The organism is Halobium salinum, from assembly GCF_026586625.1.
Taxonomy (GTDB): Archaea; Halobacteriota; Halobacteria; order Halobacteriales; family Haloferacaceae; genus Halobium; species Halobium salinum.
This window is the reverse complement of sequence record NZ_JAODIW010000006.1, coordinates 81,408-135,806: the sequence shown is the minus strand read 5'-3', so window position 1 is coordinate 135,806 and position 54,399 is coordinate 81,408. Positions and strand designations below refer to the sequence as shown.

Sequence of the window (54,399 nt, the reverse complement as noted above, 5' to 3'; positions counted from 1 at the left end):
CAGACGGTCCCTTCTCCGGTCCACAGCCGAACCCCTTTCGTCCCACTGGAACGCTCGCGTCTCGGCAGCGGCCCGATGAGTCGAGACGAGCCGGGCGGCGGCCCCGAGAGCCGACGTGCGTCCGACCCCGGAAGCGGAGACCGCAGACCGCGAGCGCGAGGCGGGCGCCGCTCGTTTCTCCGCCGTCTCGCCGGGGCGGGCGGCGCGGGCCTCCTCGGGTCGACGGCGGGCTGTCTCGGTGCGGGGGTCGTCCGGACCAAAACCGGCGGCGGGTCGGAAACGGCGCTCGACCTCGCCGGAAGCGACCATCGAAACCGTCTCGACGCCGACGAGTACGGCGAGTACGCCGCCCGGATGCAGGTCGAGTACGGTGAAGGCGTGCTGCCGTGGGCGACGCTCGACGAGTTCGTGAGTTCGACCGACGCCGGAGTCGACACCGAGTACGCCGGGGCGTGGGCGCAGCAGCGCGTGTACCACACGGAGACGCCGTACGCCGTCGCCGACTCGTTGGCCGTGGCCCACCGGGTCGAGACCGGAACCGCCGAGGACGCCAGGAGTGGCGAGGGCGTTCGTTACCGGATTCGGCTCTGGCGCGCCGGTCGTCTCACCGAGCGGGCCTATGCGGTCGACCCGTGGGGCCTGTACCGGACCAGAACGGCGTTCACGTGGTTCGGACACCGAGTGGCCGTACCGTCCGGCGCGGCCCTGGTGGCCGTCGGGAGTGGGTGGGGCGGGCCTCGGCGGCCGGACGGCGGCGACCGGCGCGGCGGTGACGCCGGGAGCTTCACCGCGCGAGCCGAGGACGGGGAGTACGAACTGCGGTGGGACAGCTTCCACGACGGCGTCGTCGCCCTCGTCGGCACCTGCGACGTGTGGTACCCCGACCCGAAGCGTTCGAGGCGTCGGGAGCTTCCGCTCGACTGGTCGACCGAGGCCGGCGTCGGAATCAGGACCCCGTACTGAACCGGACGACACCGACGACGCACCGACACGCTCAATCCGTCCCGTCGACGAGCCACTCACGTGAGCTACAGTCTGAACGTCCCGGTCCCCGGCGAACTGAAGCGCCTCGCCGGTGAGCTCCACCCACAGCTCGTCGCCTTCGACCGGGTCCGCGACCGACACACGCTGGTCTGCAAGCGATTGACCGACGGGGACGGAGCAGACGGCCGAGGAGGGCGTGGCGGGCGAATCGGCCGTAGCGGGCAGGGAGCAGGCGGCGGGCGCGCCGGCGCCACCTCCGCTCGCCTCCGCGAGCGCCTCCGCCGGGTGTTGACCGAGACGCCGGCGTTCGAGGCGCGAGTCGACCGTATCGACTTTTTCGAGACGCCGACGCGCGGGTCGGGGCCGGTCGTCTACCTCGCCGTCGAGAGCCCGGGGCTCGTTTCGCTCCACCGGCGGCTCTGCGAGACGTTCCCCCCGGTCGACGGCATCGAGGGCGAGAGCTACGTTCCGCACGTGACGCTGGCCCGAGGCGGGTCGCTCGCGGACGCCGAGCGCCTCGAATCGACGGCGGTCGACCCGGTCGAGTGGACGGTCTCGGAGCTTCGCCTCTGGAGCGGCGACTACCGCGAGGCGGTCGCCCGGTTCCGGCTCCCCGGCTGAGTGACCGCCGAGGTCACCCCGAACGGGTCACCGCGAGTTGACGAAACAGCGCTCCGACTCCGACGCTCCGTGGAGGTACACCACCAATCCGGGCCGGCGCTCCTGTCGTTCGTACGCCCGCTGGCACCGCGGACACACACTCTGTTTTGGCACTGAATTCGGCATTCCGTCCTCCGACTCGGGACGAACCCGTATAGGGGGTACGGCAATTTGTTTAGGTTATCGGACCAGTCACTTTTAGATAATTAGTTGTGTCGGCGGGGGTCCTCCCCCGGCTATCGCCCCGTCCCGACAGTTTAAACCGGAGGACGCGCCAACCCCGGACAATGAAGACCGCGGACCTCGCCGGCCTGCCGGAGGGCGTTCCCGAGGCGCTCCACGCGGAGGGCATCGAGGAACTGTACCCGCCACAGGCCGAGGCCGTCGAGGCCGGCGTCACCGAGGGGGAGAGCGTCGTCGCCTCCATCCCGACCGCGTCCGGCAAGACGATGATCGCCGAGCTGGCGATGCTGTCGAGCGTCCAGCGCGGCGGGAAGGCGCTCTACATCGTCCCGCTCCGGGCGCTCGCCAGCGAGAAGAAGACGGAGTTCGAGCGTTGGGAGGAGTACGGCGTCGACGTGGGCGTCTCGACGGGCAACTACGACTCCGACGGCGAGTGGCTCGCCAGCCGCGACGTCATCGTCGCGACGAGCGAGAAGGTGGACTCCCTCATCCGGAACGGGGCGCCGTGGGTGGACGACCTGACCTGCGTCGTCAGCGACGAAGTCCACCTGGTGAACGACAGCCACCGCGGGCCCACGCTCGAAGTGACGCTCGCGAAACTCCGGCGCATCAACCCCGGCCTGCAGGTCGTCGCCCTTTCCGCGACGGTCGGCAACGCCGACGAGGTGGCCGAGTGGCTCGACGCCTCGCTGGTGCAGTCGGAGTGGCGCCCCATCGACCTCAAGATGGGCGTCCACTACGGCAACGCCATCAACTTCGACGACGGCGACCAGCGGGAGGTGCCGGTCGGCACCGGCCAGAAACAGTCCGAAGCGCTCGTCGCCGACACGCTCGACGAGGGCGGATCGACGCTGGTGTTCGTCAACTCCCGGCGCAACGCCGAAGGGGCGGCGAAGCGGCTGGCGGGCGTCACGTCCAAGGCACTCACCGACGGCGAACGAAACGACCTCCGCCAACTCGCCGCCGACATCCGGGACGTGTCGGACACGGAGACGAGCGAGGACCTCGCGACGGTGGTCGCGAAGGGGGCCGCGTTCCACCACGCCGGCCTCGCCGCCGAACACCGCTCGCTCGTCGAGGACGCCTTCCGCGACCGGCTCATCAAGTGCGTCTCCGCGACCCCCACCCTGGCGGCCGGGGTCAACACCCCGAGCCGCCGCGTCATCGTCCGCGACTGGCGCCGCTACGACGGGGAGTTCGGCGGGATGAAACCGCTCGACGCGCTGGAGGTCCACCAGATGTGCGGCCGCGCCGGTCGACCGGGCCTCGACCCCTACGGCGAGGCCGTCCTGCTCGCGAAGGACTCCGAGACGATGGACGAGCTGTTCGAGCGGTACGTGGACGCCGACCCCGAGCCGGTGCTCTCGAAACTCGCCGCAGAGCCCGCCCTCCGGACGCATCTCTTGGCGACCGTCGCCTCCGGCTTCGCCAACTCCCGCGAGGGCCTCCTCGAGTTCCTCGAGAACACGCTCTACGCATCTCAGACCCAGGAGTCGGGGCGACTGGAGCACGTCACCGACTCCGTGCTCGACTACCTCGAGGTGAACGGGTTCGTCGACCGTGAAGACGGCTCGATTACGGCGACGGACATCGGCCACACCGTCTCCCGACTCTACCTCGACCCGATGAGCGCCGCCGAAATCATCGACGGCCTGCGCGACGCGGAGGAAGTGACTCCGCTGGGCTGCTACCACCTCGTCTGCCGGACGCCGGACATGTACCAACTGTATCTGAAGTCCGGGGACCGCGAGGAGTTCACCGAGCTGTTCTACGAGCGCGAGACCGAACTGCTCGGCGTCGCCCCCTCCGAGTTCGACGACGTGGCGTTCGAAGACTGGCTCGCGGCGCTCAAGACCGCCACGATGTTGGAGGACTGGGCGACCGAGGTCGACGAGGACCGCATCGCCGAACGCTTCGGCGTCGGCCCCGGCGACATCCGCGGGAAGGTCGACACCGCCGAGTGGCTGCTCGGCGCCGCCGAGCAGTTGGCCGGCACGCTGGACCTCGGCGTCAACGTCGCCGTCCGCGAGGCCAAGAAACGGGTGCAGTACGGCGTCCGCGAGGAGCTGCTCGACCTCGCCGGCGTCCGCAACGTCGGGCGAAAGCGCGCCCGGCGGCTGTTCGAGGCCGGGGTGGAGTCCCGCGCCGACCTCCGGGAGGCCGACAAGTCGGTCGTCCTGACGGCGCTCCGGGGTCGCCGACGGACCGCCGAGTCCATCCTCGAGAACGTCGGCCGGCGCGACCCCGACATGGAGGAGGTGCGCGAGGCAGAGCTGGAGGCGGCGACGTTCTCGACGGCGAACGACGAGGACGGCCAGTCGAGCCTGGGTGATTTCGGGTGACGCCCTCGCACCGGGAGTGCGGGGGGGAGACACTCCGATGAGGCTCGTCGAGGGGGTCGCGACCGTCGACGACCTCAACGCGTTCGTCGCCGAGATAGGGACGGTCGGCGAGGAACACGACTGCACGGTCCAGGCGTTCGACGCCCGCTACGTCGTCTCGCGGGCCCATCTCGCCCGGGCGCTCGAACTGGCCGACCGCGCCATCGACCGGGGAGAGAACGTCGCTCGCGACCGTGCGGTCGAAGTGTTGCTGTACGCCGCGGGTCGCCGACAGATCGACGACGCGCTCGCGATGGGCGTGCGCGAGGGGGAGACGCCGGTCGTGGTTCTGGTGGACGGCGAGCCGGCGTCCGGCGCGGGCGACGAGGACGGTGAGGCCGACGAGGACGGCGCCGCCGACGCCGTCGCGGCGGCTCTCGAGCCGGCGTCGACTCTCGAATCGGTCGACGCCGAACGGGTTCGAGAGCTTTTCGACGTCTCCGACCGGGAACTCGCGGCGACGAACGGGAGCCTGTCGGACGTGATACTCGAACGGGTCGCGCTGCTCGACGTCGAGAAGTGACGCCGCCCCGACCCCTCCGTTTCGACTGGAGAACGCGAGACGGCGAAAAGGTGGTGTGTCGAAGTGGTGTGTCACCGCGTCCCCGGTGGTGGGAACGGTGCGTTCTGCAATCATCGTACCCCTGCAAAAACGTTCTGAAACGCCCGGAGACCTGTTACAGCAGGAGAATAGTCGGGTCGGAAACTGGACGACCGGGGCGGTCGGACGGGGAAGATGCCGGGCCCTCAACCGGGTTCGGGAGGGATGGCCACGGGGAGGGGTCTTCGCGTTCGGGGCGCTCGCGACCGCCGACCGCTCTCGAGACCGCGGCGCCCGCGCCGGCGGACGGCCGTCTCCGGACGCGACCGCGGTCAGCCGAGGTCGGAGCCCACGATGACGCCGCCGGCCTCGAGGTACTCGGGGGCGTGCTCCCAGCAGACGTAGGTGGTTCGGTACCCGCGGGCGACGACCACCTCCGCCCGTTCCCCGCACCGGAAACAGCGCTGCGACGCCGCAGCGCGGATGACTCGCATACCAGTAGAGAGGCGGTGGTCGGGGAAAGAGAAATCGGTGGGTGGGGAACGCGACGTCGTGCTGTGCGGCCGGCTACCGGAGGAGTGAGCGACGGTGTCTTCACAGCCGGCACACAGGTCACGGGGCCGGCGGATACGCTCCTTGATGCGGTTCAGGCGCGTTCCTACGAGTATGGACGTCCGCGAGCTAGTATCCACCGAGTTCCCGTCGTTCGATGCCGAGGCGCGCATCTCCCGGCTGACCGGCGCGTTCGAGGACCCGACCCGCAAGGCCGTCGTCGTCACCGAGGACGGCGAGTACGCCGGGGTCGTGACGCGTCGACAACTGGACGCCGCGCGGCGCGACCCGAACGCGAAGATCGGAAGCCTCCGCTGGCACGTCGCGCGACTCGACGCCGACGACGACGTGCGGACGGCGGCGCGACTGATGCTCGGCAGCGACGCCAAGGTGCTTCCCGTCTTCGACGACGGGGCGTTCGTGGGCGTGCTCACCGCCGACGCCGTTCTCGGCGCGGTCGAGCCGTACCTCGACGTGCTCCGCGTGGACGACGTGGCGACGATGGACGGCGAGGCCGCCGAGGGGCTCGTCTCCGTGACGCGCGGGACGACTCTCGGAGAGGCGCTCCACCTGTTCCGTGACCACCGAGTCACCCACCTGCCGGTGCTCGACGCGGGGAGCGCCGTGGGCGTGGTGAGCCTGGTCGACGTCGTGGAGTTCACCACCCGCGACGCGAACCGGAGCCAGGGCGGCGGGTCGCCGCTCTCGACCCCCGGCGGCCGCTCACACGGCGGGTTCGGTGCCCGCGAGGGCGAACTCGACCGTCTCCTCGACCTCCCCGTCCGGGACGTCATGAGCGAGCCGGTCGTGACGGTCGGTCCGGACGAACGTCTCGACCGGGCGGTGGGGACGATGCTCGACTACGGCGTCTCCTCGCTGGTCGTCACCGACGACGAGAGCGGAGCGACGGTCGGAATCGTCACGACCACCGACGTGCTGGAGTCGCTCACCTGGACCGACGAGCGCCGGCTCCCCGTCCAGATTACGGGCGTCGACCTGCTCGACGACCTCGACCGCGAGACGGTGAGCGACATGGTCGAGCGCGCGACCCGAAAGTACGGCGACATGACGGTGCTCGAGGCGAACGTCGCCCTCCACGAGCACGACGAGAAGCTCCGCGGGACGCCCCTCGTCCTCGCGCGGGTCCGGCTGTTCACCGACAAGGGCCACTTCGTCGCGACCGGCGAGGGGTACGGGGCACGCCACGCGCTCACCAAGGCCTGCAGCGTCCTCGAACGGAAGGTCCGCGAGGCGAAGGAGTACGGCTGGACGAAGAAACACGACGTGGACGGGTACCGTCGGACCATGGCGGGTGGCCACCGCGGTCGTCGGACGCCGTAGTCGCGAACCGATGGACGTCCCGGTCCGTCCGCCCTGACGGCGACCTCGTCGATTGCTACCGCACCACTAAGTCAGCCGAGCGCCTACTACTCTCGATGAGACAGCGAACCAAGCTCAACGAACTCGACGAGCTCCTCGCCGAGTTCGACTACCCCGCGGAGCGCGAGCAGGTCCTCGACCGGTGTGGGGCGGTCACGCTCGTCCTCGCCGACGGGGAGGAGACGGTGGCGGACGTCCTGGAGCACTCAAGCGAGGCGCGTTTCGAGTCGAGCGACGAGCTACGCGACGAAATCATGCAGTTCCTCCCCCAGCACGCGGTCGGCGAACCGTACCAGTCGGAGGGAGAGGGGTAGTCGACTCGGCCGGGTCGGAGTCGGCGCGGTCGTCAGCTGTCGAGACGGAGCACCAGCTCTCGCCCGTCGACCGCGAACTCGGTCCCGAACGACGCCGACAGCTCACACATTCGGGCACGACTCCACGCCGCGGCCCGCCGTCCGGTGCGGCCGACCGCGCAGTCGCGGACGACGGTCGGGGTGAGCCGCAGGCTCCGGAGCCGATGAGCGTCGCCGCCGGCGCCGACACGGAGTGTGAACAGGAAGCCGCGGTCGTTGCGAAGCCGCGGGTGGACGGCATAGTCGTCGACGAAGTCGCCCGTGTCGTACAGAATCAGTCCGTCCCCGTAGCGTTCGACTCCCTGGAAGACGTGCGCGCTGTGGCCGTAGACGAGGTCGACCCCCGAGTCGACCAGCCAGCGGGCGAACCGCCGGAACCGCTCGGGCGGGCGCTCGACCATGTTCGGCCCCCAGTGGAGCGAACAGACCAGGAGGTCCGGGTCGAGCCGGCGGGCCCGGCCGAGGGCCGACCCCACCCGACTACGGCAGTCGGGGTCGTCGGGGTCGACGGCGACGTACGCGGTCCCAGGGGAGTCGTCGCCGGCGGCGAACTCCGGCGTGTTGTCGGTGACCGCGAGGAGGGCGACCCGGAGGGCGGGGTCGTCCGCACCGTCGACGGCGACTTCGACCGCGGCCGGCGCCCACGCCTCGCGTTCGGTCGGGCCCGCGCCCGAGTACGGGATACCGGCGTCGTCGAGCGCCCCGAACGTGTCTTCGAGCGCGTCGACGCCGAAGTCGAGGACGTGGTTGTTCGCGAGCGACACCCACGAGACGCCCACGTCGGAGAGGGCTGGAACCGCCCACGCCGGGTTCGCACGGAAGTGAAACGGGTGGTAGCTTCGCGTCCACGGCGTTCCACGGGTGGAGAGACAGCACTCGAGGTTGACACACAGGGCGTCTAAGTCGCGCAGGCGACGGTACATCGTCCCCCACACCGCGGTCGGCGCCCGGTCGCGCTGGCGCTCGTTCACCAGCCGTCCGAGCATCACGTCGCCCGTGAACCCCAGTCGGAAGTCGTCGGTCGCCGATGTCGTCATCGTCCCCCGAAGAGAGGCGCTCGGCGTGCAAAACGGCTCGCGCGGGCCTCCACCGACCGGTCGGTCGGACCCGCTGAGCTGTCTCGGCGCCGAGATTCGTGCTTATTCGACTCGGGCGCCTACTCTCGATGAACAGCCATGGCCCGAACGAAGCGCACGAGCGGTGCGACCCGACGACGCGGACCCGAGACCTCCCGAGCCCCCGAGCCGGCGTTCCCGATAGACGTCGAGGAACACGGCTCCGAGTACCGGGTCGCCGCCACCCTCCCGGGTCGCCGCCGACAGGACTTCACCGTCCGCGTCCGGAAGGACAAGCTCCAGATCGTCGCCGACGGCGAGGGAACGGAGCGGCTGAGTCGAATCGTCAGGTTGCCCGGACGCGTCGACGAGCGCCGGACGAGCGCCTCGTACACCGACGGGGTGCTGTGGGTGACGGTGGGGAAGTTGCGGCGGCGGTAGCTCCCGTCGCTCTCGTCGCGATTTCTGCCTCCGTTACCGGTGACGGGTCACCGAAGAACATAACGCCACTCTGACTGTTTTGCGAAGGGATGAACGTCCCGGGACCGCGTCGACCTATCGAAATCGGCGAAACCTTCTCGCAGTCGGCGGTCGAGGCCGTGTTCGAGACCGACTTCGGCTACCAGTTCAAGGGAATCACCTATCGTCGGCCCGACGCGGGCAAGTACGTGATTCTCCTGGCGAACGAGGGAGCGCTGTACGAGGACGAACTGGACGAAGCGGACCGGTTCGTCTACATCGGTGAAGGGACGCCCGAGAAGGGCGACCAGGAGCCCACGACCGCAAATCAGGCGCTGATGGACGCCGTCTCCGACCCGATTCCGACGTATCTCTTCTCCAGTCGAGACGGCGTCGACGAGTACCGGTACGAGGGACTCGTCGTCGTCGACTCCTACCGGTACGTCAGCGACGGCGAGCGGATGGTCTACCGGTTCGAGATGCGAAAGCTCGGAGTCGGTCAGTGGGAGGAGATTACCCGCATCGAGTCCGACTATCTCGAATCGACCGAGCAGCCGTCTCTCACCGAAGACGCCAGCCCGACGTTCCGGGAGGTGAAGTCCCGAGTTCGGGACTCGCTGTTTCCGAAGCGAGTGAAGCGAGCCTACGACCATCGGTGTGCCGTCTGTGGAAAGAAGCGCCTGACACCGGACGGCCGTCCGGAGGTGGAGGCGGCACACATCTATCCGAAGTGGAAGAACGGAGCCGACGACCCGAGAAATGGGATTGCCCTGTGTCGACTCCACCACTGGGCGTTCGACGAGGGGTGGTTCACGCTCACCGACGACCTGAAGGTTCGAATCGAGTCGAGGACCACCGTCGACCCTCCGGAAGCGGTGACGACGTTCGGCAGCGAGCGTATCCGAGAACCGGAGCACCCGAAGCTACGGCCCGCACCGGTGTACCTCGCGGCCCACAGGGAGCTACACGGCTTCGAGTAGCGTGGGCTCGGGGAAGGGAGCGCAGAGGAAGTAGTCCCACCAGGATTCGAACCTGGGTCGTTGCCCCCAGAAGGCAACAGGATTGGCCACTACCCCATGGGACTGCTGCACTCCGGTGTACAGGCCACCTGTACGTAAACGTTGCGCGTTGGTGCGACTGCGACAGGGCGTGACACGGCTGCAGGGCGGGCTTCGAGGCTAGAGTCGGGGGCGTACGAACCGTGTCCACGTGTGACTCCGTATTTCTCGGAAGCAGTCCGTGCCGTGTCTCGTGAGCGACCCCGGCACGGACGAGACGAACGCGAGCGACGGGAAGTCGACGGACGCCGGACCGACGAACACCGGACCGTCCGACGCGGAGTCGACCGGTGGCGGGCCGAAACCCCCGCGTTCGGCTCCGACGGCGCCCTCGTCGTCGACGACGAGCGCTTCACCGCCGAGGCGTCACTATCGTCACCGGTGCCGCCGACACCGACGCCGACGTGACCTCTACCGACCTCCGACGGCCGTCCGCGCGGCGACCGAAACACGACGTTCCTGCACACATCGCCACCTATTTGCGCTCGACTTACGCACAGGCGTGCATGTACATCGGTCGTTTCGTCGTCGTCGGCCCCGGGGTCGGCGCCTACCGCGTCTCCTCGCGTTCGTTCCCGAACCGCCGCGTCGTCGCCCGCGGCGACACGCTGACCGTCGCGCCGACGCCGGACGCCCCCGAGACGGACAACCCGTACGTCTCCTACAACTGCCTGCGCCCGGTCGAGACCCCGACCGGCGAGACGCTCGTCGCGCTCGGCAACGGCTCGCACGTCGACCCCGTCGCCGAGAAACTCGAACTCGGCTACCCCGCCCGCGACGCCCTCGCGGAGCCCCTGCTCGGGCTCGACTACGAGAAGGACGACTACGACACGCCGCGCATCGCGGGTGTCGTCGGCGACGACTCCGCGTCCGTCGGCATCGTCCGCCGCGACGCCCTGCTCGTGAAGGAGGTGTCGGCACCGACGTTGGTAGCGACCTACGAGGAAGACGAGCCCCGGCCGTACGAGCTCGACGCGGAGTCGGCGGAAGAGGCCGCGAACGCGGTGTACGACGCCGATTTCGAGCACGCCGTCTGTGCGGCCGGCGTGACGGTCGACGGCGACGACGTGGCGACGGCGACCGAGAACGGGGAGTAGTCGCCGGAGGTCGAGGGGAACGACGACCCCGGTCCGGGCCCGATTCGTGAGTCTACCGGATTCGTGCGCCTCGGTGTTCGGCGGGTGGGGGACTCCGGTTCCGGGGCGGCCCCGACTCGGCCGGTCGGCAGACGGCGGCGCGCCGTCCCGACGCGTCCCGATTCGACAGGCGGCGAGGACCCGGCGGTCGACGGTTCGGCACAAGGCTTATTCGCGGCTCCGAGAGTCGCCTACGCATGCCAGCCCTCCCTCCCGAGGCGGACGGTCGCAGACTGTTCGGTGCCGTCCTCCTCTCCGCCCTGGTGACCGCCGCCGGTTTCGTCGCGCTCTCCTGGAGTCGGCTGCTGGCGACGGGTCGCGTTCCCGACGGGGGCGACGGCGTCCTCGTCGGCGTAGTGACCGGCACGGCGCTCGGAGCCGTGTCGTTCGTCCCGTTCCTGCTCGCGGTCCTGCTCGTCGTCGCCCGTCCGTCCCGGCGCTCCGTCGCCGTCGGGGTCGGCCTCGTGTACGCGACCGACCTCGCGTTGGCGGTCGGTCAGTCGCTCCTCTCCGGGGTTCCGGCCGGGGTCGGAGTCGTCGTTCTGGCCGTCCCGCTCCCACGGGTGGCGAGCGTCCTCGCGGTCGCGACGGCGGTCTGGGTCGCCTACCACGGCGGCTACGAACGACTCGCCTCGGCCGCCGGGAACGCGGACCAGCATCCGCTGTTCGCAATCGTCGCCGACAGGCGACTCGGACCCGGCCTCTCGCTTCGGCGCGGACTCGTCGCGGCCGGACTCGCCGCGGCCGTCGGAGTCGGCGGCGTGGCGCTGGCCGGCGGAGTCGGCGAGGTCCTCCGGGCAGCCACGCAGCAGGGGACGGTCGCAGTCCTCCCACGGGGCGGGGCGTGGAGCGTCGGGATTCCGCTGGCACGGCTCCCGATTCGGTGGCTGTTCGAGGCGTCGTTCCTCCTGGGAGTCCTGTTCGTCACGGGCCCTCGACTCGGGGGACGGGCGGTCCTGAAAGCAGTCGCCGTCGTCGTCGGCGTACAGTCGGCGGTGAGGCTCCTGCCGGCGCTCGTCCCGCCGTTTCGGCCCGTCGAGCTCTGGGCCCCTTCCGGACCGGTGCTGACGCCGCTGGACGACCTGCTACTGCTCGTCGGCGTCGCGCTCGCGGTCAGGTGGGGGTTTCGAGCCGGGTCCGACGGCCACCGACCTCTCACCCGTTCGAGTCGGGGCGCCGACTGACGCCGCTGGCGGGAGGTTCCCGGCCGCGCCGACCGTCCTCGCTCGGCCGCGCCGACCGTCCCCACCCGACTACGCCGACCATCGACCCGCCGCCACTGCCTCCAGAACTAAACACACGGAACCCGAACGCGAATCCGGAACGATGCGACTGGGCGTCATCTCGGACCTCCACGGCAACCGCGTCGCACTGGACGCCGTCCTCGGCGACATGCCCCCCGTCGACGATATCGTCTGCGCCGGCGACGTGGTCGGCTACGGTCCCTGGCCCGGCGACTGCATCGAGGCGGTCCGGAGCCGCGAGGTCCCCACAGTGCAGGGGAACCACGACCGGGCGACCGCACACGACACCGCGTTCGGCTTCAACTCGATGGCTCGTGCGGGGGTGAAGTACGCCCGCGAAGCACTGAGCGAGGACGACATCGCGTGGCTCTCTGACCTCCCGACGGAGCGTACCGTCGCCGACGGCCGCGTCAAACTCGTCCACGGCCACCCGGACGACCCCGACCGCTACACCTACCCGGACGATTTCTCGGCGTCGATGCTCGGCGAGGAGGACGCCCTCGTGCTCGGCCACACCCACGTGCAGGACCACCGCGTCTTCCCCGAGGGCGTCGTGCTCAACCCGGGAAGCGTCGGCCAGCCCCGCGACGGCGACTCCCGGGCGGCGTACGCGGTGCTGGGCGTGGACGAGGACGCCGACGCGGACGGGACGCCGACCGTGGAGGAGCGCCGCGTCGAGTACGCCATCGGCGAGGTGATGGACGCCGTCCGGGAGGCGGGCCTCCCCGACAGAATCGGCGAGCGACTGTACGACGGGAAGTAGCCCGAATCGGAGGACCGACTACTCGACCGGCCGCAGTTCGGCGGAGAAGTGCCGAAGCTCCTTCATCGGCGGCTCGGCGACGACTTCGAGACCGGACACCTCCTCCCGACGCTCGGCCACGGCGGCGGCGGTCTCCGCGACGTGTTCGAGCTGTTCGCGGCCGTAGGTGCGCCGGGGAAGCGCCAGCCGGACGAGTTGCATCCGGTCGGCGCCCGGGAACGCGAACTCCCCGAGTTCGACCCCGCGAACCGCGCCTTCGCGGTAGAGTTCACAGACGAGCGCCTGCCCGGGGAGCTGCTCGCGCGGGATTTCGGGGAGGAACGCGCCGGCGTCGACGTAGACGGCGTGGCCGCCGACCGGCTCGTAGATGGGGGCGCCGGCCTCCTTCAGGCGGTCACCCAGCTCGCGGACCTGCTCGACGCGGTCTTCGACGTACGGCGGTTCGACCGCTTCACGGAGGCCGACGGCGAGGGCGGCCACGTCCCGGCCGGCCATCCCGCCGTAGGTGGGGAACCCCTCGTAGAGGATGGCGCGCTGCTTGACGCGCTCGAAGAGGGCGTCGTGGTCGACGCCGCCGTCGTCTTCCCGATACTCCCCGGACCGCATAGCCACGAAGCCGCCGATGTTCGTCAGCCCCTCCTTCTTGCCGCTCATGACGGCGGCGTCGGCGTAGGTCAACTGTTCGCGGGCGATGTCGGCGATAGACCAGTCGGCGAACTCGTCCTCGCGCTCCTTGACGAAGTAGGCGTTCTCGACGAACCGACAGGCGTCGACCACGAGAGTGGCGTCTATCTCGTCGGCCAACTCGCGCACCTGGCGGAGGTTCTCGACGCTGACGGGCTGGCCCGCCGTCGAGTTGTTCGTTATCGTGACGACGATGGCGGGAACGTTCTCGGCGCCCACGTCGTCGACGACCGTCCTCCCCCGCGCCAGGTCGAAGTTCCCCTTGAACGGCGCGTCGTGGGTCGGGTCGCGGGCACCCTCTACGGGGCAGTCGACCGGGTCGGCGCCCTGGTTCGCGATGTGCGCCCGCGTCGTGTCGAAGTGGGCGTTGTTGAGCACCGTGTCGCCCTCCTCGACGAGCACGCCGTAGAGGGCGTTCTCGGCGCCGCGACCCTGGTGGGCGGGGACCACTCTCGAAAATCCCATCACGTCGGCGACGGCCTCCCGGAGCTCGTGGAAGCTCCGACTCCCCGCGTACGCCTCGTCGCCGCGCATCATCGCGGCCCACTGCTCGCCGCTCATCGCGCCCGTGCCGGAGTCGGTGAGCAGGTCGACGTACACGTCCGCGGCGTCGACGTTGAAGGCGTTGTACCCCGCCTCCTCGAGGATTCGGTTCCGTTTCTCTCGGGAAGGTAGGGAGATGGGTTCGACCGTCTTGGCCTTGTAGGAGCGCATGGCGGGGGTCGCTCGCGGAGGGACTTACCTGTTTTCAGGAGCCTCCGTACGTCCCGCGCCGGATTCGGTCTTCGGCGTACGGATGTGGGTGGGAGTGGGCGGAGTCGGCGAGGCGTCAGGCGGGAGCGACCGACGACCGTACTACTGGCAGGGGCCACCGCGACTCCCGCGACCGACCGCGCCGGATTCATTATCGCGCCGGACCCTGTGGCCGGTATGCACGACGACGCCGTCCCGGTGACGATACTCAGCGGGATGCTCGGCGCCGGGAAGACCACGCTGTTGAATCACCTCCTGCGGCACGCCGACCGCGACCTCGCCGTCCTCGTCAACGACATGGGGGACGTGAACGTCGACGCCGACCTCGTGAGCGAGAACTCGGAGTTCGCCGCCGGTGGCGTGGCCGAACTCTCGAACGGCTGTATCTGCTGTGAACTGCGCGGCGACTTGGAGACCGCCGTGGTCCGCCTGGCCCGGGAACGCGACTTCGACCACCTCGTCGTCGAGGCATCGGGCATCAGCGAGCCCGAACCCGTCGCTCGCCTCTTCACCCGGGGGTCGAGCGCCGCCGCCGTCTACGACGTGGATAGCGTCGTCGCCGTCGTCGACACCCGGGCGTTCCACGACGCCTTCGCCGGCGACGGCGAAGTCGTCCGACGAGGGGAAGGAGAAGATGGGACGAAACCCCTCTCGGACCTGCTCGTCGAGGGCGTCGAGTTCGCGGACCTCGTCCTGCTCAACAAGGCCGACCTCGTGAGCGACGAGGAACTGGCGACCGTGAACGAACTCGTCGCCGCACTCCGCCCCGACGCCGAGGTCGTCGTCACCGAGTTCAGCGAGGTCGACCCCGACGACCTGCTCGGTCGAGGGCTGTTCGACCCGACCGGCGCCGCCGAGCGGGCGGGGTGGCGGCGGGCGCTCGACGCGGACGGAGCGGAGGAGGACGAAGCACACGACCGCGCACACGGGGACGACCACGCAGACGACCACGACGGCCACAGCCACCCGCAGGAGGCCTACGGCGTCACCTCCTTCACCTACCGCCGGCGCGAACCGTTCCACCCCGGGCGACTCCACGAGTTCCTCGCCTCGCTCCCGGACTCGGTCGTGCGTTCGAAGGGAACGCTCTGGGTCGCCGGCAACGAACAACGGCTCTCGTACAGCCAGGCCGGCCCGTCGGTTCGAGTGGAAGGGGCCGGGCCGTGGATCGCGTCGCTTCCCGAGGTCGACCAGGAGCTGTACCGCTCGAACCGCCGGAACGTCCAGTGGGACGAGGAGGTCGGCGACCGTCTCGCCGAACTGGTGTTCATCGGCCGCGGGATGGACGAGTCGGCGCTGGTGGAGGCATTGGACGACTGTCTGCTGGCGGCAGCAGCGGACCCGGAGGCCGTCGGCGACGACCCGTTTCCGTCGGAGCCCGAAGCCGAGTACGTGGTCAGGGAACCGGGAGCGGGAGAGGAGTAGTGAAGCCGACCCGCTCAACAGGCACAGCCGGTCGACCCGGTCGAGCGCTCGAACACCATCTCGTCGCCACAGTCGGGACAGTCGGGCGCGTCGTCGCCGTCGACCTCGAAGTCGGGAACCCGCTCGGCGCAGTCGTGACACCAGTACGCGCCCTTCGACTCCGACGTCCCGCTCCCGCGGTTCGTCGACTGCGTCGACGCCCCGAACGCCTCCGTGATGGTGCTCAGCAGACCCATGGCTCGGCGTACCGCGCCCGGCGCATAAATCTCGACGCGGTCGTGCAGCCCCGGCGGTCGACCGCATCGGCAGCAGTCCCGCCGTCGTCGGCTACTCCAGGGCGGCCGCCAGCGCGTCGAGCGCCCGTTTCAGCTCCCCCTTCCGTTTCCAGGCGGCGACCCGGTCGGCGAGGGCCGCCGGCGGGACGCCGAGCGACACCGTCGAGCGGGCGGTCACCCGCGACCCCTCGTCCTCGGCGGCGACCGAAACCTCGGTCTCCATGTGGTCGAACGGTCCCTCGGTCCCCTCCTGTTCGTAGCGAAGCCCGTCCTCTCGGCGTTCGAAGCGGAGGGTGAGTTCCAGCCCGCTGGCCCCGGCGGTGACGAGCGTGGCGTCGTCGACCTCGGTCACGTCCCGGACCCGGAAACTCCCCTCGTACTCGACGACGTTCGCGGGCGTCAGCGCCCGCTCGACTTCGGTCGGGGTGGCGCGGACGAACCGGGAGACGGAGACCTCGCGCATGTCTCCCCCGACGCTCACCGAGCCAAAAGGGGTATCGACAGCAGGAGCAGGAGCAGACAGAGCGCGACGGCGGCGTACACCATCCGGCGTATCCGCAGCCCGGGGTCGAGTTCGGCGCGTAACTCGGGGAGGGCGTTCCAGACGAACCGGCGGTAGGCGCCGTAGACACAGCCGGCGAAGGCGAACCCGGTGAGGACGATGGACTCGGCGAGCCCCAGCCCGAACGTCAGGAAGTAGACGGGCCCGTAGGAGAAACTCACGAGGAAGGCGAGCGTCGTGGCGACGAGGAACGGGACCGGGTCGACGGGCGTCCCCTCACGGTTGCGGAGCGCCATCGGCGACCGGGATGTTGGTGGAGGCGGGCGAAGTAGTTGCCGCCGACCACGACGACCGACCGCTTAAGCCCCCGGGCGTGCAGGTCCGAGCCATGAGTTCGTTCGAGGATGGGGCGTCGCGGTCGGCGGGTGACCCACGTGTCCTGTTCGTCATCAACGCGGTCCTCTCGACCGTGTTCGCGGGGACCGTCGTCTGGGGGCTCGACTTCCTCGGCATCCTGCCGTTTACGTGGCCGACGGTCCTCTCGTTCGCGGCGGTGCTGGTAGCCATCACGTACCTCGTCACACGCTGATTCGGCGCCGAAAATCCACAGACTGCCGACAGCACGCCGGAGCCGTCGTGAGCCGTCCGTTCACACGGTGCGGAGCCGGGGGCGATGCCCCGGGTTTATGCCGATTCGCGTTCGCCTCTGGGGTATGCCCATCGAAGACCGCGACGACGCGTACCTCATCACCCACGCGCTCGCCAAGGACACCCTCTCGCGGCTGCGCGACGTGGAGACCGAACAGGTCGCCTTCCGCAAGGGGCTCGTGAAACTCGGCCGAATCTGTGGCTACGAAATCATCGACGGCGCGATGGACACCGAGTACGTCACCATCCAGACCCCCCTCGCCGAGACGACCGGCGAGCGCGTGAAGGGACTCGACAACGTGGTCATCATCAACGTCCTCCGCGCCGCGACGCCGTTCGTCGAGGGACTGCTGAAGGCGTTCCCCCGCGCGAAGCAGGGGGTCATCTCCGCCGGCCGCGACGAGGAGGCAGGGATGGACGAGGACGGGGAGTTCCCCATCACCATCGACTACGTGAAACTCCCCGAGATTCGCGAGCAGGACACCGTCATCGTAGCCGACCCGATGCTCGCCACGGGGAGCACGATGTGCACCGTCCTCGACCACGTGCTCGAGGAGGCGCCGGGGTACGAGAACCTGTTCGTCCTCTCCGCGGTGTCGGCGCCGGACGGCCTGCTCCGCGTCGACGAGGCCTACCCCGAGGCCGACCTGCTCACCGTCTCCATCGACGACTACCTCGACGACGACGGGTTCATCGTCCCCGGCCTCGGCGACGCCGGCGACCGCGCGTTCCGCACGACGTAACCCGCCTCAGTCGATGTCGACTGGACAGGTCGTCCCGGTCGTCAATTCCTCGCGCTCGACGTAGGCGACGAGACAGCCGTAGTTACAGAATCAGCCCGTAGGCCGCCGGTCGGTCCCCTCCGCGACGAACACGGGGTCGTGGTCGGCGACGGCGCAGCCACAGAACTCGCAGTCGGCGTCGGCCGCGCCGACCGCGTCTGTAGCGTCGGTCACGACACTCGCCACCGGCCGTGTGCAGAAAGCCTCGGCGCCCCCGTGCCTCCACGGTCCGAACCCCTTCTCTTCGCGTCGAAACCGTACTACGGCGCCGACCCGGGCGCCGCGCTCGGTTCACCGGAAACGAACCCCCGTGTGCCACAGTAGCCCACCCGAGCGAGCCGTGTTCGAGTCGTGTCGAGCGAGGCGTCTCGGGCTCAGCGCGCGTCGTCGCCCGCCGACAACCCCTCGCCGCCGCGGTCGAGCGCGTGGGGGTCGTCGTGATGGTCGGAGTAGCCGTCGAACCAGCGGACGATGCGCTCGATTCGGTCGACGCGGTGGGCCGGCTCGCCCGACCGGGAGAGCTCGTGGCCCTCGCGCGGGTAGCGCACGAGCCGGGTGTCGACGCCGTTCTTCTTCAGGAAGACGTAGAACATCTCCCCGTTGTTGACGGGCACCCGGAAGTCGTCGTCCGCGTGGAGCACGAGCGTCGGCGTCGTCACCTCGTCCGCGTACGCGACGGGCGACTGACTCCAGAGGAACTCGGGCTCCTCCCACGGCGTCGTTCCGAAGTCCCACTCGACGAGCTTGAACGCGTCCGTCGAGCCGTAGAAGGAGGCGAGGTCGTACACGCCGCGCTGGGCGACCGCGCCGTCGAACTGGTCGGTGTGACCGACCAGCCAGCCGGTCATGAACCCGCCGAAGCTCCCGCCGGTGACGAACTGGTTCGTCTCGTCGACGTCGTCGCGCTCGCACACGGTGTCGACGCCGGCCAACACGTCCTGGGTCGTCACCTCCCCCCAGTCGCGTTCGATGGCGGTCGCGAACGCCTCGCCGTAGCCGGTCGAGCCTCGGGGGTTCGACCAGAAGACGGCGTACCCGCGGGCGGCGAGCGTCTGGAACTCGTGCCACATCGACCCCGCCGCCGACCACATGTAGTGGGGCCCGCCGTGAATCTCGACCGCGAGGGGGTACGGCGCCTCGTGGTCGGATTCGTCGTGAGGTGTCAACAGCCACCCCTGAATCTCGTGACCGTCCGATTCGAACGCGACGGACTCGGGTTCGGCGACCGCGCGCGTCTCGAAGTAGTCGGCGTCGAGTTCGGTGAGACGGGTCTCCTCGCCGTCGCCGCCGGTCGGAACCGACGCACAGAACACGTCGCCCGGGTGGTTCCAGCCGGTGTGGACGGTGGCGACGAGGTGGTCGTCGCCGTCTCCGCCGGTGGCCTCGTGCTCGCCGTCGTCGCCGGCGCCCCCACCGACGGCGACCACGTCGAACCCCTGTTCGTGCTCACACCGCGCGCCCGTCGTCTCGACGCCGCTCCCGTCGGCCCAGGCGCGGCGAATCACGTGCTCGCCTTCGTCGGGGGTGACGAAGTAGAGGCACTCCTCGTCGGGCCCCCAGCGGAACGAACAGGTCGCGTCGACGGTCCGGTCGAGGTCCTCGGTCACGGTGGTCGTCTCGCCGGTCTCGGGGTCGTACACGTCCACCTCGGTCTGGCGCATCGACAGCCCCTCCGCGGGCGTGCGCAGGACGGCGACCCGCCCGTCGCTCGCGGCCGCGAGCACCGGCCCCCACGCCGTGAACCCGGTGACGGTCTCGGTCGCACCGGCGTCGAAATCGTGACGTTCGACGCGGTTGGTGACGTGGTCGTCGGCGTCGACGGTGCCGTCGTCGGTGTCGACGGGATAACGGACGCCCCAGAAGAGCGTCGACGCGTCCCCCCAGTCGACGCTCGTGAAGTCGTGGTCGCCGTCGGTGACGCGGGTGACCGCGGCCGCGTCGTCGCCGGAGCGGTCCCCCGCTTCGCCATCGCCCGTACCGTCGTCGCCGTCGAGGTCGACGACGTACACGTGGCTCCGGGTGCCGTCCTTGTAGCGGGCCAGCCCGCGGTACATCAGCCGGTCTATCACCCGTGGGTCGGGCGTCTCGCGCTCGTAGGGTTCCGACTCCTCGCCCGCTTCGACGCCGACCGTCACGTCGCAGTCGACCCCCGACTCGCGCTCGTCGGCGGTCGTCGCCTGACAGAAGGCGATTCGGCTCCCGTCGGGACTCCAGACGGGGCCGACGATGCCGCCGGGGACGTTCGTCACCCGTCGGGCCTCCCCGCCGTCGGTCGGGAGCACCCAGAGTTGGGGCCGGTCGTCGTCGGCCCCGCGCGTCGAGACGAAGGCGAGGCGGTCGCCGCTCGGGCTGAACCGGGGCTGGGAGTCGACGCCCTCGGAGGCGGTGAACTGACGGGGCTTCGCGTCTCGGTCCCCGTCTTCGTTTTCTCCATCTCCGTCACCGCCGGTCGGCACCACGTAGACGGTCGACTCGTACGACTCGTCGTCTTTCGGGACGCTGCGGACGAACGCGACCCGGTCGCCGTCGGGCGACAGCTGGGGGTCGCTCGGGGCCGCGAGCTCGTGGAAGTCGGCGGCGCGAACTGGTTCCATGCGCCGCCCGTCGTCGCCGCCGGGGAATAGCGTTCGGGAAGGGGCGCCGGAAACCGGTTCGTCCGGGACTTTCGTTATGAAAGAACAATCAACATTCGAAGAATAGCTACGGATATTACAGGTGACTATAAGTAACTACGGAGAGCAATTGGGGCTATGGCTCGAAAGCTGAACAGACGTTCGTTCATCGCGGCCACAGGCACAGCAGGAATCGTCGGGCTCGCCGGATGTACCGGTGGCGGCGGTGGCGAAGGCGAGGGCAACGGGTCCGGAGGAGAGGAGACGACCACCGAAGGCGGCTCCGGCGACGGCGAGACCACTACCGACGGTGGCTCCGGCGGCGGTGGCGGCTCCGGCGGCTCGCGCCTCTCGTGGCACGCGGGCGGCACCGGCGGGACGTACTTCCCGCTCTCGAACGAGTTCAAGACGGTCGTCGAGTCCCAGACCGACTTCAAACTGCAGGTGCAGTCGACCGGCGCCTCCGTCGAGAACGCCGGCAACCTCGGCTCGGGCAACGCCGACTTCGCCATGATTCAGAACGACGTGGCGTACTTCGCGAAGAACGGCGAGGGTATCGAGGCGTTCCAGGGGAACGCCATCCCGGCGCTCCGCGGCGTCGCCACGCTGTACCCGGAGACCATCCACATCGTCGCGAACGCGGAGGCCGACATCTCCTCGGTGACGGACCTGCAGGGGAAGGTCGTCAACACCGGCGACCTCGGCTCCGGCACGCAGGTGAACGCGACGCAGATTCTCGAGGCGGTCGGCGTCTCGGACTACACCGAGCAGAACACCGGGTTCTCGCAGGCGGCGGACCAGCTGAAAAACGGCGACATCGACGCGGCGTTCGTCGTCGGCGGCTGGCCGGTCGGCGCCATCTCCGACCTCGCGACGACCCACGACGTCACGCTCGTCGCCGTCGACGGCGACGCCCGCCAGCAGGTGAAGGACTCGGGGTCGTACTTCGCGGACGACGAGATTCCGGCCGGCACCTACAGCGGCATCGACGAGGCCGTCCCGACCGTCGCCGTCCAGGCGATGATCGCGACCCAGGAGTCCCAGGCCGAGGAGACGGTGTACCAGATTACGAAAGCCATCTTCGACAACGTCGACCAACTCACCATCAAGACGGACTTCATCAGCGCGGACTCCGCGCTCGACGGCATGTCCATCGACCTCCACCCCGGCGCCCAGCGGTACTTCGACGAGGCCGGCGTGGGCGGCGGTTCGAGTGGGAACGAGTCGGGCGGCAACGCGTCCGCCGGCAACGAGTCGGGCAACAGTAGCGCCTGAAGACGGATGACGCGACCGGCGACCGCCACCGGGGGTCGCGGGCGATGAGCGCCCGCATCGGCCTCCGCCGCGCCGTCGTCGCGTTCACACTTCTCTCGGTTCTGCTCGCGGGCGTCGCCGCCGCGGTCCCCGGCGGGCAGGCGCTCGTCGTCGAGGACGCAGACACCGGCGAGCGACTGCTCACGGTGCCGGTCGACGAAGGGGCGACCGTCGCCCTCGAGTACAACCACAGCGTCGAGAAGACCCGCGTTCTCGACGTGTACGAGGTGCGGGCGAACGGCAGTCTGGAGATGACGCGGATGGAGTTCGAGTCCTACGGCTGGGGGCTCCCCGCGAGGGCCGACGTGCGGAAGGAGAACGGTACTTTCGTATTCGACCCCGAGGGAGTCTACGACGAGATATACGTCACACCGGGCGACGTAGCGGGCCACCGACTCCACGTCGGCGACCGGACCTACGACCTCGTCGAGCGGGCCGGCGAGGAATCGGTCCGACTCACCGTCGTGCGCCGTTCGGCGCTGTCGGCGGGACTCGACGGCCTGATTCCGCGGCTGTGACGGCAACGATGGAGCGAAACTGACCATGACCACCGACGACACATCACCGGGCGAGGACGAGACCGAAGTCGAGGACGGCACCCCCGACGGGGGTACCGCCGCCCCCGACGAGGGACAGCTCTCCGAAGAGGAGAAACAGGAGCTGATCCAAGAACTCGAACGCAAGCGGAGCCTGCGCGGCCCGCTCGCGGTCGTCGTCTCGCTGATCGCCGTCGCGTTCTCGGCGTATCAGATGTGGCTGGCGGCCCGCGGGTTCATCTTCCGGTTCGAGCTGTTCGGGACCACCATCAACCTCGGCGCGCTCCAGTTGCTCCAGGTCAACGCCATCCACGTCGGCTTCGCGCTCGTGCTGACGTTCCTGCTCTTTCCCGTCTCGGACGGGGAGGGGTTCGTCACGCGGCGCCTGGCCAGCGCCAGCGGCGTCGGCGAGTCCATCACCCGAGGACTCACGTCGCGCGAGCGCGTCAGCGCCGTCGACTGGGCGCTCATCCTGCTCACGACGCTCGCGACCGTCTACTTCATCACCGACTTCGGCGAGATTCAGAACCGGATTCGGGTGCTGGGCTTCGGGGCAACCCGCACCGTAGGCGAGGTGATTCCGCCGCTGGGCGTCCTCCCCGTCATCGGTGACACCTCATACGCGTACGTCCTCGGCGTCGTCGGCGTCCTGCTCGTCCTGGAGGCGACCCGCCGGGCCCTCGGGGTGTACCTCATGGGCATCGTCGCCTCCTTCATCGTGTACGCCCGCTACGCGTACCTCATCCCCGACGACGTCCCCTACCTCAGCATCCTCGCGACCAATCAGCTCCGCTGGGGCGCCATCATCCAGAACCTCTGGTACAACACGGAGAACGGGGTGTTCGGCATCCCCGTCACCGTCTCCGTGCAGTTCATCTACATCTTCATCCTGTTCGGGGCGTTCCTCGAGATGTCCGGCGCGGGCCAGTGGTTCATCGACCTCGCGTACGCCCTCACCGGCTCTCGGAAGGGCGGCCCCGCGAAGGCGTCCATCCTCTCTTCGGGGTTCATGGGCACCATCTCCGGCTCGTCCATCGCCAACACCGTGACGACCGGGGCGTTCACCATCCCGCTGATGAAGAAGTCGGGGTACGACGCCGAGTTCGCGGGCGGCGTCGAGGCCTCCGCATCCTCCGGCGGGCAGATTCTCCCGCCGGTGATGGGCGCGGCGGCGTTCCTCATCGTCGAGTTCACGCTGACGCCGTACAGCGACGTCATCATGGCCGCGGCCATCCCCGCGGTCGTGTTCTTCTTCGGCGTCTGGGTGATGGTCCACCTCGAAGCCTCGCGGGCGGGCATCGGCGGGGTCGACCCGAGCGAGCTCATCCCGCTCCGGCCGCACATGAAACGGGGCTGGTTCTACCTCGCCCCGCTCGCGCTGCTGCTGTTCTACCTCATCGTCGAGCGCCTCTCGGTGGCGCGCTCCGCGTGGTACACCATCGTCGCCATCGCCGCGCTCATCGCGCTCGTGGCGGCGTACGACCGCTCCACTCGCGGCCCGCTGCTCGGCGGCATCGCCGCCATCTTCCTCGCGGAGGTGGCCGCGTTCGCCCTCACCGGCGCCGACCTCGTCGGCGCCCTCACCGGTGCCGGCGGCGAGGCGCTGGGGGTCGTCGGCGCAGTCGAAGCCGCGGCCGGGAGTCTGGGAACGATTATCGTCCTCGTGAGTCTCGCGGTGATGCTCTGGCGACCCGACGCGGACTCGCCCCTGCTCGACTACGACGGACAGGTCGACGACACCGCCGAGACGACCGCGGAGGCGGTCGGTCGGCCCGACCTCCGGAACAACAAGGCGTGGACGTTCGGCTCGTTCGTCCTCAAGTCGATGGACGCGGGTGCCCGCACCGCGACGGTGGTCGTCGTCGCCGTCGCCGCCGCCGGCATCATCCCCGGCGTCATCAGCGTCACCGGCCTCGGACCGAACCTCACGTCGCTCATCGCCGCCATCGCGGGCGAGTCGCTCGTCCTGCTGTTGCTCATCACGGCGGTCTCCTGCATCATCCTCGGGATGGGGATGCCGACGACGGTGACGTACATCATCCTCGTCTCGATGCTCGGGCCGTCGTTCGTCGAGGTGAGCGGGGGGACCATCCCCATCCTCGCGGCCCACCTGTTCATCCTCTACTTCGGCGTCATCGCCGACATCACGCCGCCGGTGGCCGTGGCGGCCTACGCGGCCAGTGGGGTCGCGAAGTCCGACCCCTTCGAGACGGGCATCAAGGCGTTCTCGCTCTCGCTCAACAAGGCCATCGTGCCGTTCGCGTTCGTGCTCTCGCCGGGCATCCTGCTCATCCGCGGGGTCGGCACCGGCGAGGAAGCGCACGTCATCACGTTCGCCGACGTGATGGACCTCGGCTGGTTCGTCCCGGAGGTCGTCGTCCCCGTCATCTGTCTGTTCCTCGGCGTGACGGCGCTGGGACCGACCATCATCGGCTACCTGTTCGCGTCGGTGTCGCGGCTCGAACGGACGCTGTTCGCGGTCTCGTCGGTGTTCCTCATGGCGCCGGGGCTCGTGTTCAACCCCGTACTGACCGTGCTCGAACTCGTCGGGGTCGCCATGGAGGCGACCCTGATGCTCGACCTCACCCTTCGGGCGGTCGGGTTGGTTATCTTCGCGGCGCTGGTCGCGAAGAACCGCAGCGACGCCGACCGCTCCACCTCGGCCCCCCGGGCCGAGCCCAGCGACTGAACGACCGAGGCGACTCGGGGCGTCGCCTACCTACGTCCTCAGCCGTCGGGAGGCCGTCTCGAACCGAGGTTGGCGCGGCCGTCCCGTCCGGGGAGTCGGGAGTCGGGAAGAAGCGGACGCACCGGCGACGACTCGACGCCAGCGGACACCGACCCCGCGAGGTGGACGATGCTCCGGAAGCCACCGGGAGCCAACGGCCAGGTTTATCAATTCGTCTCGACACGTTCGAATCGCATGGCACGCGACTGGACGGCGAGCGACTTCGACTAGCGTCGGGGCCGTGTCGACGAGTTCGTCCTCGTCGGTCCGGGCACCCGACTCGTCATCCACAACGACGGCTAGCTCCGCGTCGGCAGCGCCGACCGGGGCCTCGACGGTCCCCGCGGACCGGAGGCGCGACAGGCCATGCGCTCGCAGGACCTCGACGGTCGCGACTGGCGACCGACGACCGAAGACACGGGCCTCGCGCGGTGCCACGCTGCGGTGCCTCTCCGAGCGGAACGTCCTTTTTAACCCCCGGTGGCGGGAGTTCCTGCACTCGACGAGCGGTTACAGCCGGTCGACCCGGAAGGGGTCGAGATCGACGTCGAACGTCGTCTCGCCGTCGAGCGCGAGGTCGGCGAGCAGTTCGCCGGTCGCACTCGTGAATTTGAACCCGTGGCCGGAGAAGCCGCCGGCGACGACCACCGAGTCGTGGGCGGGGTGACGGTCGACCACGAAGTCGTCGTCCGGGGTGTTGGTGTAGAGGCAGGTGTCGAGTCCCATCGTCGGCCCCGCCGCGTCCGGGGCGTACGTCTCCGCGAAGCGTCTGACCACGGCTTCGTCGGCGCGGGTCGGCTCCTCGACCGACTCGGGGTCGACCTCCCCGCCGAGGTGGTGGTGTTTCCCGAGTTTCACGCCCGGCCGGCGGTACGTCGGGATGCCGTAGTACTCGCCGCCCTCGATACCTCGCCCTTCGTCGTCCGGGACGGTACAGACGAACACCGGGAACGACTCCGGTCGGTAGCGCTCGGAGCGGTCGGGCTGGAACCAGGCGATTACCTGTCGCTCCGGGCGGAGCGAGTCGGCGAGGTCGGGCAGGAGTTCGCCGGTCCACGGTCCCGCGGCGACGACGAGGGTGTCGGCCTCGTATCTACCCCTGTCGGTGTCGACGCGGACACCCTCACCTGTCTCGCGCCAGTCGGTCACCGCCTCTCGGGCGCGGACCTCGGCTCCGTGGGCGTGGGCGTGCTGGACGTGCGCCTCGATACAGCCCTCCGCGTGGAGGAACCCGCCCTCGGGCTGGTGGACGGCGCGGAAGGCGTTCGGGAGGTCGAGTCCGGGGACCCGCTCGTGCAGTTCGGCGCCGGTGAGGAAGTCGTGCTCGAGGTCGTGTTCCCGGCAGGAGCGAAGCGACCCCTCGACGACCTCGCTCCCCTCGGGGCCGGCGTCGACGGAGCCGGTGACGGTGAGCAGGTCGCGGCCCGTCGCCCGTTCGAGCGCGCGCCAGTTCTCGTAGGCGCGCTCGACCAGCGAGACGTACGCCGGGTCCTCGAAGTACGCCTTCCGGATGATGCGCGTCGAGCCGTGTGAGGACCCCCGCGCGTGGGGCACGTCGAAGCGCTCGAGGCCGAGTACGTCGGCGCCGCGACCCGCGAGGTGAGAGACGGCGGCGCTCCCGACGCCGCCGACCCCGACGACGATGACGTCGTAGCGGTCGGTCATGCGCTCGGGTACGCGGGTTGGGTACGTGGTTCTATCGCGTCCGCGTTACCAGCCCGTAGTAAAAGTGAATATTCATACCGCACCGTCACGAAGCCGCGGTCGCCTGCGCAACCCGCATAGGCGCACCGGAATGCCGCATGGGGCTCCCCCGGGGGACCCTCACACTGCAGTGTTCCGGTGTTTTTCGTCGTGCAACCGGGAGGGAGACGCGGGACCGAGTCGTCCGGGGTCGGGTGTCAGGATATCGCTACCCGGCCGCTCGTCGCGCTCCGAAGTCGGTCCCGGAGGTCCTCGGCGTCGTCGACCGGCACCCGAACCTCGAAGCGCACCTCGGCGTCGTAGTCGGCGTCGAACTCGACGCCCGACGACTCGAGGATGCCCCGGACGGAGCCGGAGTCGTCGTACTCGCAGGTCGCCACGAACCGCTCGTGGGGGCGTTCCTCGACGACGCCGGCGTCGTCGACGGCCTCCTTGACGGCGCGGGAGTACGAGCGGGCGAGCCCGCCGACGCCGAGGTTCGTCCCCCCGTAGTACCGGGTGACGACGGCGGCGACGTTGCGCAGGTCGCGCTGAACGAGCACGTTGAGCGCGGGCTTACCCGAGGAACCGGTGGGCTCGCCGTCGTCGCTCTGATACTCTCGCAGGAGCATCTCCGAGTTCGGCGTTCGACCGGACGGGTCGCCCGCCGGGACGCGGTAGGCGGGAACGTTGTGGGTGGCGTCGTCGTGTTCGGCGCGGACGCGCTCGACGAACGCCTCCGCGGCCTCGACCGAGTCTGCGGGCGAGACGTAGCCGAGGAACTCGGAGCCCCGGACCTCGAAGCGGACCTGTCCCGGACCGGCGACGGTGCGGTACGTCTCGGTCATCGCTCGGAGGTCGGCGCGACGGGCAATAGGGGTTCGGACTCCGGCGCAGTCGGCCCGCGGCGCGCCGCGGTGTCGTCGGTCACACGTCGTGCTGGGGGATGCCGATGGTCCGGTGGAGGACGTAGCCGAGCGTCACGCCGTACACCCAGTGGGAGACGAGCGAGACGACCACGAACAGCGCGAGCGTGAGGAGGCTCCCGCCGGGCCAGAACGCGAAGAGGAAGCCACCCCAGAAGATGGTGGCGTACGTCGCCCCGCGGACGTATCGGGGCTCCTCGGGGGGCAGGAACGCACCGAGGACGAGGAAGACGAGCGGCAGAACCGTGGTCCCGCCGACGATGAACAGCGCGATACCCAGCGCTATCGACGGCTCGATGCCGATGAAGAGCCCGAAGTTCGAGAACTCCACGATGGGTTCGGTTCGGAACAGGTCGAGCGCCAGCGGCACGCCGACCAGCAACGGGAGCATCAGCACCATTCCCAGTAACCCGCCGCCCATCGTCACCGCGACGACGCGGAGCGTGATCGGGATTCCGTACTCGTCGAGCTGTTCTTCCGCCGTCAGCTGTCGCGTCGGGGTCGGCTCTCCGCGCTCTCCACTCATGGTACCGGTATCAGTTGTCGTCCCCGAGTGTTAAATGGTAACAATACTCGTGGCAACGGAGCGAGAGGTTCGACGGTGAAACGAGCCGTTGACCCGGGTCGTCGGCCGCAACTGGGAGGCGCCCGGGCTCAGAACTCGACCTTGCGGACGAAGGGAAGGTCGCGGATGGCGACGAGCAGGTCGCCGGGGACGGGGTCGTCGGTGATGATGTACAGTTTGGGGTCGTCGCTGAACTCGGGGTCGTCGCTGATGACCTGCCGGATGCCGATGTCGCGGTCGGCGAGCAGACCGGTCACCTCGGCGACGATGCCGTGTTCGTCGGCGGCGACGACCTCGATGGTCAACACCGTGAGGTCGAGCACCGGCGCGAGGTCCATCAGGCTCGGGATGGCGGAGATGTTCTGGAAGATGCGCCGGAGTTCCTCGTCTGCGAGGATGGCGTCGGTCGTGGAGTCGACGACGCGCCGGTCGACGCCGATTTCGCGGGCGATGCCGGTGTTGGGTATCTCGATGCCGCCGGAGACGACCCGCCCGTCGTCGTTGACGGAGAAGCCGCGTTCGAGCAGGAGCCGGATGACCGCCTGCTGGCTCGGGCTCCCCTCGAACTTCTCCATTATCTCGTCGAACATCGCGTTGTCGAGGGGTACGCGGGCCGTCGCTTAATGGTCGTGGGTCGGGCGGCGAACGCTGATGTCGGCCGCGACCGTCCGGTCGGTCGTGACCCGCCAGCGATTCGACCTGGAGACGGAGCCTCGCACCGTCTCTCTCGTCCCGAACCGGTACGGCACCGAAACCGGCGCGACCGTGGAGTTGGAGTGGGTCTCGACCGCGACGGCGGAGGCGCCCGCCCGACTCGGGGCGACGCTGACGACGCGGACTACCGCCTCGCCCGGTACAGGCTCACGCGAGTCGAAGCGTCCGAAGAGGGGGAGTCCGCGACCCGGTACGTCGCCGAGCAGGTGCTCCACAGACAACCGCTTCGGGACGCCCTCGGCCTCCTGCTGGAGCACGGCGTCGAGACGGTGATCGTGGAGGAGTACGACGGGAGCCATCCGCCGTTCGGCGTCGCACGCCCCGTCTACGTCGCGTTCGACGGGGACGTGTATCGCGTCTCGGCCGACGTGGTCTGACCGTCCGCCACCAGGTCCGACCCGTCCCCGTCGCGTGGTCGGCGGTCGGTCGAACCCCAGTCACCCCGACGATTCCGGGTTCGACCGCTCGCCGTTGCTCCCGTCCCTCCCGTCCGTTTCCGCCTCACCGTTCGCCATCGGGCCGACCGTCGTGACCGACACCTCGTCTCCCGGCGCCTCGTATGCGTAGTGGACGTTCTCGCGGACGACGACGTACTCGCCACGCTCGCGGTCCTCGATGACGCGCCCGTCGGTGTCGATAGCAACGTCGACCAGCCCGCGCAGCGAGTCGACTTCGACGCGGGGCGTCGGCAGCGCGTCGTCGGGTACGCGTCCCCGCGTTATCCACTCGTCGAACTCCGAGCGTGCGCGGCGATAGGACAGGACCGTGCGGTCGGTCTCGTCGGGGGTGAGCCGGCCGGTCCGCTTCCCGACGACCAGTCCGGCGAGCGCCGCCGTGGCGAGGAAGAACAGCGCGAGACTCCCGTACTTCCGCAGCGGTCCGACCTCGACCGGGACGGTACGCTGGCGGTAGGTCTCGTGTGGCTGCTCGATTGCGCCCGGGCCCTGCAGCCGGACCGTCCCGCCCTCGAACGTCATCGGCAGTCGGAAGGCGGTCGCGTTCCCGACCTCGTTCCCGTTCACCGTCCCCTCGACCTGTGTCCGGACGACGACGGTGGTCTGGACGTCCCCGGTTCGGGACCCGAGTGCGTCGGTGATGCGCTCGGAGGAGTTCGCCGCTCGTCTGAGGTTCGTCGTGAAGTCGACCGAGGCCGACTCGTCGGGGCTCAGACCCTCGAAGGACTGCTCCCCGAGCGGACGCTCCCGGCGCCAGTTCTCGACCGTGACGCGTTCGCCGTTCCGCTCGACGGTGCTGACCGAGCGCGTCACGAGCGATACCTGGAGCGTGCCGTCCAGTGACCCCTCGCCCGTACTCCGGTAGCCGTAGTCGAAACTCCCGTTCAGTACGGGCGAGACCGCTGGGTAGTACGTCGACCGGTTCGCCAGCGTCGTCCCGGTGTCGTAGAGGGGGTTCGGCTCCGTGACGGTCGCGGCGTGCTCGAAGCCCGCCTCGGCGGTCCACGACGAGGCGAGTTCGCGTTCCGTCGTCGTTCCCGGTGCCACGTAGGCACCGTAAACCATCCACCCGCCGACCGCCACGAGCACCACCAGAGCCGCCACGACCGGGACGAACTGGTCTGCGACGGCCGCACGCACGCGAAGGAGAAGGTCGTCAGAACTCATCCGGTCCGAAGTATCTAGTTCCCGGAAATAACTAATGGGTCGTTAGTCAACGCGGTTCCACCGGTGGGCAGTAGTTTGTGCGAGGAAAGGGGTGCGTACTGCCGACGAACCGCGGTTCGAGCGCTCGGCGAACGGTGTCTTTGTCGGTTACAGCGTCCCCTTCGTGCTCGGCGTCTCGTCGGCCCGGCGCTCGTCAAGCCGGGTCGCGTCGTCGAGCGCGCGGGTCAGTGACTTGAACAGCGCCTCCACCTCGTGGTGGGCGTTGACGCCGCGTTCGACCTCGACGTGGAGGGTCAACCCGGCGTGCATCGCGAGCGAGTACGCGAAGTGTCGGGCCATGTCGCTCGTGAAGTCGCCGATATGGTCCTGGGAGAACTGGCCGCGGAACTCGAAGTGGGGTCGGCCGGAGACGTCGACGACGACGCCGACGACGGCCTCGTCCAGGGGGACGCGGCGGTCGGCGTAGCGGGCGATGCCGGCGCGGTCCCCGAGTGCCTCGTCGAGCGCGTCGCCGAGGACGATCGCCACGTCCTCGACGGTGTGGTGGTCGTCGACGTGGAGGTCGCCGTCGCAGTCGACCCGGAGGTCGAACAGCCCGTGGGTGGCGAACGCCGTCAGCATGTGGTCGAAGAAGCCGACGCCGGTGTCGACGTCCGCCTCGCCGCTCCCGTCGACCGCCAGTTCGACCTCGATAGTCGTCTCGGCGGTCTCCCGGGTTATCTCGGCGCTTCGGTCACTCATGGGCGTACCGAGCGGTGGGAGCGATAAGGTGGTTGCGTTCTCGGCGAGCGCAGCGAGCCTGGTGCAGAGAGCGTCAGCGACCGTGTTCTCGGCGTCCTCGGCGAGTGGGTGTGAGATGCGAGTGTAGCGAGCAGCTCTGAGAGGCGAACGGTGAAGCCGTGAGCCAACGAGCCGAGGGTAGGGGGGTTCGGGAGCGTTGCGAGCGGTCCGACCGCGGCCGAAGGGAGCCCGGTACAGGGAGTGTCAGTAATCGAGTTCCCGGTCGCCGGAGATAGCCAGAAACCGGCTGACCGGTCAGTCCGACGTTACTGTCGAACCGGTAGCGTTCGTGGACGCGGTCGTTCGCGAATCGGGTCGGTCGGTCGTCGAGGCGGTGGGTTCCACGGTCGGCGTCTCGGTCGACCCTACCGTCGTCTCGGTCGAGTTCAGCGTCTCGGCTGTTTCGGTCGGCGTCGTCGTAACCGTGGACGTAGCCGTCGGTTCGGTGGTCGCGGGTAAAGTGGTCGTGGTCGGTGTGGTCGTCTCGGCTGTGGTGGTCGTAGTTGACGTGGTCGTCTCGGCTGTGGTGGTCGTAGTTGGCGTAGTCGTCTCGGCTGTGGTGGTCGTAGTTGGCGTGGTCGGCGCGACCGACGCGGTTGTCGTAGTCGTTCGTGTCGTCGTGTTCGCCGTCGTCGGGGGCGTGGTCGTGGCCGACGTAGTGGCAACTGGTGTCGGAGTCGTCGTGTCGGTCGTCGGTCTCGGGGCCGTAGTCGTCGTATCGTCCTCGGTAGTCGTGGTTGTAACCGTCTGCGTCGTCGGAGTCGGAGCCGTCTGGGTCGTCGACGACCCGGTCGTCGTCGGCGACTCACTGGGAGTCGTCGTTTCGGTACCGGGCGTCGACTCGTTCGTGGTGGTCGCAGTACCGGTCGGTATTGGCGTCACTGTCGTGTTCTCCGACTCGGTCTGAGTACTGTTCGGTACCTGCTGTGCCGTCGTGTTCGGCGCCGGGGTCGACGTAGCCGTCTCGTTCACTACCGTCGTGGTCGTAGCGGCCGACGCGGTCGCGTTCGGTGTCGTCGTAGTCGTGTTCGCTGTCGTGGTTTCGTTCGCCGCCACGGTAGCGTTGGCCGTCGTCGTAGTCGTCGCGTTGGCCGTCGTCGTAGTCGTCGCGTTGGCCGCCGTCGTGGTTCCATTCATCGTGGTACGGTTCGCCGTCGTGGTCGTCACATTCGCCGTCGTGGTCGTCACATTCGCCGTCGTTGTGACCGTCGCTCGCTCGCTCGCGTTGGCGGCTGTCGTCGCCCCCTCATCAGTAGGCGTGGTCGACGGCGCGGGAACCGAAGCGAACGCGACCGTCGAGGCGCCGGTCTCTGCCGTCGTAGTCGGGTCGGATGAAGAGCCACCGGTCGGCGCCGACACGTCGGGCGTCGCCGTCGGTGTGGCCGTCGACGTGTCGAGCGGCGTCGAGTCGGACGTGGAGTTCGACCCGAACAGCCCGCCGGAGTCGTTCGCCGGGTTCGCGGCCGGGAACACACCCGCTTCGCCGCCGGAGCCGCCGACCGAAGCACCACCGGCCCCACAGACACGACGGGTCATCTCGACGCTGGTGCCGGTGCCGTCCGCGACGATTTCGACACGGTCGGCGCACTCCGCACCAGTCAGAGTCAGCTCTGCCGATTCGCCGCTGCCGAGGGTGACCGACCCGAGTTGTGTCCCATCGCTCGCCAGGCTGACGCCGACTGTTAGTGTCTGACCCCCGGGTACGCGGTTGGTGAGTCGGATTTTCGGCTCCCCGTCGACGAGACCGAGCGGTTCGTAGCCGAGGTACGCCGAATCGTCGTCGGCGACGCCGATCTGCAGCCCGCGTCCCAAGTCGGCCGAGCTGAAGCTCCCGGTCCCCGTGACGAGGAGCAGTCCCGCCGCGGCTACCAACACCAACGTGGCGGTGCGTCGTCGGGCCATCGACTCACTCCCGCTCGGCGGACGCGCCGACCGGTTCCACTCGCATCTCGAAGTGCGTCCGATAGGCGAACACGGCCGAAGAGACGAGGAAGGCGACGGCGACGAACAGCGCCGGAACGCCGGTCGGGACGGCAGCCAGCGGACCCAGCCCCAACCACGAGGCGACGCCGACAGCGGTCGTCACGAGCGACAACCCGAGGAAGTACACCCCCCACGGGACGTCGCGCCCGGAGACGGTCTCCAAGTAGACGTCGAGATTGCGCGCGTGGTCCGTGAGTTCGATGCGACCCGACCGCTTGTCGTAGTCGAGGAACCCCGCCTCCGCCATCTTCGGGAGGTGAAACTGATACAGCGCGGTGTGGACGTTCTTCCGGTCGGCGTAGTCGATGTACTCCGGTGTCGTCTCCTGCTCCCACGCCGCCAACTGACTCGAGATGTCCGAGAGCTCCACCACCTCGTCGTCGGACTGCTTCAGGTAGTAGAGCAGATATCGCCGCCGCTCGTTGCTCAGAACGTCGAAGACCTCGTCCTGTGAGATCGTATCGAGCGAGCGGTCGCCGTCGTCCGAGCGGGTCGGCGACTCGGCACTCCCCACCGCGTCGGAGACCGAGCCGGTCGAGCGACCCCCCTCGGCCGACTCGGCCGCGGCGGTCGAACTGGCGACGTCGGTCGCGTCGGGCCTCTCCGGCGACGACGCAGCGTCGACCGTTCCCCCCGCTTTCGCCTCGTCCGCCCCCTGCCCCTCGTCCCGTCCCCTCTCCACTCCGCGAACGGCGGAGGGGTCGGAATCTCCCATGGATGACATGATAGGCGGCGGCTCTTACTGAAGGAACGTCTTATTTAATCGGACCCATCGGACTTTCCAACGGTCACGTCCTGAAACGATTCCTCGGACCACAATCTTCATCTCGAAACGTTCAGGCTAAAGTGAACGTTTTGCAATTCGTCTGACACGACTCGACAATAATCTGTGGTTAACGCCCTGTCCGGGCATCTTTGACGGGTTCGACCGCTCTCCCTAGACGAACCGTGGAACGCTATTGTCACGGCTCCGGAACGTCGTTACCCCGACTCACTGTTCTCAATAACAACATCCCTCTCGCAACTTGCGACTAAGCGAAGCGCCGCCGGCCCGGGGGTGGGTTGGGGGCGCGACGAAGGAGAACTACGACAATGGAACGACGCAAGTTCATGCTCGGTATGGGATCGCTCGCTGCCGGCGGGGCGGCTGCAATGGGTACTGGTGCGTTCTCGTCTGTTAGTGCGAGTAGAGGAATGAACGTGAACGTGAGTAGCGACGAAAACGCTTACCTGCAAATCAAAGGGGACCCGGATTACACGTCTCAGACTAACGGGACTCTGCAGGTCGATATTCAGAATAATGGTCGAGGTAGTGGTCTGAACGGGAACGCCACCACCGAGTTCACAGACCTCCTACTCGTCAGGAACCAAGGAACTGAGAACGTGCTGGTCTGGTTGAACCTCAACGACCTGAATGCTCAGATTGGGCCAGACCCCAGCACGAACGACGGACAGTACGTAACCTCGTACCTCTCGATGGACAGCTACGGTGCTGGGATGGACGGCGGGGATGGCACCTCGTCAGGGCAGGGGACAAGTGGTGCTCCTGGCGCCTGGGGCGTCTTCCTTGCACCGGGTAAGCGGGCAGAAATCGCGCTTGGGTTCTATGATGTTCCAGAAGACGATATCGGGAGCATGTACGAAGCGGATATTGGTGTGAACGCCGCAGCTGTCGACTCGGAATACTTCAAAAATGTCGTGCCGAACTACACTTTCCCGAGTGAAGGTACTTCGAGCGTGGATTTCATTAACTGACATAGACCATCTACGCAAGTAGCACTAGTATACCACCAATATTTCACCACCATAATTGACGGGCAGAGACCAAATACTCCGTATTGTAGTAATCGCAGTGGTGGTCGTAGTGCTACTTCCAGTTGTTGGACAAATAGTCGGACAGCCGATTTTGTTGGGATATGTCAAAAGCGGGAGTATGGCTGATACGATAGATGCTGGTGACGGGTTTGTCGCAGTTCCGCACGGAGTTACTGGCCCCCCGGACGTAGGCGATGTCATCATTTTCGAAGCAAAAGAACTGCATGGAGGCGGCCTCACGACCCATCGAGTGGTCCGTGAGACCGATAGAGGGTACATCACGAAAGGTGACGCGAACCCCTTCACCGACCAGGACGGCAAAGAACCCCCGGTCAAAGACGCTCAAATCGTCGCCGAAGCCCTCCAAATAAACGGTAACGTTGTCGTCATCCCGTATCTCGGGACCGCGATAATGGCTCTCTCGGACACCGTCACTACGGTCCAACAGACGATAGCAACAACCCTCGGCACCCGCTCACTGCTCGGCACCAACGGCCTCGCGTATCTTTTCTTCAGTGCCACCGCACTGTTCTACGCCCACGGCTGGTGGACCGGCGACAAGCGGAGGACGACCCGCTCCAGAAAACGCGAGACGAACCTCGACGCCCGGTACGTCGCCGCCGGCTTCGCCCTCCTGCTCGTCGCCGGCGCGACGGCGGCCATGGTCGTCCCCGCCGGGACCCACGAGTACGGCGTCGTCAGCGCGGAGTTCGAGTCCGAACAGCCGACCGTCATTCCGGTAGGGCAGTCCAACGACGTCGAGTACCCGCTGGTGAACTCCGGGGTGCTCCCGGTCGTCAGCTACGTCGAACCCGCGAGCGACGGCGTCGAGGTCGCGGAGTCGAGACGGGTGCTCCCCGCTGGCGGGCAGGCGGCGGCGACCGTCACGCTCCACGCGGCCGAGCAGACCGGCTACTACCGCCGCTACGTGGTCGAACACCGCTACCTCGCCCTGCTTCCCGTCGGCGTCATCGACGCGCTGTACGAGATGCATCCGTGGGCGCCCATCGTCGCCATCGACGTCCTGCTCGGGGTGCCGTTCTACCTCCTGGGGGTCGCGCTGCTCGGGACGGGTCGCATCCGCGACCGGTCCCGCGACGGGCCATCCCTCCTCGGGCGGTTGGGTCGCCGGTTCAGGTGAAGGAGGGGACCGGCCGAGGCAGTACGAGCGACCGTAACGACCGGCAGCGTGACGACGTCCGAGAGGAGAGTCGACAACTCGGCGGACGGGTCGGGGGCGAGAAACAGGGAAGGGAGGGAATCGGGCGGTGTCCCGTTCGACGGGTGGGGGAACGACTCAGAGCGGGTCGACCGAGTCGGAGTGGTCGGTCGACCGGGTCCGATACGCGACGGTGACCGACGCGGCGAGGAACGTGGCGGCGATGAGGACGGCCCACGCCGACCCGGAGAGGGTCGTGACTGCGCCGACCCCGAGCCAGGAGGCTGTCGCGAGCAGGAGACCGACGGCCGAGACGGGAAGGAGGTAGCGTTCCGGGACCCGCTTCCGGTCGGTCGTCGAACCGATGGAGACCTCGAGGTCCCGTGCGGCCTCAGTCAGTTCGACGCTCCCCGAACGCTGGTCGTAGTCGACGAACCCCGCGTCCTCCATCTTCGGGAGGTGGAACTGATACAGCGCGGTGTGGACGTTCTTCCGGTCGGCGTAACTGATCATCTCCGGCGTCGTCTCCTGCTCCCAGGCGGCCAACTGACTGGAGAGTTCGGAGAGCTCGACGGCCGTGCCGTCGTGGCGGCGCAGGTAGTGCAACAGCAGTCGGCGACGCCGGTTACTGAGGACTTCGAACACCGAATCGTCGGAGAGAGGCGTCGGCGTCGACATCTCCCGCTCGACCGACTCGAGCGTGTCGGAACCCCCCGACGTGTCTGTCCCCGCCGTAGACTGCTCGCCGTCGGCGGTCGGCGACGTGGTCACCGGTCTGACCGCCTCGCCGTTCACGCGCTCGTACTCACCGCGCTCCCCCTCCGACCGGGTCGCCGTCACCGCATCAGCGTCCGACTGCGTGGTGGTGACGCCGTCCGATTCCTCCTCCGAGACCGAGTACTCGGCCACTCCCTCAGATGACATGATATCGCGCTCACTCATTGCGAGATATGTGGCTTAATTAATCGGTGACATAGTCCGTTTCGGGACGGTGCAACCGACAGGAGCCGTTTCCCGGCCGAATTCGCCGTCCTAGGTGTCCGTGAAATTGAACGTTTCGCGCCGAGTCACTCGATTGAGCCCGTACCGAGACAGACTGACCCGTCGAGTGGTGTCCGTGACCCGCCATCGGCGACCGACACCGCTCTACGGAGCGAGAACCCTGCAGAGCTCGTCATCGGCTCGTCTGACGCCCGTCTGATGGGTATTCATGTCAACTACCAACAAACGGGGCGGTATGCACGTCAAGCGTGACACCATCGCGCTACTGGCGCTCGGAATCGGGGGTCTGCTCGCGTCGTCGCTGACCGCCGCGGGCGTCGTGATGGGGGTACCGGTACTGGCGCTCGGCCTCTCGGCCGTGGCCGCGTCGACCGCCGACCGGGTGCGGAGCCACCGGGTCCGACGGGCCGGTCCGACCGCTCCACGTCACTGACCGCGGAGGCACAGAGATGCCACTACTGAAAGCGGCCCTGTTCGTGGGGTACGTCCTCGCCGTCGGCGCCGCCCTGCTTCGCTCGGGGTCCAGCCTCGGACTGACGCTCGGCTACCTGCTCATCTGTCTCGCCGTACTGGCCGTGCTCTCCGGGACGGCCTCCTTCGTGCGAGAGCGGTTGGCGCCCTGACCGGCCCCGGCGCGAACCCGGTCGGCGCCGGCTCGGCTCAGGCGTCCATCGCTTCACGGAGGGTGAATCGCCCCTCGTACAGCGCCGTGCCGACTACGACCGCCGACGCCCCCGCCTCTCTGAGCGCCCGCACGTCGTCGAGCGTCGCGACCCCCCCGCTTGCGACGACCGGAATCGACACCGCCTCCGCGAGCGCCCGCACGTTCTCCGTCTGGACGCCCTCCAGCTTCCCCTCCACGTCGACGTCGGTGAACAGAATCGCGCCGGCACCGAGCTCCTCGTAGCGCGACGCCGCCTCGACCGGGTCGAGACCGGTGCCTTCGGTCCAGCCGCCGACGACGACCTCCCCCTCGCGCGCGTCCAGGCTCACCGTCACGCTCCCCGGATACGTCTCGCTGATCTCCGCGACTATTTCGGGCCGCTCGACCGCCGCCGTCCCGAGGATGACCCGGTCGACGCCGGCGTCGAGCAACGAGACCGCGTCGTCGACGGTGCGGATGCCGCCGCCGAGTTGGACGTCCACGTCGACGGCGTCGAGGATAGCCTCGACCGCGGGGGCGTTCGCTCGCTCGCCCTCGAAGGCGCCGTCGAGGTCGACGAGGTGGAGCGTCTCCGCCCCTTCGTCGACCCACCGCTCAGCGGCGTCGACCGGGTCACCGTATCGTTTCTCGGTGCCGCGCTCGCCCTGGACGAGCTGGACGACCTCGCCGTCCTGCATGTCGACGGCGGGAATGACCTCGAACGCGGGGAAGTGTCGAGTGTCGGGCGCGTCCGTCATTCCCCGGCCGCTCCGGCGTCCTCGTCCTCGTTTCCATCCCCGACCAGGTCGATGCTATCGTCGCCGTTCGGTACGGCACACAGGAACGCCCCCGGCTCGTCGCCCTCGTTACGATACCAGTGGACCGTCCCGGCCGGGATGAGCAACGAGTCGCCGGCGCGCACGACGTGTTCTTCGTCGCCGATGCCGACGACGTACTCGCCGTCCAGGACGTACTGTTCGTGTTCGACGTCGTTCGTGTGCCGAGGCACCTCGGCGCCGGGGTCGAGGGTGAACCGTCGGATGGCGAAGTGGGGCGCACCGTGGCTCTCGTCCACGAGGACGCCCTTTCGCATCCCCTCGGCGGCGCCGACGGGTTCGTACTCGACGTCGTCGGCCCTGCGGACGACTGCCGCGGGCCCGTCCCCTGCGCCGGTGGTGTCACCGGGGTCGCTGGTGTCGCTCATGGCGAGCCGTACGCGACCCGCCACCGTAAGCGTTGACCGGTGGCGGCGGTCGACGGAACAGTGGAATCCACAGTCGCGGGCGGGGGTCGTCCCATACACACGTTTATCAACGTTCGCGCCCTCACGAGTATCCGATATGCGAACGCCCCTGGACGACGTCGAGTTCCTCGCCCGCTCCGGACGCCGGGTCGAGGTGCTCGACGAACTGTCCCGGGGGCCCCACACACGTAGTGAACTCCGCGACCGCATCGGCGCCTCGCAGGCGACACTCGGTCGGATTCTCGACGACTTCTGTGAGCGCGGGTGGGCGAGGAAGGAGGACCGCGTCTACCGCGTCACCCCCTTTGGCGCACTCCTGGCGGAGGAGTTCGGCGACCTGCTGGGGACCGTCGAGACGATGCAGCGTCTCGGTGCGGTGTCGGCGTGGTTCCCCCTCGACGGGATGGACCTCGACCTCCACGAGTTCCGCGACGCGACGGTCACGCTCCCCACTCGGAGCGACGTCCTCGCCCACATCCGCCGGGCCGAGTCGCTCGTGCAGGAGGCCGCGCACGTGCAGGTGTTGTCCGGCTCCGTCTTCCGCGACACGATGCGACTCCAACACCGCCGGGTGGTCGGCGGAGAGCAGACCCAGGAGGTGATTCTCTCGGCAGCGGCGGTCGGGACGGCCCTCGCGGACCCCGAGATGCGCGAGTGGACGCGGCGGATGGTGGCGTCGGACGGCGCCGCAGTCTACTGCTACGACGGTGAGGTGCCGGTCATGCTCGGCGTCGCCGACGGGGTCGCCGTCATCGTCCCCATCGACGACCAGGGCGTCCCCCGGGCGGTAATCGAGAGTGAGAACCCCACCGTCGTGGCGTGGGTCGACCGGACTATCGACGACTACCGCGACCACGCGAGGCGACTGACCCCGGAACTCGTCGTCGGTGGGTGACCGGCAGCGTTTGGAGACGCCTGCCGCCACAGCCCGTGACACTCACTGTCTGCAACGTGCTCACGTGACGAAACTGTTCCACGAGAAATCATGATACTCTGAGCGGGTGATTCTCTTCCCATGGCTGCGACAACTCAGACCACCCAAACCACCCGAACCGCACGCGGGTTCGGCTTCGAGACCGCGACCCTCACCCCCGTCCACTGGACGGCCGTCGGTCTCGCCAGCATCACCGGCATCGTCCACCTGTACCTCTGGTACAACGGCGGGATGGACCTGTTCCTGCTGGCCGGCCTCGGCTACTTCGGCGCCATCGGCCTCCTGCTGCTGAACGTGTACCGCCCGGCCCTGTACCTCGCCGGCATCCCGTACACGCTGGCCCAGATCGGCGGCTACGTGATGGAGTGGCAGGCGCTCGGCTTCGGCCCCGCTCCCGAGGGGACGCTCGGCCTGACGACCAAGGCCGTCGAAATCGCCCTCATCGCCTGCCTCGCGTACCTGTTCGCCCGCTGGTACTCGGTCCGCCGCGCCGAGCGCGCCCTGACCGCGTAACTCCCGAGGGCGACCCCACCGCATCGCACACGCGACACCCCGACCACCCTGACCGCCCCCGCTGACGCACACGACCCACCGGACCCCAAACTCCCAACCCCATCCCACCATGTCTCCCCGATTCGACACTCAGACCCTCTCCCGGCGGACCTACCTGCAGGCCGCCGGCCTCCTCGGCCTCGCGGCCGTGACCCCCCTGGCCGGCTGTATCGACGGCGGCATCGCCCGGGACCCCATCGTCCCGCCCCACATCGTCGCCTTCCCCGGGGCGCCCGACTACGGCACCTGGTTCACCGACGTGAGTAACTACCGCGACACGACCTGGGACTTCACCGGGGAGACCACGGTGGTCGTACAGGTCGGCGCCGACGGCAACGGCGGCAGTTACGGGTTCGGTCCCGCCGCGATAGCCGTCGCTCCCGGGACGACCGTCCGGTGGGAGTGGACCGGCAGGGGCGGCGGCCACGACGTCGTCGCCACCGACGGCTCGTTCGCGAGCGAGTACCTCTCCGGCAGTGACAAGGTGTTCTCACACACCTTCGAGACGCCCGGCCTCTACACGTACGTCTGCCGGCCCCACGCGACGATGGGCATGAAGGGCGCGGTGTTCGTCGTCGGTGACGGCGACGGAGCCGACGGAGCCGACACCGACGGCGGTGGTCCCGGCGAGGACGGCAACACCGGCAGCGACACCGGCACCGCTCACCACCAGCACTGAAGACCGCGTCGACCCCGGCGAACACCGACCCGGCACCGCTCACGGCCAACCCCCATTTTAAGCTTCGGCACCGACTAGCGAACGTATGCGAGGCATCCGAATCGGCAGCGCCTTCGGAATCCCGATCAGACTCGACCTGACGTTCCTCCTGGTGTTGCCGCTGTTCGCGTACCTCATCGGCGACGCCGTCGAACAGCAGGTAGACCTACTCAACCTTCTGTTCGGCGCGTCGTTCTCGGTAGAGGCGCTGACCGCCGGCTCGACCGAGTGGGTGCTCGGGAGCGTCGCCGCCATCGGGCTCTTTCTCGGCGTCCTGCTCCACGAGTTCGGCCACTCGCTGGTGGCGATGCGCTACGGGTACAAGATCGAGTCGATCACCCTCTGGCTGTTCGGCGGCGTCGCCCGCTTCACCGAGGTTCCGGAGGACTGGAAACAGGAGCTACTCATCGCGATCGCCGGCCCCGTGGTCAGCATCCTGCTCGGCGTACTCTCCTACGCCGCCTTCGTCGTCGTCCCCGACACCAACGGGGTCGTCGTCGCCGGGAAGTTCGTCCTCGCCTACCTCGCGCTGATGAACGTCGTGCTCGCGGTGTTCAACATGCTCCCGGGGTTCCCGATGGACGGCGGCCGCGTCCTCCGCGCGCTGCTCGCACGGACCCGGACCCACGCCCGCGCGACCCAACTCGCCGCGGAGGTCGGGAAGGTGTTCGCGCTCCTGCTCGGCCTGTTCGGCCTGCTCAACTTCCAGCTGTTCGTCATCGCGCTCGCCTTCTTCATCTACATGGGCGCCTCCAGCGAGGCCCAGCAGACCGTGATGAAGGCGGCGTTCCAGGACGTGACCGTCCGCGATATCATGACCCCGCGCGAGGAACTCCACGTCGTCTCGCCGGACACCTCCATCGCGGACCTGATGGGCCGGATGTTCCGCGAGCGCCACACCGGCTACCCCGTCGTCGACGCCGGCGAGTTGGTCGGGATGGTGACGCTCAACGACGCCCGCGAGGTGCGGGAGGTCGAGCGCGACGCCTACCGCGTCGAGGACGTGATGAGCCACGACATCACCTCGGTGACCCCCGAGGCCGACGCCATCGAGGCGCTCACCGAGATGCAGCAGCGCGGCGTCGGCCGTCTCCCCGTCATCGACCGCGAGGGCGAACTCGTCGGGTTGGTCTCCCGGTCGGACCTGATGACCGCGTTCAACATCATCCAGACCGGCGGCTCCATCGACGGGTTCCGCCGCACCGAGCCGACGACCGGCGTCTCGCCGTTCGACGCGAGGTAGTCTCCGGCCGGGTCGCCCGGCCCGGCTCGTCGCTCGATACCCTTCTCGCCGGCCGATGCTCCGCTCGCGAGGCCGTCCGCCCGTCCGTCGCGGTCAGTCCGCCGCGACGTCTCTCACTCCGGAGCGCCGTGTGTCCGGCTCCCATCATCAATCGCGCGTTTGGGACCGTTTCGGGCCGTTTCAGCCGACTTCCTTCCGGGAGCGTTCCGTTCACGACTAGTCGGGGCACCGTCGACAACGACGGCCGCGAGAGTATCCGAGACGGGCGTTTCGGGGCCGTTCGAACGCTCGTGAACGGTCGGAAACGGCTGAACGGCGTCTCGGGTTTATCACCGGTCTCTCCGTCGGCCCGAGTACGACAATGAGCGCACACCAGGACGCGGCGGCCGTCGGCGCGGACGACGAGCGGACGACCGGCCTCGACGCCGGTTCGGACGCGGAGGGAGACGCGGCTGTCGACTCCGCGTCGAGCGGCCGCGACCCGACGTTGTGCGCCGACGACGTGTTCCACCTGTTGCAGAACGCACGTCGCCGCGGCGTCCTGCGATACGTTCGAGAGCGCCCGGAGACGGAGTCGTTCGAGATGCGCGACATCGCAGAACAGGTCGCCGCGTGGGAGCAGGACAAGCCCGTAGCGGCTATCACGTCGACCGAGCGCCAGCGCGTGTACATCGCGCTGTACCAGAGCCACCTGCCGAAGCTCGACGAGCACGGCGTGATAGAGTACGAACAGTCCCGCGGGACGGTCCGACCCACCGGGCTCGCCGGAGAGATCGGCCGGTACCTCGACGTGGACGGGACTCCGGAGGGACCGACCGACGCGCCGACCGGGAGTACCGACAGCGCGACGCGTTACTACGGCTGCGCGACCGTCTTCAGCGTGCTCCTGGCGGCCGCCACGTGGGTCGGTCTCGTCCCGAGTCTGCTCACCAGCTACGTCGGCGCCGTCGTCACGAGCCTCTTCGCCGCCGTGACGCTCGCGGTGGGGCTCCGTCGACGACCGATGTAGGAAGGGGCGCTTCCCCGGACGTCGTCTCGGGTTTCGAAGAGCCAGCGCGTCTCAAAGAACCCGTTCTGCACGCTCGACGTAGTCGTCGATGCGCCGGTTCGCCCACTCTCGAACGGTCGTGTCGGTGGTCTCGTACAGCGCTCGCGGGTCGCCGTCGTCGTCGACCCCGAACTGGACGACATCGCCGTAGACGCCGACGAAGTAGGGCACCGGCTCCTCGGTCTCGAACAGCCTGAAGCGGTCCGTCTCGGTCAGCGCGTCGGTGAGCGGCTCGAACTCGGGGTCCGTCACGAGCACGTCGACGACGGATGGGGCGGCGACGACGGTCGTCTCGACGCCGGCCTCGACGACGCGGTCGTGGACGGCTTCGTAGCCGTGCAGTCCGGTGAGTGGAAGCACGGACCGGTGCGACGGTGCCTCACGGAGCCGTTCGACGTGCCTGTTCACCATCCCGTACGGGTTCCCCGGCTCCGGGAGCAGGACCGTGGCGTCGTCGGCGTCTGCGAGGTCGAACTCCAGCGTCCCGTCCGGCACCCACTTGCGGAACTTCTGAAGGCGCATCTCGTACCCCACGGAGTCGACGAGGGCGGAGAGTCGGGTCGTCGTCGACCGACAGAGGTCCGTGACTCGATACCCCTCGTCGACCCGCTCGACCAACTCGAGCGTCTCCAACTCCCGTATCGCTCGGTTCACCGTCGAGCGTGACACCGGAAGCTCCTCGACCAGTTCGCGCTTCTCCTTCGGGCCGTCGAGCAGCCGGTCGATCAATTCCGACCGGTCGAAGACGGTCGCCACTATCTCTCGTTCGCGCTCCTGTAACGGCATCTATCGACCCCACCGGAGAGCTACCGACACCACCGTATAACTGTAATGGATGGTATCATTCCGCGTGGTAGTTATTTTTCCGATACTGGTTCTCCCGCCGCATATCTGTCATCAGTGAACGGTCGATGCCGACTGAGAAACAGTTATGTACCATCGTTCACCCGCCGGTCACAGCCCAGACGGTGAAATGATACTCCTCCTCCGGAGTGTGTCAGCCGTCGTATGACGGACGAGTCGAACGGTACGGGAAAGCGGGGGCGGCCACCGCGGTACAGGGGGTCGGACGAGGAACTATGAGCGCGACGCAGCAGCAGTCGACATCGAGCGGGGAGCGGACCGACGACCACGTCGAGGGTCGCTCGGAGGGGGCGGCACCGCCCGCGGCCGACGACGGTGAGCCGGATTCGGGGGCGACACCGGACGAGGTGTTCGACGTGCTCAGCAACCGGCGACGGCGCTACACGCTTCACTATCTCGGCCGTCGGTCGGGCGAGGTGGTCGAGGTCCGCGACGTGGCCGAGCAGGTCGCCGCGTGGGAGAACGAGAAGCCGGTCGAACGGGTCGACCGCGCGGAGCGCAAGCGTGTCCACACCGCGCTCCACCAGTTTCATCTCCCCAAGTTGGACGACCACGGGTTCGTCGACTACGACAGTCGACGAGGTCGGGCCGCCCTCGGCGAGACGGCGGCGGGGCTGGACGTGTACCTCGATGTCGTCTCGGAGCGAGCGGTTCCGTGGGGACCGTACTACGTCGGGTTGACCGCGCTGGGAATCACCACCGTGCTCGGGGCGCAGTTCGGGGTCTCCCCCTTCGGACTCCTCCAGGTCGCGGTGTGGGCCGGGCTCGCGCTCGGCGCCGTCCTCCTCTCGGCGCTCGTCCACACGTGGTACAGCTCGCGAACGCGTCTCGGGGTCGGCGAGAAGCCGCCGGAGCTCCGGGCATAGCGTCGGTCCGACTCTCCTCTCGCTCGCCTCTCGCCGCCCCTCCCAGACATTCTCCATCGGGTCGACGCCGCCGACCAGTGGTCTCGACTCGTTCGACCACCGACTAGCGAGCCGTGAACTGGACCAGGGGTCCGAACCGGGGGTTCTGGACCGCCACCAGCGAGTGACGTGCGCGCTGCTCGTCGGTGCGGGTCGTCGACGCGAGTCGGTGAAAACAGACGCCGCACTGAATCGACGGCTCTCGCCGTCTACGGCCGGATGTACGCGTAGTCGTCCGCCTGGAGCCGCGTCAACTCGGCGCCGCCGGAGGAGACCGTCTCGACGCCGTCGACGAGGTCCGACTCCTCTAACTCCTTGAGGTCCATCGTGTTGCTACAGATTTTGACGGAGACGCCCTTCGAGAGCAGTGTCTCGACCGTCTCGGAACCGGTGCCACCGGTCGTCACCGGTTCGGCGCCGTCGGCCTGCGCGACGACCGCGATCTCCTCGATATCCGCCTGGTCGTCCTCGGTGAGGTTGTTCGCGATGGTGAGCGTGGTCTCTCGGCCCTGCTCGTCGGCCTGCACGAGGTGGAAGACGGTCTTCATGCGTGTCGTGGGAAGGACCAGTCGTGAGTAGGACTTGTGGCCGACCCGGCCCGTGTTGCCGGTGGTCGGCGGTCGGTGGGCCGGTGGAGGCGTTACGCTTCGACGACCTCCACGAGGTTCCCCTCGGGGTCCCGCAGGAACAGGATTCGCGTCCCGCTCTCGGTCGTCCGCGGCTCGCTCAGCGTCTCGACGTCCTCGGGGAGCGACCCGTGGAACCCGTCGAGGTCGGAAACGGCGAGGCCGAGGTGTTTCGCACCCGGCTGATTGACCGTTCCGGGCGTCCGCACGTCGCCCTCGGGGTCGTACTCGACGAGTTCTACTCGGGCGTCGCCGGCGTCGAGGTGGGCGAAGCTCCCCGTCGCGTCGTCGACAGCGACGGCCTCCGAGAACGCCTCCCCGGCGACCTCGAAGCGGTCGAGGACGTCGAGGTCGAAGGTCTCGGTGTAGAAGTCGACCGCGCGGTCGAGGTCGGCGACGGTGATGCCGTAGTGGTGGGCGGTGAGGTCGGGCACAGTGGAGGACGCGTGGGGCGAGGCGAAAGGCGCTACGGCAGTGGCAAGCGTGAGGCTCACTCCGCTCGGGTGCTCGCTGGCGCGAGCACACGCTCACTGGAGAAGGGTCGCGAAGAATCAGTCCGGGTGCGAGAATCGAACCCGCGTCTCAGCCTCCACAAGGCTGAAGGATGACCATTACCCCAACCCGGACACAGTATCGAGTACCCGCGTTCTACAGAAATACGTTACGACTCGGTTTCGGCGCCGTGTTTTCGGTTCTCACACTCGCCTCCACCACCCGTTCGGAGCGAGGGCTTTTTCGGCGCCAACGCGCTACGTCCTCTCAACAGTGGCCATCACCGACAAGATATACCTCAAGAACCACCGGCAGATCTCCTCGCAACTGGAGGCGAGCATCCCGAAGGGTGCGTTCAAGGGGGCGACGCTCGACATCCTCTACACGGGCGAGGGGCTCTCGCAGTTGGACGAGGCCACCCGCGACCGCGTGCTCGACTTCGCCGAGGACTTCCTCGACTGCGACTGTCAGGACAACCCCTACTGCGGCCACCCGGAGCGGAAGTTCATCAGCTACCTGCTCGACCTGCGTGCACAGGGCCTCGGCCCCGACGCCATCGTCGACGTGATGACCGACGACTACATGCTGTATGCGTACCCCGGCGACGTGCTCTCCTTCCTCGACCAGTCGGTGCGGACCCTCGAAGCGGTGGAGTCCCTCGCCGAAGTGGAGGGGAACCGCGAGATGACCGAGAAGGCGGCGTCGGCGAAGCGCGACCTGAGCGGGTAGCGTGCCCGAAGAAACGTCCCCTCGGTAGTCGGCGACTCAACCGCGTGGCGCGCTCAGCCCAGTCGGTAGGGCTGCTCCCCTTCCTCCTCGTCGTCCAACTCGTCGAGGAGGATGACCTCGTCCTCCTCCTCCTCGATGCGCTCGCGGAGGTACGACACGTAGCGTTTGTGCTCGTCGAGCTGTTCGCGGAGGTGGTCGGCCTCCAGTTCGAGGCGCTCGTGTTCGCGGATGAAGCTCTTGGGTACCGACACCTTCGGCGGGAAGCTCTCCTCGTCGTCCTCCTCGCCGTCGCCGGTGCGCATCCGGTCCAGTTCGTGCTCGGGGACGACCTGGACCTGACCGTCGTGGGCAACGAGCAGGTCGACGTAGTCGCGGAAGACGGCCGAGAGCGAGATGTCGCGCTCCTCGGCGATCTCGCGGAGCGTCTCGAAGGCGTCCTCGTTGACGCGGAAGGAGATCGTCTTGTTCTTGTTGCCCATTCGTACGTTCGTGTAGGACGCCACTGCCACTTAATCGTTTGTCAGACGGGCCCACGTCGGCGATTCGGCGAGAGCCGTCCCGCCGCCCGTCCGTACCGTGGGAGCACTTATGAGTCAGGGTGGCGAACGATTGGAGTAGCCATGACCGACGAGCCGACTGTGTCGGCCGGCAGCGGGCGGAACGTCCTCGCCCTGACGCCCGCTGTCGACGCTGACAGTCCCGAACGGCACCTAGACCGCTGGGTGACCGAACGGGACGCCCTCCCGACCGCTGTGGTGTCGGTGACGTACACTGGGTGTCCGGACGAGTGGGTTCGGGCCGTCGCCGGCGACGCCGAGCGGACGCACCGAACGCTCGTCCGCGTCGGTGACTTCGCTCGCAGTGCCGCCCACGCCGGGGCGGAGACGCTGACCGAGACCGCGGGCCCGTCGGGCGACGGGTCGCGCATCACCGTCTCGACCGTCCCGGACCCGACCGCACTGGACGACCTGCTGGCGGCCCTCGAACGCTGTCTCGACCGCTCGACGGCCGCCGGCCCGTCCGCCGACGGTTCGCCTGCCGACAGGTCGTCCGTCCACGACTCACCCTCCGGTGACCCCGTCGCCGACCGGACCGCCCTCGTGTTCGACTCGGTGAACGACCTCCTCGAACGGGTCCCCCTCGACCAGGCCGGTCGGTTCCTCGCCGACCTCGTCGAGGTCGTCGACCGAACGGGGGCCGAGGCCTACTACGCGTTCGACCCGGGCGACCACGAGCCGGCGACGGTGGCGACGCTCCTGACGGCGTTCGACGCCGTCGAGTTGGTCCCGCCGCGGGACGAGCCGACCCGGGAGTCCGACCCGGAGCCGGAGACGGCCGACGCGCCGACCGTGGAGCCGGAGCGCGTCCACGACGTGCTCCGGTCCGAGCGCCGCCGACGTATGCTCTACAGGCTCCTCGCCCACCCCGAGGGGATAGAGGTCCGGGCGCTCGCGGACGACTTGGCGGCCGCTACCGACGCCGACGGCGAGGAGTCGGAGACGACCGACGAGGTCCGGGTCGGCCTCGCACACGTCGACCTGCCGAAGCTGGAAGGCGAGGGGTTCATCGAACGTCGGGAGGGCGGTTACCTCACGGCGACGCCCGCAGCCCGCTCACTGCTCCCGTATCTCCGCATAGACGCGGTCGCCGACGGGGTCGACCTCGACGAGCTCGGCGTCGACACCTCCGACTGAACGGACCCCCGGCGGGAGGCCCACGAACTGAAGCCCTTTTCAGGCCCGGTCGCACACCACCACGTATGAGCAAACGCGGGACGCTACGGCTCGCAACGCGAGGTTCGGACCTCGCGCTGCGGCAGGCGGCGGTCGTCAAGGACGCACTGGAGGGCCGACGCTACGAGGTCGAACTCGTGGAGGTGGAGACCGAGGGCGACCGGATTCGGGACGAACTCATCCACCGCCTCGGGCGGACGGGCGCGTTCGTCCGAGCGCTCGACGAACGGGTGCTCGACGGCGACGTGGACGCCGCGGTCCACTCGATGAAGGACATGCCGACCGAGTCGCCGCCGGAGCTCGAGGTGGCGGGCGTCCCCGAGCGTGGGGCCGCCGGCGACCTCCTCGTGACCCCGGACGGCACCACCCTGCACGACCTCCCGCGCGGTGCGACGGTCGGCACCTCCTCGCTCCGCCGGAAGGCCCAACTCCTCGCCCACCGCTCGGACCTCGACGTCCAGCCCCTGCGAGGGAACGTCGACACCCGCGTCGAGAAACTGCTGGCGCCCGGTCTCCAGCGCGAACACGAGGCCCGGCTCGAAGATACGGCCGACGAGAAGGGGAACGTGGGCCGGGAGGCGCGGGGCGCCTCGGAACAGTCGAGCGGCGACGAGCCGCGAGACGACGACTTCGAACCCGAGTTCGAGGAGGACTCCGAGGAGTGGTTCCAGAACCGCTCCGAACTGGAGAAAGGGGCGCTCGGCCGCGAGGTCGAGACGGAGTTCGACGCAATCGTCCTCGCGGAGGCCGGCCTCGAACGCAGCGGCCTCCTCGACCGTGAGGAGATCTCGACCGAGCGGCTCCCGTGGTCGGAGTTCGTCCCCGCTCCCGGGCAGGGGGCGCTCGCGGTGACGGCCGCCCGCGGCGAGACCGCCGACGCGGTCAACGACGTGCTCGACCACCCCCGCTCGCGCGTCGAGACGACCGTCGAGCGGACCGTCCTCGGCGAACTCGGCGGCGGCTGTGTCGCCCCCATCGGCGTCCACGCCGTCCTCCAGGGGTCGTACGTCCACACCGTCGTCCGCGTACTGAGCCAGGACGGCGAGGAGACGGTCGAGGCGACCCGGGACCTGCCCGTGACGGAGCACGCGACGGGCGCCCGGGATTTCGCCAGTGACCTGCGCGAGCGCGGCGCCGCGGAGCTCATCCAGGCCGCGAAACGCGACGCCGGCGGCGCCGACGCCGACGACGACGCCGCGAGCACCGCCAGCCCGGAGACGGACGTGGACGAGTGAGCGACCCGATGAGCGACGACCCGGCGACCGACTCCGGCACGGTCTACCTCGTCGGCAGCGGCCCCGGCGACCCCGAACTGCTCACCGTGAAAGCCCGACGCCTGCTCGAGGAGGCCGACGTAGTGCTCCACGACAAGCTCCCCGGCCCCGAAATCATCGGCCTCGTCCCCGAGGAGCGCCGCGAGGACGTGGGGAAGCGCGCCGGCGGCGAGCGCACCTCCCAGGAGTACACGAACGCTCGGCTCGTCGAACTGGCTCGGGAGGGAAAGACCGTCGTCCGTCTCAAGGGCGGCGACCCGTTCGTCTTCGGGCGCGGCGGCGAGGAGGCGGAACACCTGGCCGGCGAAGGGGTTCCCTTCGAGGTCGTCCCCGGCGTCACCTCCGCCATCGGCGGCCCCGGCGTCGCCGGCATCCCGGTGACCCACCGCGACCACGCCTCCTCGGTCTCGTTCGTCACGGGCCACGAGGACCCGACGAAGGCGGAGACGGCGGTGAACTGGGAGGCGCTGGCGGCGACCGGAGGGACCATCGTCGTCCTGATGGGCGTCGGGAAGCTCCCCGACTACACTCGTGCCCTGAGGGAAGCCGGCATGGCCCCCGACACGCCCGTCGCGCTGGTCGAACGCGCCACGTGGCCGGAGATGCGCGTCGCCACCGGTACGCTCGACACAATCGTCGACGCCCGCGACGCGGCCGGTATCGAGCCGCCCGCAATCACCGTCATCGGCGAGGTCGCCGCCAGTCGCAGCCGCCTGCAGGAGTTCCTGCGAAACGGCGGCGCGGATGCGGGGGCCGGCGACGCCGACGACCCGAGCGCCGGCGCCGACGACGCCGGCGGCGACCACGACAATTCTGCACCGGAAACGGAGGGGTCCGAGCGGTGAGCCGAGCGGTCCGCGTCGCCGTCTTCCGGCCCGACGACGACCGCCTCCGCGACGCGGTCTCCCTGCTGGAGTCGCTGGGCGCGACGGCCGTCCCCGACCCGATGCTCGAAGTCCGCCCGACCGGCGCCGTCCCGGGTGACGGGCTCGACGGCGACGGTGACCCGGACTTCGTGATTTTCACCAGTAAAACCGGCGCCGAACTCGTCGCCGAGGCGGGGTGGGCGCCCGCCGACGGAGTCGTCGTCTGCGCCATCGGCGACTCGACCGCGGCCGCCCTCCGCGAGGCGGGCTACCGCGTCGACCGCGTCCCGACCGAGTTCTCCTCGGCGGGGCTCGTCCGCGAGTTGGCCGACGACGTCGCCGGCGCCCGGGTGGAGGTCGCCCGCAGCGACCACGGTAGCGACGTACTGCTCGACGGGCTCCGCGAGGCCGGCGCCGACGTGCACGAGACGGTGCTGTACCAACTCGTCCGTCCGGAGGGGAGCGGCGAGTCGGCCGAGGCGGCCGCCGCCGGCGACCTGGAGGGTGCGCTGTTCACCTCGTCGCTGACGGTCGACCACTTTCTCGACGCCGCCGCGGAGCGCGGCGTTCGCGACGCCGCCGTCGCCGGCCTGAACGACGCGGTCGTCGGCGTCATCGGCGAGCCGACCCGCGAAACCGCCGAGAGTCGAGGGATAGCGGTGAACGTTGTCCCCGAGCGGGCCGACTTCGAGGAACTCGCCTGTGCCGTCGTCGAACGCGCCGCACCGAGTTACCGTGACTGAGGGCGTCCGCGCTCGGAGTCGGCGCCCGACTGCGCGAATCCGGCCGGCGGCGCCGCTTCGCCCACCCTTTTGCGCCCGCCTCGCGGAGTCCGACATCACGTGAACACGGATTCCGGAGCGGGGAGGTGGCGGACGGTCGCCGCCGTCGCCGGCTGGCAGACCGCCGCGAGCCTCTGTTACTACACGGTGTTCGCCGCGACGGGTGTCCTCCGCGATGCGTTCGGGCTGTCGGAGGCGCTCGTCGGCGTCGTCGTCACCGCCGCCATCCTGGGGTACACCGCGATGTTGTTTCCGAGCGGTGCGCTGGTCGACGGGTTCGGGGAGAAGCCGGCGATGGTCGGCGGTCTCGTCGCCCTCGCGGCCGCGGCGGTCACCGTCTCCCTGGCGCCCAGCTACGCGCTCCTGCTCGTCGCCGCCGCCGCGCTCGGCGCCGCCTACTCGACGGCGATGCCCGCCTCGAATCGGGGCATCGTCGCGGGCGCGCCCCCCGGCCGGGCGAACCTCGCGATGGGCCTCAAACAGGTCGGCGTCACCGCCGGGAGCGCGGGCGCGTCGCTCGTCGTCACCGGCGTCGCCGCCGTCGCCGCGTGGCAGTTCGGCTTCGGCGTCGTCGCCGCCGTCGCGCTCGCCTACGCCGCCGTCTTCGCGCTCGTTTACGACGGCACCGACGGCGATGGAACCCTCTCGGTGCCCGACCTCTCCGGGCTCTCGGCCAACGGGGCGTATCTCCGGCTGGTCGGCTCGGGACTGTTCCTCGGCGCGACGCTGTTCACCGCGTTGGGGTACGTCGTCCTCTACGTGCAGGACGTGATCGGCGCGAGCCCGGTCGTCGCCGGCGGCGTGCTCGCGTTCACGCAGGTGACGGGGAGCCTCGGACGGGTCGGTGCCGGGAGCCTCGCGGACCGTCTCGGCGGTGCAGGGGGCGCGGCGGCGGTCGCCCTGGGGCAGACGGCCGTCGGTGCCGGACTGTTCGCACTGCTCGCGACCGGCGTCGACTCGCTCCCGGTCGCGCTCGTCGTCTTCGGCGCCATCGGCCTCTCGGTGTACGGCTCGACCGGCGTGTTCTACTCCTGTCTGGGGAGCCTCGTGGACGACGACGAACTCGGCGCCGCGACCGCCGGCGGCCAGACCGCCATCAACGCCGGCGGACTGGTCGTCCCGCCGCTGTTCGGCTTGCTCGTCGAACGAGGCGGGTACGAAGGCGGGTGGGCACTCCTCGCCGCGAGCGCAGCGCTTGCCGCCGTCCTGTTGGTGTCGGTACGGCGAGACCTCTGAGTCGGGGAGGGCCGCCTGGGTCGGTAGGACTCCCGTGTCGGCAGGGCTCCCGTGTCGGCGAATCCGTTCTCGGTGTCGAATCTATCGAACCGGCCGTGGGAGCCCCGCCGCCATCGTAAGCGAGGGGCAGAACCTGGCGACCGGCGGGGACTGCGGCGTCGGGAGCCCCTCCGCCGCGAACAGGTCGTTCGTCTCGACCGTCGCCCGCGCCGGCCGGAGGTCGTACTCGCCCGCTCGAAGCGTCAGCCGGCGGAGCCGACCGTTCGGCGACGCGAACTGGACGGGCCGCTTGACGAGCCAGCGGTCCCGCTCGACGATGGGCGGCCGGTCGGCCGGCCGGTACGCGACCTCGACCGTCGCCGGCGGGGCGCCCGGACCCGTCCGCTCGCTCCGGAACCGGAAAGTGTCGGGTTCGCGGTCGATTACGGCGTCCGCGCGCCGGTAGGGGAACCCGGTCGCGGTCGCGACGCGGGCCACGGTCGGGTCGCCGCACTCGACCGCGAAGAGGTACGACGCGAGGTCGCCGTCCCCGGTGGTGACGTACGTCCGGAGGTGGGCCTCCGGGTACGTCCAGCCGAGCGACCGCGGCGCGCCGCGGGGCCGCAGTGAGTCGACCCGACAGGCGACGAGACTCAGCCACGCCGACCCGTCGTGAACGTCGAGCGACAGCGATGCCGGGAGGCGGGACCGGAGGCGCTCGGGGTCGACCCGCCAGTGGAGGAGACACATCCCGCGCAACGTCGTCGTTCCGGCCTGCATCGGCTCCGTAGACGACCGGACGCGTGATGTGGGTTGTGGGCGACGGGGACAGACAAAGGTACTCGTACACCGAATACGACGATACGAAATCGGCGGCCCGACCGGCGACATCGCGGTTCACGGAACGGGAGCGGCAGATTCGCTGAGCGACGGGTTCGCGACGCGTCGGCCCGGTCGGCGCACCGCGGGGGTGACGCGCCGACGCCCCGCGGGTCAGAAGTCGAGCGGTTCCTGGCCGGGGGCGAGACGCTCGTTGAGTTCGTCGAGGTCGAGTTCGAGGCCCAGTCCCGGCCCCTCGGGGACGGCGATGCGGCCGTCCTCGATGAGCGGGTCGCCGACGTAGAGGTCGTCCCACCAGTCGACGTCGCGAGCGTGCCACTCCAGGACGAACGCGTTCGGTACCGTCGCGCACGCGTGGACGCTCGCCACCGTCCCGATCGGGCTGGCGACGTTGTGCGGCGTCACCGGAACGTCGAAGGCGTCGGCGAGCGCGGC

59 protein-coding genes, 2 tRNA genes and 1 pseudogene (1 of these 62 cut by a window edge) are annotated in these 54,399 nt (G+C 69.0%); 36 read left to right on the top strand and 26 right to left on the bottom strand.

Going from position 1 to position 54,399, the window contains the following annotated elements:
- The first annotated feature begins 75 nt into the window (after positions 1 to 75).
- From N5095_RS04085 to cgi121, 4 genes are all read left to right on the top strand, one after another.
- Positions 76 to 963, top strand: a complete 888-nt coding sequence (locus N5095_RS04085) for a hypothetical protein (RefSeq protein WP_267621368.1) — start codon at positions 76 to 78, stop codon at positions 961 to 963.
- A 60-nt stretch (positions 964 to 1,023) separates the two neighbouring features.
- Complete coding sequence (locus tag N5095_RS04080; protein ID WP_267621366.1) at positions 1,024 to 1,605, top strand: 2'-5' RNA ligase family protein; 582 nt, start codon at positions 1,024 to 1,026, stop codon at positions 1,603 to 1,605.
- A gap of 326 nt (positions 1,606 to 1,931) precedes the next feature.
- Positions 1,932 to 4,169 carry an ATP-dependent DNA helicase gene (locus N5095_RS04075; protein ID WP_267621364.1) on the top strand — a complete coding sequence of 746 codons (2,238 nt, stop codon included), beginning with the start codon at positions 1,932 to 1,934 and terminating at the stop codon, positions 4,167 to 4,169.
- A gap of 37 nt (positions 4,170 to 4,206) precedes the next feature.
- On the top strand, positions 4,207 to 4,731 hold the full coding sequence (gene cgi121 / locus N5095_RS04070) for a KEOPS complex subunit Cgi121 (RefSeq protein ID WP_267621362.1): 525 nt from the start codon (positions 4,207 to 4,209) through the stop codon (positions 4,729 to 4,731).
- 350 nt (positions 4,732 to 5,081) lie between these two features.
- On the opposite strand, the gene N5095_RS04065 is transcribed toward cgi121, so the two are convergent.
- Complete coding sequence (locus tag N5095_RS04065) at positions 5,082 to 5,243, bottom strand: hypothetical protein (RefSeq protein WP_267621360.1); 162 nt, start codon at positions 5,241 to 5,243, stop codon at positions 5,082 to 5,084.
- A gap of 172 nt (positions 5,244 to 5,415) precedes the next feature.
- On the opposite strand from N5095_RS04065, the gene N5095_RS04060 reads away from it, so the two are divergent.
- Both N5095_RS04060 and N5095_RS04055 read left to right on the top strand, forming a co-directional pair.
- A complete protein-coding gene (locus N5095_RS04060; RefSeq protein WP_267621358.1) occupies positions 5,416 to 6,642 on the top strand; it encodes a CBS domain-containing protein in 1,227 nt (408 codons plus the stop codon).
- A 95-nt stretch (positions 6,643 to 6,737) separates the two neighbouring features.
- Complete coding sequence (locus N5095_RS04055) at positions 6,738 to 6,995, top strand: DUF5789 family protein (protein WP_267621356.1); 258 nt, start codon at positions 6,738 to 6,740, stop codon at positions 6,993 to 6,995.
- 32 nt (positions 6,996 to 7,027) lie between these two features.
- Here the strand turns inward: N5095_RS04055 and N5095_RS04050 are convergent, their stop codons facing one another.
- Positions 7,028 to 8,071: a CapA family protein gene (locus N5095_RS04050; RefSeq protein ID WP_267621354.1), complete on the bottom strand. Its 1,044-nt coding sequence runs from the start codon at positions 8,069 to 8,071 to the stop codon at positions 7,028 to 7,030.
- Positions 8,072 to 8,209: 138 nt separating this feature from the next.
- Between N5095_RS04050 and N5095_RS04045 the strand changes: the two genes are divergently transcribed.
- Positions 8,210 to 8,530, top strand: a complete 321-nt coding sequence (locus tag N5095_RS04045) for an Hsp20/alpha crystallin family protein (protein ID WP_267621352.1) — start codon at positions 8,210 to 8,212, stop codon at positions 8,528 to 8,530.
- A gap of 89 nt (positions 8,531 to 8,619) precedes the next feature.
- Positions 8,620 to 9,528, top strand: coding sequence for an HNH endonuclease (locus tag N5095_RS04040; protein ID WP_267621350.1), 909 nt, complete (start codon positions 8,620 to 8,622; stop codon positions 9,526 to 9,528).
- Positions 9,529 to 9,559: 31 nt separating this feature from the next.
- On the opposite strand, the gene N5095_RS04035 is transcribed toward N5095_RS04040, so the two are convergent.
- Positions 9,560 to 9,632: transfer RNA gene (locus tag N5095_RS04035), tRNA-Gln, on the bottom strand.
- A gap of 480 nt (positions 9,633 to 10,112) precedes the next feature.
- Between N5095_RS04035 and N5095_RS04030 the strand changes: the two genes are divergently transcribed.
- From N5095_RS04030 to N5095_RS04020, 3 genes are all read left to right on the top strand, one after another.
- Positions 10,113 to 10,703, top strand: a complete 591-nt coding sequence (locus N5095_RS04030) for an IMP cyclohydrolase (RefSeq protein ID WP_267621348.1) — start codon at positions 10,113 to 10,115, stop codon at positions 10,701 to 10,703.
- 236 nt (positions 10,704 to 10,939) lie between these two features.
- Positions 10,940 to 11,926, top strand: coding sequence for a hypothetical protein (locus tag N5095_RS04025; RefSeq protein WP_267621346.1), 987 nt, complete (start codon positions 10,940 to 10,942; stop codon positions 11,924 to 11,926).
- A gap of 142 nt (positions 11,927 to 12,068) precedes the next feature.
- Positions 12,069 to 12,749 carry a metallophosphoesterase family protein gene (locus tag N5095_RS04020; protein ID WP_267621344.1) on the top strand — a complete coding sequence of 227 codons (681 nt, stop codon included), beginning with the start codon at positions 12,069 to 12,071 and terminating at the stop codon, positions 12,747 to 12,749.
- An 18-nt stretch (positions 12,750 to 12,767) separates the two neighbouring features.
- Here the strand turns inward: N5095_RS04020 and N5095_RS04015 are convergent, their stop codons facing one another.
- Positions 12,768 to 14,147: a tryptophanase gene (locus N5095_RS04015; protein WP_267621342.1), complete on the bottom strand. Its 1,380-nt coding sequence runs from the start codon at positions 14,145 to 14,147 to the stop codon at positions 12,768 to 12,770.
- Positions 14,148 to 14,363: 216 nt separating this feature from the next.
- On the opposite strand from N5095_RS04015, the gene N5095_RS04010 reads away from it, so the two are divergent.
- Positions 14,364 to 15,611 (top strand): CobW family GTP-binding protein, encoded by a 1,248-nt coding sequence (locus N5095_RS04010; protein WP_267621340.1) that lies wholly within the window; start codon positions 14,364 to 14,366, stop codon positions 15,609 to 15,611.
- 14 nt (positions 15,612 to 15,625) lie between these two features.
- On the opposite strand, the gene N5095_RS04005 is transcribed toward N5095_RS04010, so the two are convergent.
- The 3 genes from N5095_RS04005 to N5095_RS03995 form a co-directional block, all read right to left on the bottom strand.
- A complete protein-coding gene (locus tag N5095_RS04005; protein ID WP_267621337.1) occupies positions 15,626 to 15,847 on the bottom strand; it encodes a hypothetical protein in 222 nt (73 codons plus the stop codon).
- A gap of 91 nt (positions 15,848 to 15,938) precedes the next feature.
- Positions 15,939 to 16,349: an SRPBCC family protein gene (locus N5095_RS04000; protein ID WP_267621335.1), complete on the bottom strand. Its 411-nt coding sequence runs from the start codon at positions 16,347 to 16,349 to the stop codon at positions 15,939 to 15,941.
- Between the two features lie 14 nt (positions 16,350 to 16,363).
- Complete coding sequence (locus N5095_RS03995) at positions 16,364 to 16,684, bottom strand: hypothetical protein (RefSeq protein ID WP_267621333.1); 321 nt, start codon at positions 16,682 to 16,684, stop codon at positions 16,364 to 16,366.
- Between the two features lie 92 nt (positions 16,685 to 16,776).
- Here N5095_RS03995 and N5095_RS03990 point away from each other — a divergent pair, with 92 nt between their 5' ends.
- On the top strand, positions 16,777 to 16,977 hold the full coding sequence (locus tag N5095_RS03990; RefSeq protein WP_267621331.1) for a DUF8107 family protein: 201 nt from the start codon (positions 16,777 to 16,779) through the stop codon (positions 16,975 to 16,977).
- 124 nt (positions 16,978 to 17,101) lie between these two features.
- Positions 17,102 to 17,779: a uracil phosphoribosyltransferase gene (gene upp, locus N5095_RS03985; RefSeq protein ID WP_267621328.1), complete on the top strand. Its 678-nt coding sequence runs from the start codon at positions 17,102 to 17,104 to the stop codon at positions 17,777 to 17,779.
- 90 nt (positions 17,780 to 17,869) lie between these two features.
- On the opposite strand, the gene N5095_RS03980 is transcribed toward upp, so the two are convergent.
- Positions 17,870 to 17,992, bottom strand: coding sequence for a hypothetical protein (locus tag N5095_RS03980; RefSeq protein WP_267621326.1), 123 nt, complete (start codon positions 17,990 to 17,992; stop codon positions 17,870 to 17,872).
- 200 nt (positions 17,993 to 18,192) lie between these two features.
- Entirely contained in the window at positions 18,193 to 20,412 is a 2,220-nt protein-coding gene (locus tag N5095_RS03975) for a S9 family peptidase (protein WP_267621325.1), read from the bottom strand.
- Between the two features lie 156 nt (positions 20,413 to 20,568).
- Between N5095_RS03975 and N5095_RS03970 the strand changes: the two genes are divergently transcribed.
- The 3 genes from N5095_RS03970 to N5095_RS03960 are packed head-to-tail and all read left to right on the top strand — an operon-like array spanning position 20,569 to position 24,969.
- On the top strand, positions 20,569 to 21,705 hold the full coding sequence (locus N5095_RS03970) for a TAXI family TRAP transporter solute-binding subunit (protein ID WP_267621323.1): 1,137 nt from the start codon (positions 20,569 to 20,571) through the stop codon (positions 21,703 to 21,705).
- Between the two features lie 44 nt (positions 21,706 to 21,749).
- On the top strand, positions 21,750 to 22,262 hold the full coding sequence (locus tag N5095_RS03965; protein ID WP_267621321.1) for a DUF1850 domain-containing protein: 513 nt from the start codon (positions 21,750 to 21,752) through the stop codon (positions 22,260 to 22,262).
- A 25-nt stretch (positions 22,263 to 22,287) separates the two neighbouring features.
- Complete coding sequence (locus tag N5095_RS03960) at positions 22,288 to 24,969, top strand: TRAP transporter permease (protein ID WP_267621319.1); 2,682 nt, start codon at positions 22,288 to 22,290, stop codon at positions 24,967 to 24,969.
- Positions 24,970 to 25,518: 549 nt separating this feature from the next.
- Here N5095_RS03960 and solA read toward each other — a convergent pair.
- The 4 genes from solA to trpY form a co-directional block, all read right to left on the bottom strand.
- Complete coding sequence (gene solA, locus N5095_RS03955; protein WP_267621317.1) at positions 25,519 to 26,673, bottom strand: N-methyl-L-tryptophan oxidase; 1,155 nt, start codon at positions 26,671 to 26,673, stop codon at positions 25,519 to 25,521.
- Between the two features lie 236 nt (positions 26,674 to 26,909).
- Positions 26,910 to 27,539: an IMPACT family protein gene (locus tag N5095_RS03950; protein ID WP_267621316.1), complete on the bottom strand. Its 630-nt coding sequence runs from the start codon at positions 27,537 to 27,539 to the stop codon at positions 26,910 to 26,912.
- A gap of 79 nt (positions 27,540 to 27,618) precedes the next feature.
- Positions 27,619 to 28,143 (bottom strand): DUF6789 family protein, encoded by a 525-nt coding sequence (locus tag N5095_RS03945; RefSeq protein ID WP_267621315.1) that lies wholly within the window; start codon positions 28,141 to 28,143, stop codon positions 27,619 to 27,621.
- Positions 28,144 to 28,271: 128 nt separating this feature from the next.
- Positions 28,272 to 28,772, bottom strand: a complete 501-nt coding sequence (trpY, locus tag N5095_RS03940) for a TrpY family transcription regulator (protein WP_267621313.1) — start codon at positions 28,770 to 28,772, stop codon at positions 28,272 to 28,274.
- 186 nt (positions 28,773 to 28,958) lie between these two features.
- Here trpY and N5095_RS03935 point away from each other — a divergent pair, with 186 nt between their 5' ends.
- On the top strand, positions 28,959 to 29,273 hold the full coding sequence (locus N5095_RS03935) for a hypothetical protein (protein WP_267621311.1): 315 nt from the start codon (positions 28,959 to 28,961) through the stop codon (positions 29,271 to 29,273).
- A gap of 60 nt (positions 29,274 to 29,333) precedes the next feature.
- Here N5095_RS03935 and N5095_RS03930 read toward each other — a convergent pair whose 3' ends face one another.
- Together N5095_RS03930 and hisB are read right to left on the bottom strand one after the other, a co-directional pair.
- Complete coding sequence (locus N5095_RS03930) at positions 29,334 to 30,518, bottom strand: DUF5305 domain-containing protein (RefSeq protein ID WP_267621309.1); 1,185 nt, start codon at positions 30,516 to 30,518, stop codon at positions 29,334 to 29,336.
- 147 nt (positions 30,519 to 30,665) lie between these two features.
- Positions 30,666 to 31,259 (bottom strand): imidazoleglycerol-phosphate dehydratase HisB, encoded by a 594-nt coding sequence (gene hisB, locus N5095_RS03925; protein ID WP_267621307.1) that lies wholly within the window; start codon positions 31,257 to 31,259, stop codon positions 30,666 to 30,668.
- A 373-nt stretch (positions 31,260 to 31,632) separates the two neighbouring features.
- Here hisB and N5095_RS03920 point away from each other — a divergent pair, with 373 nt between their 5' ends.
- Positions 31,633 to 32,205, top strand: a complete 573-nt coding sequence (locus N5095_RS03920; protein ID WP_267621305.1) for a hypothetical protein — start codon at positions 31,633 to 31,635, stop codon at positions 32,203 to 32,205.
- Positions 32,206 to 32,334: 129 nt separating this feature from the next.
- Positions 32,335 to 32,991, top strand: coding sequence for a hypothetical protein (locus tag N5095_RS03915; protein ID WP_267621303.1), 657 nt, complete (start codon positions 32,335 to 32,337; stop codon positions 32,989 to 32,991).
- 213 nt (positions 32,992 to 33,204) lie between these two features.
- On the opposite strand, the gene N5095_RS03910 is transcribed toward N5095_RS03915, so the two are convergent.
- Positions 33,205 to 33,996 (bottom strand): DUF7344 domain-containing protein, encoded by a 792-nt coding sequence (locus N5095_RS03910; RefSeq protein ID WP_267621301.1) that lies wholly within the window; start codon positions 33,994 to 33,996, stop codon positions 33,205 to 33,207.
- A gap of 377 nt (positions 33,997 to 34,373) precedes the next feature.
- Here N5095_RS03910 and N5095_RS03905 point away from each other — a divergent pair, with 377 nt between their 5' ends.
- Positions 34,374 to 35,036, top strand: coding sequence for a hypothetical protein (locus N5095_RS03905; protein WP_267621299.1), 663 nt, complete (start codon positions 34,374 to 34,376; stop codon positions 35,034 to 35,036).
- 472 nt (positions 35,037 to 35,508) lie between these two features.
- Positions 35,509 to 36,237: a hypothetical protein gene (locus N5095_RS03900; RefSeq protein ID WP_267621297.1), complete on the top strand. Its 729-nt coding sequence runs from the start codon at positions 35,509 to 35,511 to the stop codon at positions 36,235 to 36,237.
- Between the two features lie 156 nt (positions 36,238 to 36,393).
- Here N5095_RS03900 and N5095_RS03895 read toward each other — a convergent pair whose 3' ends face one another.
- Positions 36,394 to 37,179: a DUF7344 domain-containing protein gene (locus tag N5095_RS03895; protein ID WP_267621295.1), complete on the bottom strand. Its 786-nt coding sequence runs from the start codon at positions 37,177 to 37,179 to the stop codon at positions 36,394 to 36,396.
- A 313-nt stretch (positions 37,180 to 37,492) separates the two neighbouring features.
- Between N5095_RS03895 and N5095_RS03890 the strand changes: the two genes are divergently transcribed.
- Both N5095_RS03890 and N5095_RS03885 read left to right on the top strand, forming a co-directional pair.
- On the top strand, positions 37,493 to 37,690 hold the full coding sequence (locus tag N5095_RS03890; protein ID WP_267621293.1) for a hypothetical protein: 198 nt from the start codon (positions 37,493 to 37,495) through the stop codon (positions 37,688 to 37,690).
- Between the two features lie 16 nt (positions 37,691 to 37,706).
- Positions 37,707 to 37,880, top strand: coding sequence for a hypothetical protein (locus tag N5095_RS03885; RefSeq protein WP_267621291.1), 174 nt, complete (start codon positions 37,707 to 37,709; stop codon positions 37,878 to 37,880).
- 37 nt (positions 37,881 to 37,917) lie between these two features.
- Here the strand turns inward: N5095_RS03885 and hisA are convergent, their stop codons facing one another.
- Both hisA and N5095_RS03875 read right to left on the bottom strand, forming a co-directional pair.
- On the bottom strand, positions 37,918 to 38,658 hold the full coding sequence (gene hisA, locus N5095_RS03880; protein ID WP_267621289.1) for a 1-(5-phosphoribosyl)-5-[(5-phosphoribosylamino)methylideneamino]imidazole-4-carboxamide isomerase: 741 nt from the start codon (positions 38,656 to 38,658) through the stop codon (positions 37,918 to 37,920).
- Positions 38,655 to 39,104, bottom strand: a complete 450-nt coding sequence (locus N5095_RS03875; protein ID WP_267621287.1) for a cupin domain-containing protein — start codon at positions 39,102 to 39,104, stop codon at positions 38,655 to 38,657. Before N5095_RS03875 ends, hisA begins: the two co-directional genes overlap by 4 nt.
- Before the next feature lie 136 nt (positions 39,105 to 39,240).
- Here N5095_RS03875 and N5095_RS03870 point away from each other — a divergent pair, with 136 nt between their 5' ends.
- From N5095_RS03870 to N5095_RS03850, 5 genes are all read left to right on the top strand, one after another.
- Positions 39,241 to 40,038 (top strand): helix-turn-helix transcriptional regulator, encoded by a 798-nt coding sequence (locus N5095_RS03870; protein ID WP_267621285.1) that lies wholly within the window; start codon positions 39,241 to 39,243, stop codon positions 40,036 to 40,038.
- Between the two features lie 120 nt (positions 40,039 to 40,158).
- Positions 40,159 to 40,590 carry a DUF7475 family protein gene (locus N5095_RS03865; RefSeq protein WP_267621283.1) on the top strand — a complete coding sequence of 144 codons (432 nt, stop codon included), beginning with the start codon at positions 40,159 to 40,161 and terminating at the stop codon, positions 40,588 to 40,590.
- Positions 40,591 to 40,699: 109 nt separating this feature from the next.
- Positions 40,700 to 41,308: a halocyanin domain-containing protein gene (locus tag N5095_RS03860; protein WP_267621281.1), complete on the top strand. Its 609-nt coding sequence runs from the start codon at positions 40,700 to 40,702 to the stop codon at positions 41,306 to 41,308.
- 85 nt (positions 41,309 to 41,393) lie between these two features.
- Entirely contained in the window at positions 41,394 to 42,590 is a 1,197-nt protein-coding gene (locus tag N5095_RS03855) for a M50 family metallopeptidase (RefSeq protein WP_267621279.1), read from the top strand.
- A gap of 361 nt (positions 42,591 to 42,951) precedes the next feature.
- Complete coding sequence (locus tag N5095_RS03850) at positions 42,952 to 43,599, top strand: DUF7344 domain-containing protein (RefSeq protein ID WP_267621277.1); 648 nt, start codon at positions 42,952 to 42,954, stop codon at positions 43,597 to 43,599.
- 51 nt (positions 43,600 to 43,650) lie between these two features.
- On the opposite strand, the gene N5095_RS03845 is transcribed toward N5095_RS03850, so the two are convergent.
- The gene (locus tag N5095_RS03845) at positions 43,651 to 44,424 is read right to left on the bottom strand and encodes a helix-turn-helix transcriptional regulator (RefSeq protein ID WP_267621275.1); all 774 of its coding nucleotides are present in this window, start codon (positions 44,422 to 44,424) and stop codon (positions 43,651 to 43,653) included.
- A gap of 293 nt (positions 44,425 to 44,717) precedes the next feature.
- On the opposite strand from N5095_RS03845, the gene N5095_RS03840 reads away from it, so the two are divergent.
- Positions 44,718 to 45,368: a DUF7344 domain-containing protein gene (locus N5095_RS03840; protein WP_267621273.1), complete on the top strand. Its 651-nt coding sequence runs from the start codon at positions 44,718 to 44,720 to the stop codon at positions 45,366 to 45,368.
- A gap of 248 nt (positions 45,369 to 45,616) precedes the next feature.
- Here N5095_RS03840 and N5095_RS03835 read toward each other — a convergent pair whose 3' ends face one another.
- The 3 genes from N5095_RS03835 to N5095_RS03825 form a co-directional block, all read right to left on the bottom strand.
- Positions 45,617 to 45,955, bottom strand: coding sequence for a DsrE family protein (locus N5095_RS03835; RefSeq protein ID WP_267621271.1), 339 nt, complete (start codon positions 45,953 to 45,955; stop codon positions 45,617 to 45,619).
- A gap of 92 nt (positions 45,956 to 46,047) precedes the next feature.
- On the bottom strand, positions 46,048 to 46,467 hold the full coding sequence (locus N5095_RS03830) for a VOC family protein (protein ID WP_267621269.1): 420 nt from the start codon (positions 46,465 to 46,467) through the stop codon (positions 46,048 to 46,050).
- Between the two features lie 120 nt (positions 46,468 to 46,587).
- Positions 46,588 to 46,659: transfer RNA gene (locus N5095_RS03825), tRNA-His, on the bottom strand.
- Between the two features lie 139 nt (positions 46,660 to 46,798).
- Here N5095_RS03825 and N5095_RS03820 point away from each other — a divergent pair.
- Complete coding sequence (locus N5095_RS03820) at positions 46,799 to 47,254, top strand: DUF5814 domain-containing protein (protein ID WP_267621267.1); 456 nt, start codon at positions 46,799 to 46,801, stop codon at positions 47,252 to 47,254.
- Positions 47,255 to 47,307: 53 nt separating this feature from the next.
- Here N5095_RS03820 and N5095_RS03815 read toward each other — a convergent pair whose 3' ends face one another.
- Positions 47,308 to 47,733, bottom strand: coding sequence for a DUF8146 domain-containing protein (locus N5095_RS03815; protein WP_267621265.1), 426 nt, complete (start codon positions 47,731 to 47,733; stop codon positions 47,308 to 47,310).
- Between the two features lie 141 nt (positions 47,734 to 47,874).
- On the opposite strand from N5095_RS03815, the gene N5095_RS03810 reads away from it, so the two are divergent.
- From N5095_RS03810 to N5095_RS03790, 5 genes are all read left to right on the top strand, one after another.
- Positions 47,875 to 48,948 (top strand): DUF7504 family protein, encoded by a 1,074-nt coding sequence (locus N5095_RS03810; RefSeq protein ID WP_267621262.1) that lies wholly within the window; start codon positions 47,875 to 47,877, stop codon positions 48,946 to 48,948.
- Positions 48,949 to 49,013: 65 nt separating this feature from the next.
- On the top strand, positions 49,014 to 50,222 hold the full coding sequence (gene hemC, locus N5095_RS03805; RefSeq protein WP_267621260.1) for a hydroxymethylbilane synthase: 1,209 nt from the start codon (positions 49,014 to 49,016) through the stop codon (positions 50,220 to 50,222).
- 8 nt (positions 50,223 to 50,230) lie between these two features.
- The gene (gene cobA, locus N5095_RS03800; RefSeq protein WP_267621258.1) at positions 50,231 to 51,106 is read left to right on the top strand and encodes a uroporphyrinogen-III C-methyltransferase; all 876 of its coding nucleotides are present in this window, start codon (positions 50,231 to 50,233) and stop codon (positions 51,104 to 51,106) included.
- Complete coding sequence (locus tag N5095_RS03795) at positions 51,103 to 51,870, top strand: uroporphyrinogen-III synthase (RefSeq protein ID WP_267621256.1); 768 nt, start codon at positions 51,103 to 51,105, stop codon at positions 51,868 to 51,870. The genes cobA and N5095_RS03795 overlap by 4 nt, the downstream gene beginning before the upstream one ends.
- 99 nt (positions 51,871 to 51,969) lie before the next feature.
- Complete coding sequence (locus N5095_RS03790; RefSeq protein ID WP_267621253.1) at positions 51,970 to 53,145, top strand: MFS transporter; 1,176 nt, start codon at positions 51,970 to 51,972, stop codon at positions 53,143 to 53,145.
- Positions 53,146 to 53,226: 81 nt separating this feature from the next.
- Here N5095_RS03790 and N5095_RS03785 read toward each other — a convergent pair whose 3' ends face one another.
- Complete coding sequence (locus N5095_RS03785; protein WP_267621246.1) at positions 53,227 to 53,904, bottom strand: YqjF family protein; 678 nt, start codon at positions 53,902 to 53,904, stop codon at positions 53,227 to 53,229.
- Between the two features lie 213 nt (positions 53,905 to 54,117).
- Positions 54,118 to 54,399: pseudogene (locus N5095_RS03780) on the bottom strand (mandelate racemase/muconate lactonizing enzyme family protein); it runs 958 nt beyond the window's last position.

Coding starts and splice junctions, on each gene's coding strand:
- hemC (WP_267621260.1), top strand. CDS start 49,014: ATGAGCAAACGCGGGACGCTACGGCTCGCAACGCGAGGTTCGGACCTC.
- N5095_RS04005 (WP_267621337.1), bottom strand. CDS start 15,847: ATGGGTCTGCTGAGCACCATCACGGAGGCGTTCGGGGCGTCGACGCAG.
- N5095_RS03945 (WP_267621315.1), bottom strand. CDS start 28,143: ATGAGTGGAGAGCGCGGAGAGCCGACCCCGACGCGACAGCTGACGGCG.
- N5095_RS03975 (WP_267621325.1), bottom strand. CDS start 20,412: ATGGAACCAGTTCGCGCCGCCGACTTCCACGAGCTCGCGGCCCCGAGC.
- N5095_RS03815 (WP_267621265.1), bottom strand. CDS start 47,733: ATGGGCAACAAGAACAAGACGATCTCCTTCCGCGTCAACGAGGACGCC.
- N5095_RS04055 (WP_267621356.1), top strand. CDS start 6,738: ATGAGACAGCGAACCAAGCTCAACGAACTCGACGAGCTCCTCGCCGAG.
- upp (WP_267621328.1), top strand. CDS start 17,102: ATGCCCATCGAAGACCGCGACGACGCGTACCTCATCACCCACGCGCTC.
- N5095_RS04010 (WP_267621340.1), top strand. CDS start 14,364: ATGCACGACGACGCCGTCCCGGTGACGATACTCAGCGGGATGCTCGGC.
- N5095_RS03840 (WP_267621273.1), top strand. CDS start 44,718: ATGAGCGCGACGCAGCAGCAGTCGACATCGAGCGGGGAGCGGACCGAC.
- N5095_RS04030 (WP_267621348.1), top strand. CDS start 10,113: ATGTACATCGGTCGTTTCGTCGTCGTCGGCCCCGGGGTCGGCGCCTAC.
- N5095_RS03970 (WP_267621323.1), top strand. CDS start 20,569: ATGGCTCGAAAGCTGAACAGACGTTCGTTCATCGCGGCCACAGGCACA.
- cgi121 (WP_267621362.1), top strand. CDS start 4,207: ATGAGGCTCGTCGAGGGGGTCGCGACCGTCGACGACCTCAACGCGTTC.
- N5095_RS03960 (WP_267621319.1), top strand. CDS start 22,288: ATGACCACCGACGACACATCACCGGGCGAGGACGAGACCGAAGTCGAG.
- N5095_RS03810 (WP_267621262.1), top strand. CDS start 47,875: ATGACCGACGAGCCGACTGTGTCGGCCGGCAGCGGGCGGAACGTCCTC.
- N5095_RS03875 (WP_267621287.1), bottom strand. CDS start 39,104: ATGAGCGACACCAGCGACCCCGGTGACACCACCGGCGCAGGGGACGGG.
- N5095_RS04085 (WP_267621368.1), top strand. CDS start 76: ATGAGTCGAGACGAGCCGGGCGGCGGCCCCGAGAGCCGACGTGCGTCC.
- N5095_RS04015 (WP_267621342.1), bottom strand. CDS start 14,147: ATGCGCTCCTACAAGGCCAAGACGGTCGAACCCATCTCCCTACCTTCC.
- N5095_RS03965 (WP_267621321.1), top strand. CDS start 21,750: ATGAGCGCCCGCATCGGCCTCCGCCGCGCCGTCGTCGCGTTCACACTT.
- N5095_RS04075 (WP_267621364.1), top strand. CDS start 1,932: ATGAAGACCGCGGACCTCGCCGGCCTGCCGGAGGGCGTTCCCGAGGCG.
- N5095_RS03845 (WP_267621275.1), bottom strand. CDS start 44,424: ATGCCGTTACAGGAGCGCGAACGAGAGATAGTGGCGACCGTCTTCGAC.
- N5095_RS04060 (WP_267621358.1), top strand. CDS start 5,416: ATGGACGTCCGCGAGCTAGTATCCACCGAGTTCCCGTCGTTCGATGCC.
- N5095_RS03860 (WP_267621281.1), top strand. CDS start 40,700: ATGTCTCCCCGATTCGACACTCAGACCCTCTCCCGGCGGACCTACCTG.
- N5095_RS03865 (WP_267621283.1), top strand. CDS start 40,159: ATGGCTGCGACAACTCAGACCACCCAAACCACCCGAACCGCACGCGGG.
- N5095_RS04020 (WP_267621344.1), top strand. CDS start 12,069: ATGCGACTGGGCGTCATCTCGGACCTCCACGGCAACCGCGTCGCACTG.
- hisB (WP_267621307.1), bottom strand. CDS start 31,259: ATGAGTGACCGAAGCGCCGAGATAACCCGGGAGACCGCCGAGACGACT.
- N5095_RS04065 (WP_267621360.1), bottom strand. CDS start 5,243: ATGCGAGTCATCCGCGCTGCGGCGTCGCAGCGCTGTTTCCGGTGCGGG.
- N5095_RS03930 (WP_267621309.1), bottom strand. CDS start 30,518: ATGAGTTCTGACGACCTTCTCCTTCGCGTGCGTGCGGCCGTCGCAGAC.
- N5095_RS03885 (WP_267621291.1), top strand. CDS start 37,707: ATGCCACTACTGAAAGCGGCCCTGTTCGTGGGGTACGTCCTCGCCGTC.
- hisA (WP_267621289.1), bottom strand. CDS start 38,658: ATGACGGACGCGCCCGACACTCGACACTTCCCCGCGTTCGAGGTCATT.
- N5095_RS03785 (WP_267621246.1), bottom strand. CDS start 53,904: ATGCAGGCCGGAACGACGACGTTGCGCGGGATGTGTCTCCTCCACTGG.
- N5095_RS04025 (WP_267621346.1), top strand. CDS start 10,940: ATGCCAGCCCTCCCTCCCGAGGCGGACGGTCGCAGACTGTTCGGTGCC.
- N5095_RS04045 (WP_267621352.1), top strand. CDS start 8,210: ATGGCCCGAACGAAGCGCACGAGCGGTGCGACCCGACGACGCGGACCC.
- N5095_RS03855 (WP_267621279.1), top strand. CDS start 41,394: ATGCGAGGCATCCGAATCGGCAGCGCCTTCGGAATCCCGATCAGACTC.
- N5095_RS03900 (WP_267621297.1), top strand. CDS start 35,509: ATGGCTCTCTCGGACACCGTCACTACGGTCCAACAGACGATAGCAACA.
- N5095_RS03850 (WP_267621277.1), top strand. CDS start 42,952: ATGAGCGCACACCAGGACGCGGCGGCCGTCGGCGCGGACGACGAGCGG.
- N5095_RS04050 (WP_267621354.1), bottom strand. CDS start 8,071: ATGACGACATCGGCGACCGACGACTTCCGACTGGGGTTCACGGGCGAC.
- N5095_RS03910 (WP_267621301.1), bottom strand. CDS start 33,996: ATGGGAGATTCCGACCCCTCCGCCGTTCGCGGAGTGGAGAGGGGACGG.
- N5095_RS03905 (WP_267621299.1), top strand. CDS start 34,374: ATGGAACGACGCAAGTTCATGCTCGGTATGGGATCGCTCGCTGCCGGC.
- N5095_RS04040 (WP_267621350.1), top strand. CDS start 8,620: ATGAACGTCCCGGGACCGCGTCGACCTATCGAAATCGGCGAAACCTTC.
- N5095_RS03950 (WP_267621316.1), bottom strand. CDS start 27,539: ATGACCGAGACGTACCGCACCGTCGCCGGTCCGGGACAGGTCCGCTTC.
- N5095_RS04000 (WP_267621335.1), bottom strand. CDS start 16,349: ATGCGCGAGGTCTCCGTCTCCCGGTTCGTCCGCGCCACCCCGACCGAA.
- N5095_RS03990 (WP_267621331.1), top strand. CDS start 16,777: ATGAGTTCGTTCGAGGATGGGGCGTCGCGGTCGGCGGGTGACCCACGT.
- cobA (WP_267621258.1), top strand. CDS start 50,231: ATGAGCGACGACCCGGCGACCGACTCCGGCACGGTCTACCTCGTCGGC.
- N5095_RS03890 (WP_267621293.1), top strand. CDS start 37,493: ATGCACGTCAAGCGTGACACCATCGCGCTACTGGCGCTCGGAATCGGG.
- trpY (WP_267621313.1), bottom strand. CDS start 28,772: ATGTTCGACGAGATAATGGAGAAGTTCGAGGGGAGCCCGAGCCAGCAG.
- N5095_RS03870 (WP_267621285.1), top strand. CDS start 39,241: ATGCGAACGCCCCTGGACGACGTCGAGTTCCTCGCCCGCTCCGGACGC.
- N5095_RS03835 (WP_267621271.1), bottom strand. CDS start 45,955: ATGAAGACCGTCTTCCACCTCGTGCAGGCCGACGAGCAGGGCCGAGAG.
- solA (WP_267621317.1), bottom strand. CDS start 26,673: ATGACCGACCGCTACGACGTCATCGTCGTCGGGGTCGGCGGCGTCGGG.
- N5095_RS03995 (WP_267621333.1), bottom strand. CDS start 16,684: ATGGCGCTCCGCAACCGTGAGGGGACGCCCGTCGACCCGGTCCCGTTC.
- N5095_RS03895 (WP_267621295.1), bottom strand. CDS start 37,179: ATGTCATCTGAGGGAGTGGCCGAGTACTCGGTCTCGGAGGAGGAATCG.